This window comes from Saccharibacillus deserti, from assembly GCF_013618475.1.
In the GTDB taxonomy this organism is placed as follows: domain Bacteria; phylum Bacillota; class Bacilli; order Paenibacillales; family Paenibacillaceae; genus Saccharibacillus; species Saccharibacillus deserti.
This window is the reverse complement of sequence record NZ_JABJVN010000011.1, coordinates 1-57,671: the sequence shown is the minus strand read 5'-3', so window position 1 is coordinate 57,671 and position 57,671 is coordinate 1. Positions and strand designations below refer to the sequence as shown.

The 57,671-nt window shown below is 50.8% G+C and carries 46 protein-coding genes (1 of these 46 running past the window's edge); 37 read left to right on the top strand and 9 right to left on the bottom strand.

All coding sequences use genetic code 11. The features are described 5' to 3' along the window. A protein-coding gene (locus HOP44_RS20950) for an ABC transporter permease (RefSeq protein ID WP_172257064.1) crosses the window boundary here: on the top strand, positions 1 to 791 show its 3' portion. Its footprint begins 379 nt before the window's first position; the window shows 791 of its 1,170 coding nt (coding positions 380-1,170); its start codon lies beyond the left edge, outside the window; it ends in the stop codon at positions 789 to 791. A 93-nt stretch (positions 792 to 884) separates the two neighbouring features. Here the strand turns inward: HOP44_RS20950 and HOP44_RS20945 are convergent, their stop codons facing one another. From HOP44_RS20945 to HOP44_RS20935, 3 genes are read right to left on the bottom strand one after another with little or no spacing between them, the layout of a single operon-like run. Beyond that, positions 885 to 1,724 carry an OmpA/MotB family protein gene (locus HOP44_RS20945; RefSeq protein WP_172257063.1) on the bottom strand — a complete coding sequence of 280 codons (840 nt, stop codon included), beginning with the start codon at positions 1,722 to 1,724 and terminating at the stop codon, positions 885 to 887. Beyond that, positions 1,721 to 2,500, bottom strand: a complete 780-nt coding sequence (locus HOP44_RS20940; RefSeq protein ID WP_172257061.1) for a flagellar motor protein — start codon at positions 2,498 to 2,500, stop codon at positions 1,721 to 1,723. Before HOP44_RS20940 ends, HOP44_RS20945 begins: the two co-directional genes overlap by 4 nt. Beyond that, entirely contained in the window at positions 2,452 to 2,742 is a 291-nt protein-coding gene (locus tag HOP44_RS20935; protein ID WP_172257059.1) for a hypothetical protein, read from the bottom strand. The genes HOP44_RS20940 and HOP44_RS20935 overlap by 49 nt, the downstream gene beginning before the upstream one ends. Positions 2,743 to 2,937: 195 nt before the next feature. Here HOP44_RS20935 and uvrB point away from each other — a divergent pair, with 195 nt between their 5' ends. From uvrB to HOP44_RS20900, 7 genes are all read left to right on the top strand, one after another. After that, positions 2,938 to 4,938, top strand: coding sequence for an excinuclease ABC subunit UvrB (gene uvrB / locus HOP44_RS20930; RefSeq protein WP_172257057.1), 2,001 nt, complete (start codon positions 2,938 to 2,940; stop codon positions 4,936 to 4,938). A gap of 266 nt (positions 4,939 to 5,204) precedes the next feature. After that, positions 5,205 to 8,084: an excinuclease ABC subunit UvrA gene (gene uvrA / locus HOP44_RS20925; protein WP_172257055.1), complete on the top strand. Its 2,880-nt coding sequence runs from the start codon at positions 5,205 to 5,207 to the stop codon at positions 8,082 to 8,084. Between the two features lie 296 nt (positions 8,085 to 8,380). After that, positions 8,381 to 9,439: a S1C family serine protease gene (locus HOP44_RS20920; RefSeq protein ID WP_172257053.1), complete on the top strand. Its 1,059-nt coding sequence runs from the start codon at positions 8,381 to 8,383 to the stop codon at positions 9,437 to 9,439. 61 nt (positions 9,440 to 9,500) lie between these two features. Then, on the top strand, positions 9,501 to 11,381 hold the full coding sequence (locus tag HOP44_RS20915) for a stalk domain-containing protein (RefSeq protein WP_172257051.1): 1,881 nt from the start codon (positions 9,501 to 9,503) through the stop codon (positions 11,379 to 11,381). Positions 11,382 to 11,490: 109 nt separating this feature from the next. Further along, positions 11,491 to 11,805 carry a hypothetical protein gene (locus tag HOP44_RS20910; RefSeq protein WP_172257050.1) on the top strand — a complete coding sequence of 105 codons (315 nt, stop codon included), beginning with the start codon at positions 11,491 to 11,493 and terminating at the stop codon, positions 11,803 to 11,805. 870 nt (positions 11,806 to 12,675) lie between these two features. Next, positions 12,676 to 15,150, top strand: coding sequence for an S-layer homology domain-containing protein (locus HOP44_RS20905; RefSeq protein ID WP_172257048.1), 2,475 nt, complete (start codon positions 12,676 to 12,678; stop codon positions 15,148 to 15,150). A gap of 241 nt (positions 15,151 to 15,391) precedes the next feature. Then, entirely contained in the window at positions 15,392 to 17,905 is a 2,514-nt protein-coding gene (locus tag HOP44_RS20900) for a U32 family peptidase (protein ID WP_172257046.1), read from the top strand. Positions 17,906 to 18,005: 100 nt separating this feature from the next. Here the strand turns inward: HOP44_RS20900 and HOP44_RS20895 are convergent, their stop codons facing one another. Then, entirely contained in the window at positions 18,006 to 20,381 is a 2,376-nt protein-coding gene (locus HOP44_RS20895) for an O-antigen ligase family protein (protein ID WP_246369984.1), read from the bottom strand. A 274-nt stretch (positions 20,382 to 20,655) separates the two neighbouring features. Between HOP44_RS20895 and HOP44_RS20890 the strand changes: the two genes are divergently transcribed. The 11 genes from HOP44_RS20890 (at position 20,656) to HOP44_RS20840 (ending at position 32,751) form a co-directional block, all read left to right on the top strand. After that, positions 20,656 to 22,020 carry an ABC transporter permease gene (locus HOP44_RS20890; RefSeq protein ID WP_172257042.1) on the top strand — a complete coding sequence of 455 codons (1,365 nt, stop codon included), beginning with the start codon at positions 20,656 to 20,658 and terminating at the stop codon, positions 22,018 to 22,020. A gap of 13 nt (positions 22,021 to 22,033) precedes the next feature. Continuing rightward, positions 22,034 to 23,254, top strand: coding sequence for an ABC transporter ATP-binding protein (locus HOP44_RS20885; protein WP_172257040.1), 1,221 nt, complete (start codon positions 22,034 to 22,036; stop codon positions 23,252 to 23,254). Further along, positions 23,251 to 24,792, top strand: coding sequence for a class I SAM-dependent methyltransferase (locus tag HOP44_RS20880; protein WP_172257038.1), 1,542 nt, complete (start codon positions 23,251 to 23,253; stop codon positions 24,790 to 24,792). The genes HOP44_RS20885 and HOP44_RS20880 overlap by 4 nt, the downstream gene beginning before the upstream one ends. Positions 24,793 to 24,807: 15 nt before the next feature. Next, complete coding sequence (locus HOP44_RS20875) at positions 24,808 to 27,087, top strand: glycosyltransferase family 2 protein (protein ID WP_172257036.1); 2,280 nt, start codon at positions 24,808 to 24,810, stop codon at positions 27,085 to 27,087. Positions 27,088 to 27,168: 81 nt separating this feature from the next. After that, positions 27,169 to 27,681: a glycosyltransferase family 2 protein gene (locus tag HOP44_RS20870; RefSeq protein WP_172257034.1), complete on the top strand. Its 513-nt coding sequence runs from the start codon at positions 27,169 to 27,171 to the stop codon at positions 27,679 to 27,681. 68 nt (positions 27,682 to 27,749) lie between these two features. After that, positions 27,750 to 29,084, top strand: coding sequence for a phospholipid carrier-dependent glycosyltransferase (locus HOP44_RS20865; RefSeq protein WP_172257032.1), 1,335 nt, complete (start codon positions 27,750 to 27,752; stop codon positions 29,082 to 29,084). Between the two features lie 14 nt (positions 29,085 to 29,098). Then, on the top strand, positions 29,099 to 29,749 hold the full coding sequence (locus HOP44_RS20860) for a hypothetical protein (protein ID WP_172257022.1): 651 nt from the start codon (positions 29,099 to 29,101) through the stop codon (positions 29,747 to 29,749). A gap of 118 nt (positions 29,750 to 29,867) precedes the next feature. Further along, positions 29,868 to 30,104, top strand: coding sequence for a phosphopantetheine-binding protein (locus HOP44_RS20855; RefSeq protein WP_172257020.1), 237 nt, complete (start codon positions 29,868 to 29,870; stop codon positions 30,102 to 30,104). 45 nt (positions 30,105 to 30,149) lie between these two features. Continuing rightward, positions 30,150 to 30,893: an SDR family NAD(P)-dependent oxidoreductase gene (locus HOP44_RS20850; protein WP_172257018.1), complete on the top strand. Its 744-nt coding sequence runs from the start codon at positions 30,150 to 30,152 to the stop codon at positions 30,891 to 30,893. Positions 30,894 to 30,895: 2 nt separating this feature from the next. Further along, complete coding sequence (locus tag HOP44_RS20845) at positions 30,896 to 31,777, top strand: transketolase (RefSeq protein WP_246369983.1); 882 nt, start codon at positions 30,896 to 30,898, stop codon at positions 31,775 to 31,777. Beyond that, complete coding sequence (locus HOP44_RS20840) at positions 31,771 to 32,751, top strand: transketolase family protein (protein WP_172257016.1); 981 nt, start codon at positions 31,771 to 31,773, stop codon at positions 32,749 to 32,751. The genes HOP44_RS20845 and HOP44_RS20840 overlap by 7 nt, the downstream gene beginning before the upstream one ends. 62 nt (positions 32,752 to 32,813) lie before the next feature. Here the strand turns inward: HOP44_RS20840 and HOP44_RS20835 are convergent, their stop codons facing one another. The 4 genes from HOP44_RS20835 to HOP44_RS20820 are packed head-to-tail and all read right to left on the bottom strand — an operon-like array spanning position 32,814 to position 37,098. Continuing rightward, positions 32,814 to 33,359 (bottom strand): GNAT family N-acetyltransferase, encoded by a 546-nt coding sequence (locus tag HOP44_RS20835; protein WP_172257014.1) that lies wholly within the window; start codon positions 33,357 to 33,359, stop codon positions 32,814 to 32,816. A 31-nt stretch (positions 33,360 to 33,390) separates the two neighbouring features. Next, positions 33,391 to 34,617, bottom strand: a complete 1,227-nt coding sequence (locus tag HOP44_RS20830; RefSeq protein WP_172257012.1) for an acyl-CoA reductase — start codon at positions 34,615 to 34,617, stop codon at positions 33,391 to 33,393. Then, the gene (locus tag HOP44_RS20825) at positions 34,598 to 35,707 is read right to left on the bottom strand and encodes a LuxE/PaaK family acyltransferase (RefSeq protein ID WP_172257010.1); all 1,110 of its coding nucleotides are present in this window, start codon (positions 35,705 to 35,707) and stop codon (positions 34,598 to 34,600) included. Before HOP44_RS20825 ends, HOP44_RS20830 begins: the two co-directional genes overlap by 20 nt. After that, positions 35,704 to 37,098 carry an AMP-binding protein gene (locus HOP44_RS20820; protein ID WP_172257008.1) on the bottom strand — a complete coding sequence of 465 codons (1,395 nt, stop codon included), beginning with the start codon at positions 37,096 to 37,098 and terminating at the stop codon, positions 35,704 to 35,706. Before HOP44_RS20820 ends, HOP44_RS20825 begins: the two co-directional genes overlap by 4 nt. Before the next feature lie 317 nt (positions 37,099 to 37,415). Between HOP44_RS20820 and HOP44_RS20815 the strand changes: the two genes are divergently transcribed. The 10 genes from HOP44_RS20815 (at position 37,416) to HOP44_RS20770 (ending at position 46,628) form a co-directional block, all read left to right on the top strand. Continuing rightward, positions 37,416 to 38,390, top strand: a complete 975-nt coding sequence (locus HOP44_RS20815; RefSeq protein WP_216667680.1) for a glycosyltransferase family 2 protein — start codon at positions 37,416 to 37,418, stop codon at positions 38,388 to 38,390. Positions 38,391 to 38,422: 32 nt separating this feature from the next. Further along, on the top strand, positions 38,423 to 38,791 hold the full coding sequence (locus HOP44_RS20810; protein WP_172257006.1) for an EamA family transporter: 369 nt from the start codon (positions 38,423 to 38,425) through the stop codon (positions 38,789 to 38,791). Further along, positions 38,788 to 39,921, top strand: coding sequence for a dTDP-4-amino-4,6-dideoxygalactose transaminase (rffA, locus tag HOP44_RS20805; RefSeq protein ID WP_172257004.1), 1,134 nt, complete (start codon positions 38,788 to 38,790; stop codon positions 39,919 to 39,921). Before HOP44_RS20810 ends, rffA begins: the two co-directional genes overlap by 4 nt. Before the next feature lie 40 nt (positions 39,922 to 39,961). Then, positions 39,962 to 40,705, top strand: a complete 744-nt coding sequence (locus HOP44_RS20800; RefSeq protein ID WP_172257002.1) for a sugar phosphate nucleotidyltransferase — start codon at positions 39,962 to 39,964, stop codon at positions 40,703 to 40,705. 17 nt (positions 40,706 to 40,722) lie between these two features. Continuing rightward, on the top strand, positions 40,723 to 41,271 hold the full coding sequence (gene rfbC / locus HOP44_RS20795; protein WP_172257000.1) for a dTDP-4-dehydrorhamnose 3,5-epimerase: 549 nt from the start codon (positions 40,723 to 40,725) through the stop codon (positions 41,269 to 41,271). A gap of 57 nt (positions 41,272 to 41,328) precedes the next feature. Continuing rightward, the gene (gene rfbB, locus HOP44_RS20790) at positions 41,329 to 42,351 is read left to right on the top strand and encodes a dTDP-glucose 4,6-dehydratase (RefSeq protein ID WP_172256998.1); all 1,023 of its coding nucleotides are present in this window, start codon (positions 41,329 to 41,331) and stop codon (positions 42,349 to 42,351) included. Further along, the gene (rfbD, locus tag HOP44_RS20785; protein ID WP_172256996.1) at positions 42,348 to 43,190 is read left to right on the top strand and encodes a dTDP-4-dehydrorhamnose reductase; all 843 of its coding nucleotides are present in this window, start codon (positions 42,348 to 42,350) and stop codon (positions 43,188 to 43,190) included. The genes rfbB and rfbD overlap by 4 nt, the downstream gene beginning before the upstream one ends. Before the next feature lie 12 nt (positions 43,191 to 43,202). Beyond that, the gene (locus tag HOP44_RS20780) at positions 43,203 to 44,129 is read left to right on the top strand and encodes a glycosyltransferase family 2 protein (protein ID WP_172256994.1); all 927 of its coding nucleotides are present in this window, start codon (positions 43,203 to 43,205) and stop codon (positions 44,127 to 44,129) included. 169 nt (positions 44,130 to 44,298) lie between these two features. Then, the gene (locus HOP44_RS20775) at positions 44,299 to 45,249 is read left to right on the top strand and encodes a glycosyltransferase family 2 protein (RefSeq protein ID WP_172256992.1); all 951 of its coding nucleotides are present in this window, start codon (positions 44,299 to 44,301) and stop codon (positions 45,247 to 45,249) included. Beyond that, complete coding sequence (locus HOP44_RS20770) at positions 45,222 to 46,628, top strand: undecaprenyl-phosphate glucose phosphotransferase (RefSeq protein WP_172256990.1); 1,407 nt, start codon at positions 45,222 to 45,224, stop codon at positions 46,626 to 46,628. Before HOP44_RS20775 ends, HOP44_RS20770 begins: the two co-directional genes overlap by 28 nt. A gap of 53 nt (positions 46,629 to 46,681) precedes the next feature. Here the strand turns inward: HOP44_RS20770 and mraY are convergent, their stop codons facing one another. Next, positions 46,682 to 47,635 (bottom strand): phospho-N-acetylmuramoyl-pentapeptide-transferase, encoded by a 954-nt coding sequence (mraY, locus tag HOP44_RS20765; protein ID WP_172256988.1) that lies wholly within the window; start codon positions 47,633 to 47,635, stop codon positions 46,682 to 46,684. Positions 47,636 to 47,943: 308 nt separating this feature from the next. Between mraY and galU the strand changes: the two genes are divergently transcribed. From galU to ligA, 8 genes are all read left to right on the top strand, one after another. Beyond that, the gene (gene galU, locus HOP44_RS20760; protein ID WP_172256986.1) at positions 47,944 to 48,840 is read left to right on the top strand and encodes a UTP--glucose-1-phosphate uridylyltransferase GalU; all 897 of its coding nucleotides are present in this window, start codon (positions 47,944 to 47,946) and stop codon (positions 48,838 to 48,840) included. A 132-nt stretch (positions 48,841 to 48,972) separates the two neighbouring features. Then, positions 48,973 to 49,686, top strand: coding sequence for a glycosyltransferase (locus HOP44_RS20755; protein WP_172256984.1), 714 nt, complete (start codon positions 48,973 to 48,975; stop codon positions 49,684 to 49,686). Then, positions 49,683 to 50,078 (top strand): DUF2304 domain-containing protein, encoded by a 396-nt coding sequence (locus HOP44_RS20750; RefSeq protein ID WP_172256982.1) that lies wholly within the window; start codon positions 49,683 to 49,685, stop codon positions 50,076 to 50,078. The genes HOP44_RS20755 and HOP44_RS20750 overlap by 4 nt, the downstream gene beginning before the upstream one ends. Then, on the top strand, positions 50,062 to 50,505 hold the full coding sequence (locus HOP44_RS20745) for a GtrA family protein (protein ID WP_172256980.1): 444 nt from the start codon (positions 50,062 to 50,064) through the stop codon (positions 50,503 to 50,505). Before HOP44_RS20750 ends, HOP44_RS20745 begins: the two co-directional genes overlap by 17 nt. A gap of 2 nt (positions 50,506 to 50,507) precedes the next feature. Beyond that, positions 50,508 to 51,794: an ArnT family glycosyltransferase gene (locus HOP44_RS20740; protein WP_172256979.1), complete on the top strand. Its 1,287-nt coding sequence runs from the start codon at positions 50,508 to 50,510 to the stop codon at positions 51,792 to 51,794. Positions 51,795 to 52,009: 215 nt separating this feature from the next. Further along, positions 52,010 to 52,714 (top strand): heptaprenylglyceryl phosphate synthase, encoded by a 705-nt coding sequence (gene pcrB / locus HOP44_RS20735; protein WP_246369981.1) that lies wholly within the window; start codon positions 52,010 to 52,012, stop codon positions 52,712 to 52,714. A gap of 179 nt (positions 52,715 to 52,893) precedes the next feature. Next, on the top strand, positions 52,894 to 55,248 hold the full coding sequence (gene pcrA / locus HOP44_RS20730; protein WP_172256975.1) for a DNA helicase PcrA: 2,355 nt from the start codon (positions 52,894 to 52,896) through the stop codon (positions 55,246 to 55,248). A 17-nt stretch (positions 55,249 to 55,265) separates the two neighbouring features. After that, on the top strand, positions 55,266 to 57,278 hold the full coding sequence (ligA, locus tag HOP44_RS20725; protein ID WP_172256973.1) for an NAD-dependent DNA ligase LigA: 2,013 nt from the start codon (positions 55,266 to 55,268) through the stop codon (positions 57,276 to 57,278). The last annotated feature ends 393 nt before the right edge of the window (positions 57,279 to 57,671 follow it).

Genomic DNA, 57,671 nt, shown 5'->3' with positions numbered 1-57,671 from the left:
CGATGCTGCTGAAGCTGTCCGTGGTTTCGGAACATAAACGTCTGTCGGATACGGCGGCGGTGGTCCGGGAAGAAGCGGCGGAAAGCAGGTCGTCTTCGCCGGAAGCGGTCTCCGAACGTTTCGGCGAACTGCTGGAGGCGCAGGAAAACGAAGCCGTCCGCGCGGTGGTAACCGACCCGCAGCTCTATCCGAAAAGCGGCATCAACAATGTGATCGGGTTCACGCTGCTGTTTCTGATGGGACTGGCCGGCACCTGCGTATCGCTTATTCTCGAAGACCGCAGACAAGGCACCATGGCCCGCATTTTCACGGCACCGGCCGGATCGCTCCAGATTGCGCTGGGCAATTTTCTTGGATGTTTCATGCTGGGCTGGCTGCAGATCGGCCTGCTGCTGCTCGTCACGCGGGGAGTGCTGCGTTACGATTACGGAGTTCCGCTGTGGCTGCATGCCGCCGTGCTGACGGCTTTTATGCTGGTCACGATCGGACTTGCCAGCGCCCTGGCCGGTATCGTGCGAAATCCCGACAATGCCCCGATGCTTAACACCCTGATCATTACGCCGACCTGCATGCTGGGCGGCTGTTTCTGGCCGATCTCGATTATGCCGGATTATCTGCAGACCGCTTCGAATTTCATGCCCCAGAAATGGGCAATCGAAGCGGTGCAGCGGGTGGCGGACGGCGGGGGACTGCACGAAGCGGCCATGCCCCTGCTGATTCTGCTGCTGATGGCGTTCGTGCTGCTTGCAATCGGCTCCGTCATTTTGAAACCGGGCGAACGCGCCGCCTGAAGCGGCGGCAGACGGAAAAACCCCGGCCAAACCTCGCAGTATACGGGGTTCGGCCGGGGCTTTCTCGATTTTTGGAATACGCTTCTGCGAAGTCTATCCGGCCGGGGCGGCAGGCGCCGCGGCACCGTCGGACTGAAGCTGGCGGAGCACGGTGATCTCTACCCGCCGGTTCTGCTGCCTGCCTTCCACGGTAGCGTTGTTGCCGACCGGCCGCGTATCCGCGTAGCCGGCATATTGGAATTGGGACGGAGGCAGGCTGCGGACATCGATAAAGTAGCGAAGGACCGACAGCGCCCGATCGCCCGACAGCTCCCAGTTGTCGGCATACCGTCCGCCTTTGATCGGCTGGTTGTCGGTATGGCCTTCGATACTGATCGTCGCGCCGATCGTGCCGAACAAGCTGGACAGCCGATCCAGAATGCCGGCGGCGCCGCTTTTGAGATCGGCCCGGCCGATATCGAACAGGAACCGGTCGCTCAGCGTGATCGAGATACCCTGCGGTTTGTCGGCGACAAAAATCTGGTCCTGCAGGTTGTTTTCTTCCACATAGGACTGAATGGTCTGAAGGAAGCCGGCCAGCTGCCGTTCCTGTTCGCGGAAAGCCAGTTCGCGCGCGGTCGGTTCGTCTTCCGGCACCGGTTCGATCTGGGCTTCTTCTCCGCCTGTGCCTTCGTCGTCCCCTTCGCTGCCGGGGATCTGCTGACCCTGTTCGCCCGTGATTTTCGGTCCGCCTTCCAGAATGCTGGTGCCGGCTTGAAACGTCGTTTGCAGCGATCCCGAGACGGCTTCGTATTTCTCCGCATCGATCGTACTGACCGCATACATGATAATAAAAAAGATCAGCAGCAGCGTCAGCAGATCGGCATACGTAATCAGCCAGCGTTCCTGCTGATGCGCGGGGCCTTCCCGGCGTTTGCGGCGGCGTCTGTTCATCGCGAAACCGCTCCGGCCGGTTTGTCGCCGCGTTCATCGTCGAGGTAGGTGCCGAGTTTCTTGCGGACCAGATTCGGATTCTCCGCGTTCTGGACGGCCAGCAGGCCTTCGAGCATCATCTCCATCACTTGGACCTCCTCTTCGCCGCGCGCCCGGATCTTGGATGCGATCGGCAGGAAAATCAGGTTGGCGCTGGCGACTCCGTAAAGGGTAGCGATAAAAGCGACGGCGATCGACGAACCGAGATTCGCCGGCTCCGTCAGGCTGCCCAGCACGCGGATCAATCCCATCACCGTTCCGATAATTCCCATGGTAGGCGCATAGCCTCCGGCAGATTCGAAAATTTTGGCGTAACCGTCGAACTTGTCCTGGCGTTTGTCGATTTCGAGTTCAAGAATATGCCGGATCAGCGACTGGTCGCTTCCGTCCACGATCAGGCCGAGACCTTCCCTCATAAAAGGATGCTCGTGCGATTCCGCCGTTTGTTCAAGCGCCAGAATGCCCGAACGCCGGGCAACGGAAGACAGGCCGGCGAGATCTTCGATCAATTCCCCGGAGTCGGACGGGCGGGAACCGAAAGCCAGCCGAAACGCTTCGGGAAGCTGCCGCAGTCTTTTCCACGGAAAGCTGATGACGACCGCCGCCGCCGTTCCGCCGAATACGATCAGAGCGGCAGCCCCCTGCAGCAGGCCTCCGGCCTGTCCTCCTTCCCACAAGAATCCGCCGATCAAAGCGGCGAATCCCGCGATAATTCCGATAACAGTAGTGATGTCCATGCATTCGTTCCTCTCTGCGGCAAAAGCTTGAAATGAGCGTTTTCCGTTTTCATAAATAATTGCATCAGGGATAAAAAGAGAGTATACTTAACGGGAACAAGCATTCCTATTCCGGGATGTTCGACGAGCGGAGAATTTTGTTCTTCGCTGTCCCACTGTGCCATTTTTTGTCCGGCGCCCGGCAAGGCCGAAGCCCTTCGGCAACGAACGCCGCCTTTATTTTCAAGGCTTTTTGCAGGCATGGAAACGCGGCACCTACAGTCTTTTCCGCGTTTTCGATCGGCAGCCGCGCAGCCGGCACAAGTTTTCCATGCGGAAATGTGGTTATTTACAATATAAGCACCCGAACGGCGTGTCAAACGAAAGCGATGCGCCGGTTTTTCGTATTCTCTGCTTCAAATACTATCACTTCAAACGACGAGGGTGAAATAGGGCCAATGAGCGATATTGTAATCAGCAACAAACCGTTTGAGATCGTCTCGGAATTCACGCCGCAGGGCGACCAGCCGCGCGCGATCGACCAGCTGGTCGAAGGCATACACGCCGGGAAGAAACACCAGACGCTGCTTGGAGCGACGGGTACGGGCAAGACGTTCACGATCGCCCAGACGATTGCGAAGCTGAACCGTCCGACACTGGTCATCGCCCACAACAAGACCCTGGCCGCCCAGCTGGCCAGCGAGTTCAAGGAATTCCTGCCGAACAACTCCGTCGACTACTTCGTCAGTTATTATGATTATTTCCAGCCGGAAGCCTACGTTCCTTCTTCCGATACGTATATCGAAAAAGATTCCAGCATCAACGAGGAGATCGACCGGCTCCGCCACTCCGCGACCAGTTCGCTGTTCGAACGCCGCGACGTCGTGATCGTCGCCAGCGTATCGTGCATCTACGGTCTCGGTTCGCCGCAGGAGTACGGCAATCTGCTTCTGTCGCTGCGCGTCGGCATGGAGAAGTCCCGGCAGGAGATCTTGTCCCGCCTGGTCGATATCCAGTACCAGCGCAACGATATCAACTTTGTCCGGGGCACGTTCCGCGTCCGCGGCGACGTGGTCGAAATCTTCCCGGCTTCGCGCGAAGAGCATGCGGTGCGGATCGAACTGTTCGGCGACGAAATCGAACGGATCAGCGAGATCAACGTACTGACCGGGGAAATCACCGGCGAACGCGATCACGTCGCGATTTTCCCGGCTTCCCACTTTGTCACCCGCGAAGAAAAAATGAAGATCGCCATCACGAATATCGAGCGGGAACTCGAAGAGCGCCTTGCCGTATTCAAGGAAGAGGGCAAGCTGCTCGAAGCGCAGCGGCTGGAACAGCGTACGCGCTACGATATCGAGATGATGAAGGAAGTCGGATTCTGCTCCGGCATCGAGAACTATTCGGGTCCGCTGACTTTCCGCGAACGCGGAGCGACGCCGTACACGCTGATGGACTACTTCCCGGACGACCTGCTGATCGTGATCGACGAATCGCACGTGACGCTGCCCCAGATCCGGGCGATGTACAACGGCGACCAGGCGCGCAAGAACGTCCTGGTCGACTACGGGTTCCGTCTGCCTTCGGCGCTTGACAACCGTCCGCTGAAGTTCGAGGAATTCGAACAAAAGGCGGACCAGCTGATTTACGTTTCGGCGACGCCGGGTCCGTACGAGATCGAGCACTGCCCGACGATGGTCGAACAGATCATCCGGCCGACGGGTCTGCTGGACCCGATCATCGAAGTGCGCAAGACCGACGGACAGATCGACGATCTGATCGGCGAGATCCGCGACCGGATCGAGAAGGACGAGCGCGTGCTCGTTACGACGCTGACCAAGAAAATGTCCGAAGACCTGACCGATTACCTCAAGGAAGTCGGAATCAAAGTCCGCTATCTGCATTCGGACATCAAGACGCTGGAGCGGATTGCCATTCTGCGCGATCTGCGGCTCGGGGTCTTCCATGTGCTTGTCGGCATCAACCTGCTGCGCGAAGGTCTCGACCTTCCGGAAGTCTCGCTTGTCACGATCCTCGACGCCGACAAGGAAGGGTTCCTGCGCTCGGAACGCTCGCTGATCCAGACGATCGGCCGGGCGGCCCGAAACTCGGAAGGCCGGGTTATCCTGTATGCCGACAAGATCACCGATTCGATGGAGAAAGCGATGAACGAAACGCAGCGCCGGCGCGAGATCCAGCACGCCTACAACGAACAGCACGGCATTACGCCGCAGACGATCAAGAAGAAAGTGCGCGATGTCATCGAAGCGACCAAAGCCGCCGAGAGCGGCACCGACTTCCTGTCGGGCATCGACGGCACGACCAAGCTGACGAAGCGGGATCGCGAGAAGCTGGTCATGCGTCTGGAAAAAGAAATGAAAGAATCCGCCAAGAACCTCAACTTCGAACGCGCCGCGGAACTTCGCGACGCTCTGCTGGAACTCCGCGCGGCGGATTGAGCCGCCGCATACCCTGGTTTTTTATTCCGACATCATGCCTATTCTATCTCATATACAGCGTCCGCATCCGTGCGGACGCAATCTTTTTCCCAAGATCCAAGACTTTCCTGCAGAAAAGCTCCCAAAAAGAATGGCCGCACGGATCTACCGGACCCGCAGCGTCTCCCCGAGCGCAGACGATCGGCCAGCCGGCAAACGTTCTTTTTGAAAAAGCGCCCTGCCGAGAAAGTCGACAAACAGAATGATTCATGTGGAGGTTGAGGCCGGTGGCAAGCGAAAATATCGTAATCAAAGGTGCCAGAGCACACAACTTAAAAAACATAGACGTCACGATCCCCCGCGATCGTTTCGTCGTCCTGACGGGACTCAGCGGTTCGGGAAAGTCTTCCCTCGCGTTCGATACCATTTACGCCGAAGGGCAGCGCCGCTACGTCGAATCGCTGTCCGCTTATGCGCGGCAGTTCCTGGGCCAGATGGAAAAGCCGGACGTCGACTCGATCGACGGACTGTCGCCGGCGATCTCGATCGATCAGAAAACGACGAGCCGCAACCCGCGTTCGACCGTCGGTACCGTTACGGAAATTTATGACTATCTGCGGCTTCTTTTTGCGCGGATCGGCAAGCCCCACTGTCCGGACCACGGTGTGGAGATCACTTCCCAGACCGTCGAGCAGATGGTGGACCGGATCATGCAGTTCCCCGAGAAGACCCGGCTGCAGATTCTGGCTCCCGTTATCGCGGGCAAGAAAGGCGAGCACAAAAGCCTGTTCACCGAAATCTCCAAACAAGGTTTTGTCCGTGTCCGAGTCGACGGCGAACTGCGCGATCTGTCGGAGACTATCGAGCTGGAGAAAAACAAGAAGCATACGATCGAAATCGTCGTCGACCGGATCGTGATCAAGGAAGACGTTCAGACCCGTCTGGCCGATTCGATCGAGACGGCGCTGAAGCTGTCCGGCGGTCAGCTGCTGGTCGATATCATGGGCCAGGAAGAGCTGAGATTCAGTTCCAATTTTGCCTGCCCGATCTGCGGATTCAGCATGGACGAACTGGCGCCGCGCATGTTCTCGTTCAACAGCCCGTTCGGCGCCTGCCCGGACTGTGACGGACTTGGTGTCAAGATGGTGGTCGATCCGGAACTGCTGGTGCCGGACGAACGCAAATCGATCGAAGACGGCGCGTTTACCGCCTGGAGCGGAGGCTTGTCCAATTATTATCCGCAGTTCCTCGCCGCCATGTGCGAGCATTACAAGATTCCGACCCACGTGCCGGTATCCGAGCTGACTGCGGAACAAACGAACAAGATTCTATACGGGACCGACGGCCAGAAAGTCAAATTCCGCTACGAAGGCGACTTCGGCCGCAGCAAGGAAGTTACGGTAGCGTTCGAAGGCATCATTCCGAACCTGGAACGCCGCTACCGGGACACCTCGTCCGAGAGCATGCGCGAATACATCGAAGGCTTCATGGGCACCAAACCGTGCGGCACCTGCAAAGGCCAGCGTTTGAAGCGCGAGATTCTGGCGGTGACCGTGGGCGGAGTCAGTATCTCGCATGTGACCGATCTGTCGATCTCCAAAGCGACGGAATTCTTCGACGAACTCGAATTGAGCGAAAAAGAACGTTCGATCGCAAACCTGATTCTCAAAGAAGTCTGCAGCCGTCTCGGCTTCCTCGAGAATGTCGGCTTGACGTACCTGACGCTCAGCCGCGCGGCCGGCACACTCTCCGGCGGCGAAGCGCAGCGGATCCGTTTGGCCACGCAGATCGGTTCGAGCCTGATGGGCGTGCTCTATATTCTCGACGAGCCGAGTATCGGCCTGCATCAGCGGGATAACGACCGTCTGATCAAGACGCTGCTGCATATGCGCGATCTCGGCAATACGCTGATCGTGGTCGAACATGACGAAGACACGATGATGGCGAGCGACTATATTATCGATATCGGTCCGGGAGCCGGCGTACACGGCGGCCGGATCATCGCGGAAGGCACGCCGCAGGAAGTCATGGACAATCCGGACTCCCTGACGGGGCAGTATTTGAGCGGACGCCGCTTTATCCCGGTTCCTTTGAGCCGCCGCAAGCCGGGCGAGCGCTGGCTGGAAATTCGCGGGGCGAAAGAAAACAACCTGAACAACGTCAATGTGAAGGTGCCGATCGGCCTGTTCACGGCGGTCACCGGCGTATCGGGTTCCGGCAAGTCGTCGCTCGTCAACGGCGTGCTGCACAAAGCGCTGGCCCGCGACCTGAACCGTGCGCGCGTCAAGCCGGGCAAGCACAAGGAAATCCGCGGCATGGAGCATGTGGACAAGGTGGTCGAAGTCGACCAGTCGCCGATCGGCCGTACGCCGCGTTCCAACCCGGCGACCTACACGGGTGTGTTCGACAACATTCGGGATTTGTTTGCGACGACGAACGAAGCCAAAGTGCGCGGCTACCAGAAAGGCCGTTTCAGTTTCAATACGAAGGGCGGCCGCTGCGAAGCGTGCAAAGGCGACGGCATTATCAAGATCGAGATGCACTTCCTGCCGGATATCTACGTTCCGTGCGAAGTGTGCAAAGGCAAGCGGTACAACCGCGAGACGCTGGAAGTCAAATACAAGAGCAAGAATATCGCCGACGTCCTGGAAATGACGATCGAAGACGCGGTCGAATTTTTCCAGAACGTGCCGAAGATCAGCCGCAAGCTGCAAACCCTGCTTGATGTGGGTCTCGGCTATGTCAAAATGGGCCAGCCCGCCACCACGCTGTCCGGCGGCGAAGCGCAGCGCGTAAAGCTAGCTTCCGAACTGCACCGCCGCAGCACCGGCAAAACGATCTACATCCTCGACGAGCCGACAACGGGCCTGCATGTGGACGATATCGACCGCCTGCTGAACGTGCTGCACCGCCTGGTCGAATCGGGCGATACGGTACTCGTGATCGAGCACAATCTCGACGTCATCAAAACGGCCGACCACCTGATCGATATGGGGCCGGAAGGCGGAAGCGGCGGCGGCGATGTGGTCGCAGCCGGCACGCCGGAGCAGGTCGCCAAAGTGAAAGGTTCGTATACCGGCCATTATCTGGCGCCGGTCCTCGAACGGGATACCGAACGTACCCGCCTGGAGAACGCGCCGGACCGCGAGACGGCCGACAAATCATAAGCGGGGCACGAATACCGGCCCGAAAGCGGCCGCCTTTGGGGCGGCCGCTTTCTTTTTTTGAATTTGCCCAACTTGTATAAAAATAGCTTCATTTTTTCTAAAAGATGGAATAGAGTGAAGAAAGAGAGTAACGAAGCTCTATACGATATAAAACGATCCGGCCGGGTCCGGTCAAATCCCGCTTTTTGATACGTAAAAGGCGGGGTTTGTTCTGCGGCTGCGGTCCTGCGGATCGGTTGAATCGGGATTGATTATGCCGGAATCCGGACATGCGAAGAAAGAGGGTTGTCGACGGAATGAGAAAAACGGGAACGAAAGCGGCTTGTCTGCTGCTGTCAGGAGCAATCGGAATCGGAGGTTTCGGTCTGTTCGCCCAAACGGAAACCGCCGCGGCAGCTGCCGCAAAGCCGTCCGGCTCGGCTTACGCCAAAACGGTTCCGCAGATTATTGCGCAGGTATCGCCTTCGGTAGTGGGGATTATCGGCGAAGTGCCGGTCGATCACTCGGAAGAGTGGGGACTTGAAGAAGGAACGGAGGAAGCGGAAGGTTATGACCTGGCACACGGATCGGGCGTCATTATCCGTTCGGACGGCTGGATCGTAACCAATGCGCATGTCGTCGAAGATATGCAGAATATCCAGGTGGTCACGTCGGAAGGCAAGTCTTACAAGGTCCGCACCGTATACAGCGATCCGATCAGCGATGTGGCCCTGATCCGAATCAACGTGAAAGGCTTCAAACCTGCTAGATTCGTGTCGGCTCAAAAAACGACGCTCGTCGGCGAGCAGGTGATCGCGATCGGCACGCCGGTATCCTTGTCGCTGCGCAACTCGGCGACGGTGGGAATCGTCAGCGGTCTTAACCGCGCCGCCGGAGCGGAGTACCGGTTGATCCAGACGGACGCAACAATCAACCCGGGCAACAGCGGAGGTCCGCTGGTCAATATGCAGGGCGAGATCATCGGAATCAATTCGATGAAATTTGCGGCGGTCGATATCGATAATACCGGCTTTACGATTCCTGCGGCCACCGTTCAGTATATCGTGCACCAACTGTTCGCCAAAGGAGAAGTGGTGCGTGCCGGCTTGGGACTGCACCTCGAAGAAAGCTTCTCCGCGATGGTCGGTCTGCCTTCGGACGATCCGTTGACCGTGACGGAAGTGATCTCCAAAGAAGCGGAAGCCGCCGGCGTCCAAAAAGGCGATGTGCTGTACAGCGTTGCCGGTCACCGGATTACGGCTGTGGTTGACCTGAACGAGCTGATGAAATCCTATGTACCCGGGCAAAAGGTTAAGGTGCTGATGCAGTCCGGCGGGGATATCGTGGAACGCAGCATCAAATTGACGAACGAATGAGATACGGTCTGCGCACGGCGAATCTGCCGGCAGGACGCGAAGAAAAAGAGGGGGAGAGCGAATGAGACTGGCAAAAAAGGGCATGGCGCTTCTGTTCGTTCTGCTGCTGTCGATCGGAACATCCTTATCGGCTTTGGCGGCCGAATCGGTCATTTTGACACTGGAAGTTCAGATCGGAAGTACATCGGCGCTCGTGAACGGCGAGAAGACAAAGATAGAAAAGCCGTATACGCAAAACGGAGCGGTCATGGTACCGCTTGGCGTATTCCAGCGCGCATTTGGTACGAAAAGCCGGCTTGAAGGCGAAGATGTGGTTCGCCTATCCTACGGTTCCAAAGCGGCGACGTTTACGATCGGCAGCAAGACGGCCTGGGTAAACGGCAGCAAATCGGCTTTGGCCGCTGCGCCGGTAATGAAAAACGGTACCCTTATGGTCCCTTTGCGTCCGGTAACGGACATGTTGGGCGCCGCAGTCAAAGTGGCTTCCGGCAAAATTGTCGTTACGCTGAAATCGGATAACGGAATTCCGGGACAAAAGCCTGTCAAAGGCGACGAAGAAGGCATTTCCGGACGGGTCGGCAGCAGCTATGCGGGCTGGTCGATCGATTATCCGGAAAATGCGGTGGCCGAGCTGGGCGACAACGAATTCTCGGCCATGCTCGGTGACCCGGACGGCACTTATATGCTGCAAATTCATGTCTGGGAAGAAGACGCGTCCGTTTCGGTACCGCTGTCCGATGTTCTGGAGCAGTTGGAACAAGAAGCGCTGGAATCCGGCGAGACGGTCGTGGACCGGGAAGCGTTCCCGAATGCCGTACTGCCTTATGCCCGTTTGATTACGCGGGATTTGGACGGCCTTTATTGGGAAGCCCGGCGTTATTACGATCAAGGGCGCGTATATACGCTGTACTTCGGCGACTCGCTGGTCAAAGATTACCGGGAGCTTGAAGAACGTGCCGAGCTTCTGGACTCGTTCCGTCCTTCTTTTGCAACGAAGGGGGTCAAAACCGAAGACCTGTCGACGATCAAAGACGGACAGGTGTCGGCCGCTTCGTCGGATTACGGAGTGACGCTGAAACTGCCGGCCGAGTGGATTCCGACGGACACGGGTCGGTTCGAGTACGCTGCGGAAGACGGTTCTTCCCTGTCTCTGCAGGTTACTTCCGCTGCCGCAGGACAGACGCTGGAAGATTGGCATACACTTCTGCAGAGCCGGATGGATGAACTGTTCGTAGCCGGAAAAGCCAAGCCGATCGTCAGCGAACCGCTGAAGGCTGCCGGCGTGGACGGACGTCTGGAGAAGCTCACGTATCAGCTGGGTACCGAGGAGTATCACTGGAACTGGCTTGTGCTGCAGCAGGAAGGATACTTCTACATTTTGCGTTATTCGGCTCCTGCCGAAGCGTACAAGGAACAAACCTTCCGCCGGATCATCGGCTCGCTCGATATCGACTTCGATACGGTCGCTTCTTCTTTTGGCAAGCTCGGTCAAATCTCGTACCTCAAAGATAAATCGTTGAACGTCACCAAGAGCACGACGGATTTCCAAATCAGCGTTCCGGCTTACTGGACCAGTATTCCCGGAAGCGGCGTGCAGCCCGAGCTGCGCTACTCCCTTCCCGGCGGTTCCTTGTCTCTGACCCTGATCGGCGAAGGTGTCGAAGCGGCAGCCGCCAAAGCGGCCCGGGGTTACGCCGATTTGAAGCTGGATGATCCGACGATGTCCGTGGAACCGCCGCAGCGGACTTTGTTTGCGGGAGTTCCCGCTGTTCGCCTGGCCTATACGGGAACGGACGGCAGCCCTTATCAGGCAGAGGATATCTATTTCCGCCACGGGAACAGCACCTACTGGATGCACACTCGGCTGGATCAAGCGATGGCGACCCCGCAGCAGTTGGACGGAATCAAGCGGGCTCTTCAATCGTTCAGGTTCCTCAAGTAGAAAGATCGGGTTTGGAACACTTCAAGCGGATAAAGATAGACCGGCTCGGGATTTTCGGGGTGCGGTCTATTTTTTTGCGACAATCGACCAGCGAAAGGAGTTTTCCCGAATGGAACCTTCGCTTTTGGGGAAAATCGAGTCGGCTTTTCGTTACAACGATACGGCGTGGCATAACGTTTTTCTGACCCTTGTGTATCTGCTGGCGGGTATCGTGGTTGTTGTGGCACTTATTCCGCTGGTTCGTCCGCTGTTTGGCACTCCCGATGAAGGAAGGCCTCGCCGGCATCCGCTGCGCAGTTTCGCGCTTCGGAGTATCGGCGGCCTGATTCTGCTTGCTTTTCCGCTGGCCCCGTTTCTGGTGCTCTCGGTGATTCTCCAGGGGGCGGGGGAACGCGCGCGTCGTCTCGAATCCGCTCGGCTATGAGCAGTCCGGCAGGCCGGTCTCGGTGATGCTGGTCGACAAGTTTCTGGCCAATACGATAGAGAACGGAACAGTCAGCGGGACAAGCCAAGCTTATGCGTAGGCGATCGACACCGAATCCGGTACTCCGATCTGGAAAACGGGAATCGGGACTTTCGGCAAGAATCCTTCGTCTCCTGCAGCCGGAGCAGGCGCAGATCCGCGAAAAATGATCTATGCAGGCCGGCTGCCCCGGGCAGAGGGGGCATCGACAGCAGAATGGACACCGATAAACGGCCGGATTTTTTTGAACGGCGGCTTTTTGATCGGCAGGGAGACCGGAGGCAGCCCTTTTTCCAATCCTGATGGCCTAACGGAACTCCGGGCCTACGATACTTTGGCTCCGGCGCCGGAACAAGCGAAGCGGCAGGAAAAAACAACCGGAATAAGGAATCGTACGAGAATGCCGCGCGTGCGCTGCTTCGGTTGAACGGGACGTCCGGCCCCTGCCTTTTCGGTATTCGGATCAGCGCTTTCGACCTTAGGCATGACAGCATACGCTCGGCGGCGGATACCGGTCTGAAATCGCTGGACGGCTTCGCGCAGAACGGAACGGTGCTGACTTTTGAAGGCCGGGGAACTACAGGGAGTTCGTATCTGTGCATGCTCTCGCGAACCGACGGCCGGGTCCAAGGATATGATTTCCATTATGAACAGGTGATTGAACTTTAATCCTATTATTTTTAAAATAAAGGACCCAAGCAATTGACTTGGAATAAACGGGAAAGGTATGATTTGGTTACTAACGCCCAAGTCTAAAGTCCCTTTTGTGGAGAAACAGGGGCTTTTTAGATATGTCTATGGGCTTGGTGATCAAAGAATCAGGGGGATATTATGAGAAAAACCACAGGTGTTTTGCTTTCGTCGCTGCTCCTGGGCAGCACAATCTGGACGGGAGCCGCTTATGGAGCCGCGGCTCCGGCCGAGGGGACATCCCGCGTACATAGCGCCACTTTTGCGGACCTTGGCAATCACTGGTCGCGGCAGGCGGTAGAGAAATGGCAGCAACGGGGGATTATTCAGGGAGCGGCCGAGGGCAAATTCGCTCCGGATCGTACGCTGACGCGTGCGGAATGGGTAACGCTGCTTAATCGCACGTTCCAGATCAATCGCCAGGGGACGCAGCTGCCAACCGACGTCAAAGAAAGCAGCTGGTATGCTTCCGACGCGGGTGCGGCTTTGACTGCCGGTTATATCGGGCTTTCGCAGGACGGCAGCTTTGAAGGCAATCGTCCGCTGACCCGCGAGGAAGCGGCCGTAACCCTGTCCGCACTGCTGGAACTTCCTATGACGCAGCCGGAGCAGGATGCTTTTTCGGACTTCAAGACATCGGCCGAAACGAACGGTGCTCCGGTCTATGCGGCTGTCGAAGCGGGCCTGCTTAAGGGATATGCGGATCATACGTTCCGGCCTCATCAACCGCTGACCCGGGCCGAAGCTGCTGTATTGATCGATCGAGCTGCCGAAGTTTACGGCATGTGGATCGGCGAGCAGGGCGAATACGGCCCGGCCGCCGGCGCCGAAATCCAGCGGGAGCAGGGCAGCGTGATTGTTAACGCACCAGGTGTCACTTTGCAGAACCTTGAGATTGCAGGAGACCTTATCCTTGGCAAAGGCGTAGGCGAAGGAGACGTGACGTTGAAGAACGTTACCGTCAGCGGCAGCACCTACGTCTACGGCGGCGGGGAAAACAGTATCCATATCGAAGGTTCCCATCTGGTCAATATCATTGTCGACAAAAAAGAAGGCACCGTCCGCATCGTGGCTCAAGGCGAAACGACCGTTCAGGAAGTTGTCGTTCGAACGGGAGCGAATCTCGAAGCGGATAAAGGCGTTACCGTAAACAAAGTCGAGCTTACGAACGAACTGCCGGCCAACTCGGAAGTTCGCCTCGCGGGTTACTTCAATACCGTCAATGTTCAAGCTTACAGCCTGGCGCTCGACATTCCGAGCGGTTCGATCGGCGAACTTAACGTGTCCAAAGAAGCCGAAGGAACCGTATTGAACACGGGCGGCGAATCGCGCATCCTGACGCTGCTCCTGAACGCTGCCGCCAAAGTGGCGGGCGTGGGCCGAATCGACAGCGCGACGATCAATGCCAAAGATATCACGTTTGACAAGTCGCCTACGGCCGTCAAAGTCGGCAAGGACGTTCCGGCGGATACGAAAATGTCGGTAGGCGGACAACAGGTGACGGCGGGAGCCGCCCCGACCGCTGCAGCGGTTCCGGCTTCGCAGCCGGCCGCAGTTGCGCCTTCCGCGCCAAGCGGCGGGGAGAACACGACACCGGCACCGACACCGACACCGGCACCGACACCGACACCGACACCGGCACCGACACCGACACCGGCACCGGCACCGACACCGACACCGAGTCCTTGGCAGCCGGTGAAGGTGGAGCTTCAGGACGCAGCTGTAAGCGTCGGAGAAGCCGTTTACTTCACGAGTTCGGTAAGTGGCACCGCTTATCTGTATCCGAGAGGGGTCGCTTATTATGATCTGCCGACTCTCGCTCTTGCGGTGGATAGCGGAGAAGTCTTGACAAAGCAGGTTGTAGCAGCAGAGAAAAACTTTTTCTCGACAGCAGAATTGCGTAATATACAGTATCCTAGGAACTATGAGTTTGGTGTAGCGGTCTACGATACATCCAATAAGTATTACGGCGTAAGCGAATTTGAAATTTTGGATGGAAGTGCTCCATTGGTCAAAGAGGCGTCTCGATGGCATACGGGCGCCGATCCCGAGTACTTTACGCTGAGTTATAATCGAGTGCTGCAGCTGGCTCCGGGCAAGAAACCGAGCGATATCATACAAATCAAGTTGGACGGCGAAGAAATGTATAAGCCTTTTGGTGCAGACATGGGGACAGTCGAGATCGAAGGAGGCAAAGTGCTAATACGTCCGTTCCAATCACAGTTAGGACGTGATTTTTATATCAAGTTATTGGAAGGTTCTGTCGTAACTTCGGACGGCCAACTGAATCAAGAACTTATTTATGGGCCGCTTAAATCGTTTACTAAAATCAAACTCCTTTCTCACGGCGGACAAACAAGCGCGGTTGTGAAAAAGGGAGAAGACATTCAATTTTCGGTTCAGTACGCCGGTACGGTATATCTGCATCCGAATATGTTAAGCGGATCTAAAGATGAGTTTGACAAGAAGGTAGAGGAAGGTTGGGCTAAAAAGCTGGAAGTTTCTGAAGAGCAGGCTAACCAGCCGCTGACCATTTCGACTACAGGACTCTCTAAAGGAATTTACTCGCTTCATGTCTGGTACGGTCATAGTATTTATATTGAGATTGTAGATTAAGATTTAAAAAATAAGTGTTGTATTTGCGAGACGCGCGGATCATTCCGCCGCGTCTCTTTTTTTGTGTCGGGGTATCGCATAAAGCTGTCCATCCATTCACAACTCTGATACAATAGATAAGTTCAAAATTAAAATACAAGATCAGTCGTGACGATATAAGAGTGGACCAACATAAGCGGTTAGCTGTTATGAACGCCCTTCCTGAAAAGGGACAAAACAGCGCGCAGGAGGATAACAATATATGAGCGTAAACCAAATTACAAGACGCGACGTCGAACTGCTGGCCCCGGCCGGCGATTGGGACTGCATGCGCGCGGCCGTTGCGAACGGAGCGGACGCGGTCTTTTTCGGCGTCGAGAAATTCAATGCACGGGCGCGGGCCAACAACTTCCGGATGGACGAACTGCCGGAGATCATGGGCTTTCTGCACAGCTACGGGGTTAAAGGCTTCCTGACGTTCAATATCCTTGTCTTCGAAAACGAACTGGAAGACGCGCGCGGGCTGATCGATGCCTGCGTGGTCGCCGGAGTGGACGCGGTGATCGTCCAGGATCTGGGCCTGGTCAAAATGATTCGCGAGATTTCGCCCGACTTCCCGATTCACGGTTCGACGCAGATGACGATCACTTCGCCGGAAGCGGTCGAGTTTACGAAGCCTTTTAACATGGAACGGGTCGTATTGGGACGGGAAAATAACCTCAAGCAGATCCGCAAGATCGGCGACCAGGCCAAGCTGCCGATGGAAGTGTTCGTGCACGGCGCGCTGTGCGTCTCGTATTCGGGCCAGTGCCTGACTTCGGAAATGTGGGGCGGACGTTCCGCCAACCGCGGCGAATGCGCCCAGGCCTGCCGCCTGCCGTACGATCTGATGGTCGACGGAGAGCATAAGCCGATGGGCGACATCGCCTACCTGCTGTCGCCGAAAGACCTCGCGGCGATCGACATTATGCCGGAGCTGATCGAAGCGGGCGTGACGTCGTTCAAGATCGAAGGCCGCCTCAAAACGCCGGAGTACGTGGCGAACGTGGTCAGCAAGTACAATGCCGCCATCAACCGTTATTTTGACGGCGACGATGCCAAGCCTTCCGTAGAAGAAGTACGCGAACTGCAGCAGAGCTTCTCCCGCGGTCTGACGCACGGCTTCCTGGACGGTACGAACAACAAGCAGCTCGTGGAAGGCACATTCCCGAAGAGCCGCGGCGTGTACCTGGGACGGGTCGAGCAGATTCTGCGCGACGGCGTGGTCTGCCGGATCGAAGCTCCGCTCAAGCGCGGCGACGGTATCGTGTTCGACGCCGGAGATCCGACGAAGAAAGAAGAAGGCGGGCGCGTGTATGACGTACGCCGCAAAGGCGTCAAACTGGAAGGCGAAGCGGATCAAGGCTGGGTGATCGATATCGTCCCTGGCCGCAGCGACGTCGATCTGCGCCGTCTGCATGTGGGCGACCGCATCTGGAAAACGAACGATCCCGCGCTGGACCGTCGTCTGCGCCAGACGTATGAGACGGACAAGCCGTACCGCGTGTTCCCGCTGGCGGTGAAAGTCACGGGCAATCCGGGACAGCCGCTCGTCTCGGTCTGGACCGATCTGGACAAAGGCACGACGGTTCGCGTCGAATCCGAGATGGAGCTGGAGATCGCCAAGAAGCGTCCGCTCGGCTACGAAATTCTGGAAGAACAGTTCGGCCGCCTGGGCGGTACCGTCTACCAGCTTGAAGAGCTGGACGTGCAGCTGCACGGCGACGTCATCGTGCCGATGCGCGAACTGAACGCCATGCGCCGCCGCGCGGTCGACGAACTGGCCGGCGAGCGTCCGAAGCCACCCGTCTATGTTCATCGCGATATTGCCGTGTACGGCGATTCCAAACAGCCTGCGCAGCCGATGGAGCGCTCCGAAGCGCGCATCACGGCGCTGTGCCGGAGTCTGCCGCAGGTCGAAGCGGCACTGGAAGCCGGCGTCGGCATGATCTACGCCGACTTCGAGTTCATCAAGCAGTTCCCGGCGGCTGTCGCAGCCGTACGGGCGGCCGGCAAGCGGATCGCGCTGGCGACGCCGCGGATCCACATGCCGGGCGAAAACGGCTACCACGCGAATATTCTTCGCCTGGAGCCGGATGCCGTGCTCGTCCGCAATACCGGGGCCCTGTATTACTACCTGCGCCACCGCCAAGAGAATCCGGATAAGAACCATCCGGAACTGATCGGCGACTTCTCGCTCAACGTGGCGAACCACAAAGCCGTCGACCTGTTCCTGGAAGCCGGTCTCGACCGCGTGACGCCGTCGTACGACCTGAACATCCAGCAGATGGTCGATCTGCTCGGACGTTCGCAAACGGGCAAGATGGAGATTGTCATCCATCAGCATATGCCGATGTTCCATACCGAGCACTGCGTGTACTGCACGTTCATGAGCGAAGGCACCGACTTCACGAACTGCGGCCGCCCGTGCGAAGAACAGCGCGCGTCGCTGCGCGACCGGATCGGAATGTCCCACCCGGTCCGCGTCGACGAAGGCTGCCGCAACACCGTCTACAACGCGATCGAGCAGTCCGGCGCCGAATACCTCAACGAGTTCCTGAACGCCGGCGTGCCGAGCTACCGGATCGAGTTCCTCGAAGAAACGCCGGAGCAGGTGCATGAAGTCCTCGACCTGTACACCCGCGCCCTGAACGGCCAGATCAGCGGCTCCGAAGTCTGGCGCAAGCTGAAAGCGACGAATCAGCTGGGCGTGACGAGAGGGCAGTTGGTGAAGTAGGAAGCGGGTTTTCCCGAATGGAGAAGCCGAAGTGGCAAAGCGCAAAAAAGACGTTCCGCATCTATGATGCGGAACGTCTTTTTTTATTCGTTTATTGATACTAGAACTTCATGGCCGCAGTCATCTCAATCTGTTCCTTGGATGCCGGATCGGCTTTGATTAACGCTTCATAGACGGCCGGATCTTCCTGTCCCATTTTCTTTAGGGCAATCAAATACCAACGGGCCGCTTCGGCAGTTTCCGGGTTGGCATATTCTTCGGTAAGCAGACCTTTGAGTGTGGCTGCCGCTTCCTCCGTCTGTCCGCTCAGGTACATGGCTTTGCCGGCATTCAGTGTGATCGCAGGGGTCACGGTGAATTCGCGGCCCTGCATTTGGCCTTCCGGCAGCGTCTTGAGGTGTTCGACGTTGGCCAGCATATGCCGGTAAGCATCGATGCCGCGCTGGGCAGCCGCTTTTTGCGCCTCAAGGTCTCCCGTATTCAAGGCGAGGTAGCCGATTGTCACGGACTGACCGATCACCTGCTCATACCAGCTCATATCCCAGTTGAATTTCTCCAGGTTATCGGCAAGCAGGTCGAAGCTGCTTTGGGTATCGTTTTTGGACATATAGATCGCGGACAGCTGATTTATGATGTCTTTGCTGTACGGCTCGCGTTCAAGCGCTTTTTTCAGCAAAGTCTCCGCCTCGTTCAAGTAATTGGCGTCCTGCGTACTGTTGTATACGCTCTGGAGTACGGCAGCCAGCTGAACGACGCTTGTCGGATAGGTCGGCCGAACGTTAAGCGCATTGTCCAAAGGTTCCCTGACCTGCTCGTAGCTTTTTTGTTCGGAACCCTGAAGCAGGCGCGAAGCTTCCTGGGTGTCCGATGCGGCCGCGACATATCTTCCCGACACGACAAGGAGAACGACGGCTGCAGCCGCAGCAGCGACCGAGTACAGAACAGGAAGTCCGCTTCCGGACGATTTTTTTTCCGCAGGCTTGGTATCCGCAATCTCTTTGTGTCGAAGCAGCGGAACCGCACGGATTGCCGCAGCCATGCCGCCAAGCGAGAAGAATACCAGAATACTGACATAGACGTAGCTCATATTGAAATCGAGCAGGCTGTGCGCCAGAATCGAGAATGCGATCAGGAAGTAGAAGAAATGCCCCTGCTTCTTTTCTTCATCCTGCTCGCGGTAGTAACTTCTGAGGTATTGATAGAAGACGTAGACCAGGAACGACAGCAGAACCAGAATGCCGACGATGCCCGTCTCATCCAGATACTGCAGGAAGAAGTTGTGTGTCTGGTTGCTGACATAAGGGTTGTTCTGATATTTCTCGTACAGGACCGCCCATGCGCCGCCGCCGCCGCCCAGTACCGGGTAGTCGGCAACCATTTTCATGGAGTCTTTGTAAAAAGTAATCCGTTCAAGCACGCTGTGCTGCTGGAAGTTGATGTTTTCGACGCGGATACGCACGTTCTCCGGAAGGGCGTTGCGAAGTCCCGTTCCGATCAGCAGCAAAGCGAGCACGGCGACAACGACGATACCTCCAAGCGGCAGCCAGAGACTTGCACCGCGGCGCGACGACCATTTTCCGAATTTGCGTTCGAACAGCGGCTGCAGATAGCGTCCGACCAGCCAGACCAAAACAGCGCCAATTGCGGAAGCTCCGATCAACAGCGCCCAGCCCTTGAAGGCGTCTCCGCCGTTGTAGACTTGATTGAGGCTCAAGCCCAGATCCGTAATGGGCTGCAGCACAATCAGCGAGATCGCAGCCGAAATGACCAGATTGATAATCCAGGTCAACTGCTGTGCCGGTTTCAGGAACAGCAGCAGAACGATGAAGACGACCGGCAGCATCACGAGGCCGCCGCGCGAGAGCGTCAAGGCGATCGACAGGATGATCGGAACCAGCATAAACCCGTGTATCAGGCGGTCATGCAGCTTCAGCGAACGGCTGGCCGTAAACAGGACCGCGAACAGCATAGCCATCAGGAAAGCGGCATAGGTATTGGCATACTGGAACACCGAAGTCAGACGCAGGCCGTTGGAATCCGTCATGACCGCATCCGTATAAACGCCGTTTGCCACCACATGCGAGAACCAACCGACTAAACCGCCGGCAAATAAGCGCTGACCGAACCAGTTGATAAACCCGTAAATGACGATCAAATACGTGGTCCACAGCAGCGCCGCGCGCATAACGCGGCTGGCGGCGCGATGCTGCAGCAGGAATACCCCGATCGTGAAGAACGCGGCGTTCATGCACATGACCAAAATCATGTTCACGGCCAGGTAGTGCGAAACAGCTACGAAGGACGAGAGTATATACGTAAGAGGCAGCAGCCATACGCCCGCAGCCGTAATCTCCCGGCGGTCCGCAATGCGCATATGCTTGAAAAATGCCGCCACGCCCAGGAGCAGCAGCGCAGCCGACCAAACGACAGCCCAGTAGATCGGCTGCTCGAACTCAACTTGCTGCCCGTTAAACAATCCCTGTTGGAAAGGCGCCCAGATTAAGAATATAATGAGGGCTGATACCAGAGTCCAGGTCAAAGTGGATCCGCTATTCATTTGTTCAATGGATATTCGTTCCTTTTTGCTCGACTCGTCATACATATTACCGTATACTTGGTTAGTCAAGGTGATGGCTCCTTTGTTTGAATGTACTAGGGTATTTTAGCATGAAATCGATGAAATGAACAAAATAGAGTTTTGGTTTTCACGTAAAGCAATTCATATTTGTGCACGGTTAAGGAGAAAAGAAATGAGTCTGAAGAAACGCATTATATTGATAGCCCTTGCTTTGCTTTTTACGGCGACCGGATTCATGGTTTTGCAATCGTATGATCGAGATAATGCCGTTATCAAAGTTTCGGCGGAAATTAAGTCCGATGTCAAAGACGATTATCAGCTTTTCTACATAGCAAGTGGTTCGGATTGGACAGAAGAAAATTCTTTCCATAAGAATTATGATTCTCCGGGGGTTTGGCAGAAGCTTGAGTACGAGATTCCTGCAAATACGAAGGAATTCCGAATGGATTTGGGGCATCGCCCAGGCAAAGTAGAAATGAGAAACTTTAAAATATCTGCAATTTCCGAAAAGACCATTGCTTTGAATGAGGAATGGGCAGATAGTCATCAACTCAAAAAACAAGAATCTTCTATAGAAGAAGCAGAACTGCGTTCAGAAGGGGAAGATCCTTATTTTGTTATTGAATCTCAACCCTTGATTAAACAGGCCTTAACGGGAAACGACCCTTTCCATACAGCTAAAAACGCGGTGAGCGGTTTGCTTTTCGGAGCAACAGTCGCTTTTGTTTTTAGATATGCGAGAACGACATTGGAAGCTGCCAAAGAAATTGTTCGGCATAGACGTTTAGTCCTGAACCTCGGAAAAAATGATTTTAAAACAAAGTTTGCTTCCTCGTATTTGGGAATAGTGTGGGGATTTATTACACCCTTAATCACGATTGCCACCTACTGGTTTGTATTTCAAGTTGGACTACGAAGTGGGGATGTAGGAGAACTCCCCTTTATCCTATGGTTTTTGGCCGGGATTATTCCATGGTTCTTTTTCTCGGAAGCTTTCGGCGGAGCTACGAACGCGCTTAGTGAATACAGCTATCTGGTCAAAAAGGTTGTTTTTAAGATAGAGCTTCTTCCTACCGTGAAAATCGTATCCGCACTTTTTGTCCACGTATTTTTCCTTATTGTCATTTTTGTCGTGTACGCGGCTTACGGTTATTATCCTTCCATCTATAATCTGCAGTTGGTTTATTACTTGCTCTGCAGTATCGTTTTAGCATTGGGATTATCTTTTTTGACGTCTTCGATTGTACTTTTTTTCAAAGATCTTAATCAGATCATTACCATTATTCTTCAAATCGGATTTTGGTTTACGCCGATTGGCTGGCCCGTTACAATGCTGTCCGGATTTTGGGCGACCCTGTTCAAGATGAATCCCATGTTTTATATTGTTCAGGGGTTTAGAGATTCTTTCGTCGATCACATCCTTTTTTATGAAAGACCTTATGCGACCCTGTATTTCTGGGTACTTTGTCTGGCGATTCTTACATTGGGTATCGTTACGTTCAGAAAACTGAAACCTCATTTTTCGGATGTTCTCTAGAGAGGAATTGACCATGGAACCGATTATCGAAATTAAAAACGTCGTCAAAACCTATAAATTATATCATAAACCAACCGATCGCTTGAAAGAGGCTCTCTCCTTGAGCAAAAAGAAACATCATCAGGAGTTCAATGCGCTCAAAGGAATCTCGTTTGACGTAAACCAAGGCGATGCGCTGGGCATATTGGGGAAAAACGGTTCGGGCAAATCAACGCTGCTGAAGATGATTACCGGCGTTTTGACGCCGAGTGCCGGACAAATCGAGGTTCGAGGCAAAATTGCAGCGATTCTTGAGCTTGGAGCGGGTTTCAATCCGGAGTATACCGGCCGGGAAAACGTGTATCTCAACGGCCTGATGATGGGATACACCCGCGAAGAAATGGAACCCCGGATGGCGGCCATTATCGACTTCGCCGATATTGGAGAATTTATCGACCAGCCGGTCAAAGTCTATTCCAGCGGGATGTTTGCGCGGCTGGCTTTTGCCGTTTCCATCAATGTGGATCCGGATATCCTAATCGTTGACGAGGCGTTGGCTGTAGGAGATATCCGTTTCCAGACCAAGTGCATAGACAAGATGAAAGAGTTGAAGTCGAAAGGGACGACGATTCTGTTTGTTTCGCATGCGGTAGAGCAGGTAAAACGGTTTTGCAATAAAGCGGTCTGGATCAAAGATGGGCAGGTACAGGCGTTGGGAGAAGCCAGCGAAGTGGTAGACGAGTACGAAGACTTTATGAAAAATTATACCGAGGACCATGTGCAAAAACGGGAATCTCAAATACACGTTCAAGAGGAAGAAGCGGAAAATGATTTCGTGCTGCCGGAAAATCCGGATGTTCTGGCCCTTATTACGGATGTTCGAATCAATAAGGAGGACTTCAGGACTCACGAAAGATTGGAAGTTGAAGTCGATTATGACGTGTACGAACAAGAAATTTCCGACCTTCTGTTGGGGGTCGCCATATATACGCCAAAGCGTGAATATATTTTTGGACCCAATACCTTTTTGGAAAAGGCAGAGATTCCAATAAGAAGAGGAAGACATCGGGTGAAATATATAATCCCGCATCTGCCTTTACTGGGAGGAACTTTCTGTATCGATGTAGGTTTGTTTAATAACGAAGGCTTGGTGTGTTTGCATTACCAGGAGAATAAATTGACTTTCAAGATTACAAACAAGTACTTCTCCGAAGGCTTGGTCTATATCAATCATGAATGGGATGTGGTCAAATGATTGACCTTTTATTCGATCAATATCAGCGCTATAAAAATGTAGTGGATGCGATAAACAGCTTGCGGAAGCCTGGTGAAGTTTTTCGCATTTTGGAAGTTGGAGCGAATGAACACCGTAATTTGGAAAAATTTCTTCCCGATGATTCCATTAAATACTTGGATATTGAGCTGCCGGAAGAACTACTGAACCATCCCGATTATGTGCTGGGTGATGCTACCCAAATGGAATTTTCAGATGCCGATTTCGACGTCGTTGTCGCCCTGGACGTTTTTGAACATATCCCCCCCGGCAAGCGAGAAGACTTTATTGATGAGCTTCATCGGGTGAGCAAAGCCTTTTTCGTTATCACGGCTCCGTTTGCTTCACCCTTAGTCAGCGAAGCCGAGCGTCGCGCCAATGCCGTTTATAAGACGTTTTTCGGCGAAGATTTCAGATGGTTGGCCGAACATTTCGAGAACGGGCTTCCCGATCAATCCGAACTGGAAGAACACTTGGTCAAATTGGGCGGTCATTATCGCAAGCTTAATCACGGGAATCTGCAAACCTGGGAAAGCATGATGGAGATTCACTTTTTGGCTGCTTATTTGCCTGCCCTGTATCATTACCGGGCAGAGATCGATCGCTTTTATAACCAGCATCTTTACGAAGACGATTACGTACACGATTCTTACCGGAAGATTTATATTCACAGCAAAGAACGCGAAATGTCGGATTTGATCGAACGAAGAAGCGTACAGAACCGGATGCCCGAGCGTTTTCAAGCTTTGGAAGCTCGTAAAGGCACGTTCTTTTCATTGGCATCCGCACAAAAAGTCCAAATTCAAAAAGAATCAGGCATGATCGACAAGATTCAATTCTTCTGGGATGACGGAAATGGCTTCAACGAAACGCAAAGCGTTCAGATTGTTAAAGACACAGAGAACGCTATACATAAGTTCGTATGGGAAGAGCCTTCAGCTACGTTCATAACTTCTCTGCGAATCGACCCTTCGGACCGGAAAGGCATCTACAAGATTGAGAACCTGCTGATTACAGATACGGAAGGCCAGCGAATAAAAGAGATATCTCAGACAGGTAACTACGTTTTTTCATTTAATGAGAATTTTGTTTTTACTAACGACGACCCTTTCTTCATTTTAACCTTTGTATCGCCCCTGCAAATCGGGTCTGTAAGTTTTGACGTGGTTTCGCTTATGAACGATGAGCGAGCCCTCTTGATGCAAATCGAAAACAAGGCCTTAAAAGTAAAGGATCTTAATGGGAAAAGTGCTGGTCAGGCTGAAAATATTCAACGCCTAAACGAGGAAATCAAGCAGCTCCAAACGAATAGAGAAAAAGAAATAGCTGAAAGCCTGGAACGAATTCGTATGATCGAACAAGAAAAGCTGCATGCGGAACAGGAATTAACGGAAGCCCAACACAATCTGCAGGTGTGTGTTGAGGAAAATTTGCGAATGAAGCAAACGCTTGAGGAAATCTATAGCGCGAAATCTTGGAGGCTGGCATCTTTAATCAGAAAACTGGTCGGAAGAAGATAAATTAGGGGGATTACTTTGAGTATCAAAGATAGACTTAGGGAGCGCATTGCTCCTGCCGTAGCAGGTTTTTTAGGTATTCGAACGAAAATTGCACTTCAGCCGATCTCCCATTTGGAGGAAGCAAACGGGAAATGGAGAGCTCACGGTAACGACCCGGCCTTTTTGGTGAGCGGAAGATATTTTGCCGGTTGGAACAAAATAGAGTGGGAGTCCGAATCCGAATCGGTTATTCCTTTGAAAATGTATTGGGATCGCGGACAAGGGCTTTCAGAATCGGAGAGCACCGTATTCTCGGCAATTCCAAGAGGGGCAGCCAAGCGTTCGGTAACCGTATATATTCCTGCCGGAACTCGAAGTTTGCGAATTGATCCAGGAGAAGATGAAGCCGAGTTTGTTTTTAAAAATGTTCGCTTCAAAAAGACGACACGTTTAAAAATCGTGCTGGGATCGGTTTGGAAATTGATCGCTCAAAAAGGGTTTGCCCATGCCGAAACCCGACAAATGATTCGCAAAGGCATTAAGGTTCTCCGTACAAGCGGTGCAAAAGCGGCCTGGGTGAAGTTTAAAGAATACTCCGGGCACCAGTCGAACGGAATCGCCGGCAATTATGAAAACTGGCTGTTTAATCATCAACTGACTCATGCGGACTTTGAACGGATCAAGCAAGAAATTCAAGGATACACGTATCAGCCATTGATTTCGATTATTCTTCCTGTATACAACGTAGACGAAAAATGGCTCAGATTATGCATTGATTCTGTTCTTAACCAGCTCTATACGAATTGGGAATTGTGTATTGCGGACGATGCCTCGACCAAGCCGCATATCAAAAAAGTCCTGAATGAATATGCACAAAAAGATAGTCGGATTAAAGTAGTGTTTCGAGTGAAAAACGGACATATTTCAGAGTCTTCGAATTCGGGTCTCGAAGTTGCCGCAGGCGAATACGTCGGGCTGCTTGATCATGATGACGAGCTTTCCGTTGATGCCCTGTATGAAAATGTGAAGCTTCTTAACGAACACCCGGAAGCGGATATCGTCTACAGTGACGAGGACAAGATCAGCGAGGACGGGATGCGGCATTCGCCTTATTTTAAACCCGATTGGTCGCCTGACTTGCTGCTGTCCCAGATGTATACCTGCCACTTCAGTATCTATCGCAGAAGTCTGGTCGAACAAGTAGGCGGGTTCAGAAAGGGCTACGAAGGAAGCCAGGACTACGACCTTGTGCTCCGCGTTAGCGAATTGACGGAAGCTATTTATCATATTCCTAAAATTCTTTATCATTGGAGAACAATCGAAGGTTCCACGGCATTAATGGATTCTTCAAAAAGTTATACTCATATCTCGGGCTTGAGAGCTGTAGAAGATGCTTTGGTCAGAAGAAATATTAATGGATGGGTAGAAGGAGTGCAAGGGATGGCTAACCTCTATCATGTTCACTATCGTCTTCAAAAAGAAGCTTCGATTTCGATTGTCATCCCCAATAAGAACTTACCCGATATTTTAGACCAGTGTTTAACTTCTATTTTTGAAAAGACTAATTATCAAAATTATGAAGTGCTGGTCGTAGATAACGGAAGCGACAATCCTGCGACTTTTGATATCTACAAGAAGTGGGAGAGGGCTCAAGGGGAGCGATTTAGATACGTCGAATATGATATTCCCTTTAATTATTCTAAAATCAACAACTTTGGCGTAGAACAAACCCAAGCTGAGCTGATTCTTTTGTTGAACAATGATGTAGAAGTTATATCTCCCGATTGGCTGACGGAAATGGCTGGACAAGCTATGAGGTCTGAAGTGGGAGCGGTAGGAGCTTGCTTATACTATCCTGACGATACGATCCAGCATGCAGGCGTTGTTCTGGGTATTGGCGGAGTAGCCGGACATAGTCATAAGCATTTTAGAAGAACGGATAACGGTTATTTTAGCCGTCTCAAGATGATTAGTAATTACGCAGCGGTTACGGCAGCGTGTCTTATGATTAGAAGAGAAGTTTATTTGGAAGTCGGGGGTCTTGAAGAGAGTCTCCAAGTGGCTTTTAACGATGTGGATTTTTGTTTGAAAGTTTGGACGGCCGGATATCGAAATGTTTGGCTTCCTCATGTTCAATTGTATCATTACGAGTCTAAAAGCAGAGGGTATGAAGATACACCTGAAAAGCAGAAGAGATTTAAGCAAGAGATTGATCTGATGCAAGAAAAGTGGTCTTCCGCATTAAAAAAAGATCCTTATTACAATATTAATTTGAGTAAGATTAAGGAGGATTTTTCCATAAATATTTTTGATTGAATAAGGCGCTTAAAAGGAGAATATATTGCTCTTCTTAACAATGATATTGAAGTTATTAGTCCTAACTGGCTGGAAGAACTGTTGGGTTATGCACAGCAAGAAGAAAATGGAGCAATAGGAGCAAGACTGATTTATCCGGATCAAACTATTCAACATGCAGGAGTAATCATGGGGTTGGGAGGAATTGCAGGACATGCCTTTAGAACCTGCCATTACAATGATCCCGGCTATTTTGGTGCGTTGCTGGTCAACCGAAACTGCGCAGCAGTCACAGCGGCCTGCCTAATGGTGCAAAAGTCGAAGTATTTGGAGGTAGGAGGGTTGGAAGAGGAATTGTCGGTTGCTTTCAACGATGTTGATTTTTGTTTAAAACTGTTAAACAAAAAATACAATAACGTCTGTTTGAACAGTATTGAATTATACCATCATGAATCTAAGACCCGTGGGGCCGAGGATACGCCGGCAAAGCAGGAACGTTTTAAAAGAGAGATCTTGTATATGGAGAAAAATTGGAACGCAATCATAAAGAAAGACCCTTATTATAATGAGAATCTTTCTTTAAATAGTGATTCTTCCTATCAAATAAAAGGATAAAAAGAAAACACCGAATCTGCTGAAGAATAGATTTACAAAAAAAATTTTTGAAAGAAAGGACAACTCAATTGAATCTTTTCAAAAAAATAACTCCCAATTACTTTTTGTTTTTTTTAATGATTCTATGTTTTTTTCTCTATTCTTTATGGGCTATAACTATTCCTTTCGGTAAAGCACCTGACGAAATTCAACGCTACGATGTAGGTAACTTTATATTTCAATATCATGAGCTCCCTGTAGCAGGGGATGAACGTCTTTTCTATGGGGGCTATGGCACAACCTACGCCACTACACCTTATCTGCCTTATCTTTTAGGTGGAGTGCTTATGATCATTATGGATTTCTTTTTTGACATTGAAAATTTGTATTTGGTTCCTCGGCTCGTGTCTGTAATTTCAGGCGTATTATCGGTTATGCTTGTTTTTAAAATTTGTAAAGGTTTGAAGTTGGGCAACAATCTGACTTACTTTGTAACTTCGATATTTGCATTTGTACCTGGTTATGCATTTGTGAATTCATATGTAAATCAAGACTCTTTTGCCATACTTATTAACTTATTTGTTATATTTACATGGGTTAAAGGCGAACGAGAAGGTTGGGCTATAAAAAATTACGTATATACCGGGATTAGCTTGGCGATTTGTTTGTTAACTTATTTGAATGGCTACATTATCATCCCAGTCACTGTAATGCTTCTCTTATTTCACTATTTCCACAAAAAGCAAACTGGATTTTGGAAAAAGCTTCTTTTTTTAATTATCCCTATTGTTATGATCAGTGGATGGTTTTTTGTTAGAAATTACATGCTCTATGATGGAGATATGTTAGGAGTAAATTACAGTAAACAGTTATCCGAAAAACTGGCAACCGAAGAAATGAAGCCTTCGAATCGTCTCACAATGCAAAGACAAGGAGTTAGTATAGGAGACATGCTTATAGAACGCGGTTGGCTGGTTGGTACTTATCGTAGTTTCTGGGGAATGTTTGGCCATATGGATACGGCTTTCCCACTATCTTTCTATATAAGGATTTCAACGCTTCATTTTGTTGCAATCTTAGGTTTTATTTTATTAAGTCTGAAGCCCCTCCAGCGTATGCTCTTTTCAGTAAAAGGGAAAATGGAACAGGTTTATAAAAACTCTATTTTTTTAGCGCTGTTCATGTTGATTCCATTAGCTTTTATGCTAAGTATTTACTATTCGTACACTTCTGATTTTCAGTACCAAGGCAGGTACGTATATACAGCTTTGTTCCCGATTATTTTATTCTCTTGTTTAGGGATTTCTAAATTGATAACACCTAAATTAAGACCGTTTGTATATGTTGGTATGGTAGGGGCATTGTTTTTTCTTAATTTATACGCCGTATTTAAGCTTCTTTTGCCTAATTACTATCCCATTTGAAAAGAGAATATTCGATGAAAAAAAACATGTCAATTTTTATCGTTTTAATTATGCTTTTGTTAGGAACGGTTAGTTTTTATTTATTTAAAACAAATGTACATCCTTATATCAATCAAGGTGCTTCTGAGACTCCGATCGGAGAATTGACAAAAGCAGATCAAATTGAAGAAAGCTTTTATTTCGATAAAGATAACTTATCTTCTTTCGATCTTCTTTTATCTACGTACAAAAGAAAAAATTCTTCGCTTATTAAAGTTGAATTGTTAGATGCAAATAAAGAATCCTATTTTTCGAAAGTATTAAATACTTCAACGGTTGTAGACAACGCTTATATGAAATTTGATGTCCCAGTGATCCGGTCTTCTAAAGGCAAACAATTTTTCATCAGGATAACTTCAGTGGACGGCATTCCTGGAAATGCAATCACATTATGGAAGTCGAATGAAGAAACCTATGAGGGTGGAGAGCTATTTGTAAACAACAAAAAACAACAAGGTGATTTGGTTTTTAAAGTGAACTACGAAAGTAACCGCCTTGAGGGTGTGTTTTCGAGTTTAACAAAGCTTCCGATTTCTGCAGGGTTAGCCATTTTTGTTTTTCTTGGCATGCTGTTAAGCGGATTGTCACTCATTGCTTACTTACTTTATAAAAAGCTTATTAAATAGGATCTATTGGCTTTTTAAGCCTTCAAAAGTGTACAATAATCATTTAAAAGACATTGCGCTTACCTGTTTAATTCGCCATAATATTAAAATACAGACATTTATTGAAGGAGAGAAAAACATGAACGAACAAAAATACAAGAAGGCTTTTATCGAAAGCTTTAACCTGCCTGACACCACAGAATTTGAAAAGCTTGAATATAATACTTTTGAAGAATGGGATTCAATCGGACATATGCAGTTGGTAGCTGCATTGGAAACCGAATTTGATATCATGATGGACATGGACGATATTATCGACTTCAGTACTTATGAAAAAGGTAAAGAAATCTTGAAAAAGTATGAAGTTGCTTTTTAAACTCAAGACTTTTGCTCAATGTATGAATAAGTTTGGAGGAATCTAATGCTTCTTCAAGGGAAGACGGCTGTAATTACTGGTTGTTCAAGAGGAATCGGCAAAAGTACTCTTGAAGTTTTTGCGCGTAATGGTTGTTCCGTATGGGCATGCTGCAGAAAACCTTCAGAAGAGTTTGAAGCTTTTATTTTAAACCTTCAAAATGAATACAAAGTTTCGATTTATCCTCTTTACTTTGATCTTGCCGATTCCGAACAGGTAAAAAAGGCTGCAAAAGAGATTTTTTCTTCTAAACAAAAAATCGATATCCTGGTTAACAATGCAGGTGTTACTCCTACAAATTCTTTGTTCTTAATGACTCCTTTGGATTCCATGAAAGAGATTTTTAACATAAACTTCTTTTCTTCCATGCAGTTAATCCAATATATTGGAAGGTTAATGAGCAAAAATCGTTCAGGAAGCATAGTGAATGTAGCCTCTATTGCAGGTTTGGATGGAGGGCCTGGACAATTGGAATACACAGCAAGCAAAGCGGCTTTGATAGGCGCTACCAAAAAATTAGCAGACGAATTTGCGGATTATCAAATTCGCGTTAATGCGGTAGCTCCAGGCGTAGTCGAAACGGATATGATCGGTCGAATGAGTGAGGAATTGCTTCAAGAATCCGTTTCAAATAATCATATGAAACGTTTGGGTAAGGCAGAGGAAATCGCAAATGCGATTCTATTCTTGGCATCGGATCAGTCTTCCTTTATCACCGGCCAAATTTTGCGTGTAGATGGGGGTTGTTAATTTTGATAAATGAAATGGACGTACAAGAAAAAGACATTATTAAGAAGATCGCTTCTTTAAACCATAAGATGCGTCAACACGCATTCGATATGGCTCTGGGCGTGGGAGGAAAAGGGGCCCACCTCGGCGGAGGACTCTCAATCATGGAAATTATGGCTGCCTTATACGGAGCCGTTATGAAGCATGATCCTGCAAACCCATATTGGGCGGAAAGAGACCGATTCGTACTTAGTAAAGGCCATGGCGTACTGGCTTATTATTCCGCACTTGCCGAAACCGGGTATTTTTCTACGGATGAATTGAAAAATTTTGAAATAGACGGTGGACCATTGGGAGGCCATCCGGTTCTTGATATGTCACGAGGAATGGAATTTTCAAGCGGAAGCTTAGGGATGGGCTTATCTTTTGGTTTAGGCATTGCCCTTACTTCTCGAACGCATAACGTTCCTTTCAATGTTTATGTCCTGCTGGGAGACGGAGAATGTAACGAAGGCTCTGTTTGGGAAGCTGCCATGGCCGCCTCGCACTACAAATTAGGCAATTTGATTGCTATCGTTGATCGTAACAATTTACAGTATGACGGCACAAACGATAAAGTAATGGATTTAATGGATTTTAAAATGAAGTGGCAAAGTTTTGGATGGGAAGCAGTAGAAGCTGATGGGCACAATATACCCGAAATTTATCATGCTCTCTCCAATAAAAAGCGCAGTTCTGATAAGCCTTACGTTATTATTGCCCATACCATTAAGGGAAACGGCGTGTCCTTTATGGAGCATCAAAGAGATTGGCATCATAATCGTTTGACGCAAGCCCAATACGATCAAGCTGTTATGGAACTGAAGGAAAGGTACGCTAAAGAAGAAGGTGACTTTTCATGCTAGAGATCAATGCAGTAAATTCACGCATTTGGTCCAAATTGGGATCACGCGGTTCGTTTGGAGTAGCGATGCATGACTTGGGTAAATCTGTCGAAGAGATCATTTTGGTAACGGCAGATCTTGGCGTACTGACAGGATTAACTCGCTTTATGGATAGTTATCCAAACAAGTTTATCAATACGGGTATTGCTGAACAGAACATGATTGGCATAGCTGCCGGAATGGCTAAAGAAGGCCATAACGTATTCGCAACCACATACGCAACCTTCATTACCATGCGTAGTTATGAACAAGTGCGTCTCAATCTGGCTTATATGAATTTGAATGTAACGTTGGTCGGCTCAGGAAGCGGTCTTGTAATGGGTCTATCGGGCAATAGCCATTACGGGATTGAAGATATTGCACTTATGAGAAGCTTGCCAGGGATGGTAGTCTTGTCTCCGGCCGACGGAGCTGAAGTGATTAAATCGGTGTACGCAGCTGCCGCCCATCCCGGTCCGGTATATATTCGTTTAACCGGAGGCATGAATAATCCAATTGTGTATACGGAAGAATATGATTTCCAAATCGGCAAATCCGTAAAGCTTAAAGAAGGAGACGATGTAACCTTATTCGCTACGGGAACAATGGTTCATGAATCTCTAATGGCAGCCCAATTGCTGCAGGAACAAGGCATTGAAGCTGCAGTAGTTAATATGCATACGATTAAGCCTCTAGACCGTGCTGCAATCGAACAAGCTTGCCTATCTTCGAAGTTAATTGTCACTGTAGAAGAACATGGTGTAATTGGGGGTTTGGGAAGCGCGGTAGCTGAATACAAAAGTACTTTAGCCAGCAGTCCGCCGCAGTTACTCATTGGTCTTCCCGATTATTTTGGGAAAATGGGGGAATACGCGTACTTGCTTGAGAAGTACGGCCTAACAGGAAAGAAAATTGCCGAAACGGTTATAAACAAATTTAAGGAAATCGCAAAATAAAATTCGGTTAAATTCTAACTAAAAAACGGTTCGGCTTGGGGCTAACCAAGCCGAACCGTTTTTTAGTTGTTTTCAAATCTACTCAAATATTTTTTAAAATTCTTTTCTTTTTCGACGTAGCTGTTTTTATCGAGCTTATAAAGCGAAACCTCCGAATTTCCTTCTACCGCATCTGACACCAATTGATAACCGAAAGAGGCATTGTATCTAATGGCACGTTGATTTGAAGAGAGGACAGTGGCAAACATGACTTCCAAGTCCAAATCAAAAAATGCAAAATCAAATAATAAAATTGCTGCTGCAACAGCCAGGAATGGAGGAGCATGAGTCTCGTCATATATGAAAATGCCGGATTCACAGGTTCGATTAACGAAATCTATGTCCTTTAAATTTATCATTCCAATATTCTGTTCCAAATAAGTAATCATGAAATAAAAATCTTTATTTGGATCCAGGCTATCAAACCATTTTTTTTGCATTTCAGATGTGATATAACCTCGCCATACCATGAATTTATTGATTTTCTCGTCGTTTCTCCACTGTCTCAGCTGTTCAATATGAGAAAACCGGATTCTTTCTAAGGTTATACCGTATTTGCTTATTTCCATAGTAACCTACCTTTTTTTCATCCTATTTCATTTATTTGATTGAAATTTCCCGTGTGAAATAAACAAAGAAGTCATAGCCGTCCCAAACTTCAGAGAAATTCAATGCCTGGCCAACCGGAACAATCCGATCAATCCCCTTGTCAGTCAACTCCCAAGCCAATTGATTGATTTTTTGTTTTTCAAAGCCAAACACGGTTAGGGTTTGATCCCTTTTTTCGATAAATTCCGGGATCTTCTCTATTTTATCCAGGTGCATTTCGAAGAAAAAGCCTCCGCCGCATTCTACATTTTTAATTTGGTTAGAATAATTCGATATATTTGCACGGTAAGGATGATCCGTTAAAGCTGTCGAGAGATGATCTACCATGCCTTGGGCGGCATAAGAATAACCTTCCGTTATTCGATTTATCCCTACCGCGGCTTCCCAGCGAATCCCTTTTTTCTTGACCACTTCGCCTAAACGACTCCAGAACAAGTCTTTTAAAGTCGTAGAGGATGAACTCTCCTCCCCTACCCAGAGGACTAATCGAGGAGAAGAGCAAGCCATTTGGTTAAACCAATAAGCATCGTTATAAAAATTAGAAGCTAGTTTTTCCCATTCGTCAGCATTCAAATCAGCTAAGCCATCTATGTTAATGGCGGTAAGCGAAAACCGGTTTGCAAAAACCATTTCTGTGGCTCGCGGCGGTAGAGGAATCTTTCGAATCGAACGAATACTCTGATCTCCTCCCCATATCACGCGAACATCGCAAAAACTTGAAACTTGTTCGGTTAACAAATCTTCATGTTGATAACTGACGATCAGTGTTCGTTTTGCAATGGGGTGGAATTTTTCTTCTTTTACAACTTCCTTAAGCAGATCGATTAAAATATTCATTTGCTCGTCCCTACGCTGGGAAAGACGTATGATGTTCTTGTTTCCTACCAGTAAAGAAAGAAACCACGAATAAATGAAAATGGTATCTACATTCGAAGGTGCAAAGTGAAGGACAATGCCTCGCGGCTGCCATACTCTGTCTTTACGTTTCGTATGATATTCAAGCTCCAATTGCAATAAATTCGCTTTACGAAGCCAATGGGCCATAGCGACTATTTCGGCATGATTTCGAAACTTGCGATCCGTTAAAATACGTTTCGAAAGCGAGTGAATAAATTCGAGCGTGATTGGATCGAAAGCTTTAAGCGGACGTTCTTTTCTCATGGAGTCTGCTTGTTCTTTCCAACTGCCGGTTGGAACGTCAGGAAATAATACTTGCATGTCGATCCTCCTCATTTATGGCTTGGGTATCACTGCATCCTCTTATTTCCGCTTTGGGAAGTCTTCCATAAACCGAAAAGTACTTACCTTTCCTTCCGCAGGAACAAGTATCTTCTCCATGAATTTCTCCAAGATCCTCAGTAAGCAAACTATGTCCGGGATAGCTTTTTGGAAGAACACTCACTACTTGAATCAAGCCTTTTTGATGGAAATCCAGCACTTCTAAAGTTTCCGGGTCTCTCACCAAAATGTCGGCAAATGAAGGAGCATGAAGATGACCTTTTTCGCATTCCATGAAAATAGAACCGACCTGTTCGACCATACCATAAAAATTGTGAACATTTGGAATGCCCAAATGGGTATGGAGAACCTCTTTGAAAGTGTTATTGTCCACAGCCTCGTCCAAAAGTTTTTTCCAGCCTCCGCTATGTATCAAGATGCTGTTTTTTAAATCGACTTTCTTGTTTTGCTCGATTGCTGCCTTGCAAAAATATTTCCATACCATAAAAGTAAAACCGAACATCAATATTTTTTCATCTTTATGCTTTTCCATGAAAAGTTCCAACCCAGGCCAATCCACATTCATATCATCGTCCAAAAGATAGAAATGATTTCTCCCAAAGTTCACCATGCCCATAATGCCCGCTCCACGAGCGCTATAGGATTTTCTGTTTTTTATTACATTAGGAGTATCGATAATAATCATGGGAAGTCTTTGGTTGCCAATAAAAGATTTAACAATATGGACAAGAGCCTTGGTCTGAAGACCCGCCGTAACTTTATCCAAATAAATTTTGGAAACGATCTGAGAAGTTGTGCCGCTTGAAGTCAGGGTTTTGATTACAGAAGCCGAGTCGATGCTTTTGAGTTCCAATAATTTGAAAAGTCGTACAGGTAAGAAAGGAAGCTGTTCAATAGGAGTCGAGGCTTCAAGTTCATCCTTTTGAATAGCTTTCAAAATATTGAAATATTCTTTGCCGTTTTCTTTGTGGAAAGCAGTCAGGTTTTTCAACTCGGAAGAAAGGAATTCTCTTTTTTGAGAAGCTTCTAATCCGTAAGGATCTGCGTTGAAAAGGTCTTCGGTATTCATCTGATTCCCACCTTTACGCTTAATTTATGATAGTCCACTTTACCGGAGTCGAGAATGGGAACCTCTTCGATGTGACGCGTTTGTACGACGGAATGGTGGAGTTTGTATAGTCGAAGCACCTCTTTTTTTGCTTCATCCAAAATATCTTCTTTCTCGCTGACCACGTATAAACGTTCATCATTTCCTACACAGAAAAAACGCGTTTTAAATAGATTTTCCATCGTTTTCTCAACATCGTCCAAATTGATTCGTAAACCAAAAAGTTTTATGAATCTTTTTAAGCGTCCAGTAATAAAATAATAACCGTCGGTATCCATTGTAGCGATATCTCCCGTTCTCAAAACGCCCAAATTTTCATCGGGAAGACTTAATTCCTTCTTTGAGGTTGCGTAACCTAGCATAACGTTCTTTCCTTCATATATTAGCTCGCTGTTGGAATCTGTATAGAGCTTGCCTCCCGGAATCGGAATCCCGATGGATCCGCGTTTTGCGGAAAGCTGTACAGGAGGCAAATAGCTTATTCTTGCTGTAGCTTCGGTTTGGCCGTACATGATGAAAAAGCTTATGTTTTTAACCGAACATGCATCGGCGAAATATTCTTGCAGATTATCTGCCAATCGTCCACCGGCCTGCGTCATCTTCTTTATCGAAGGCAGCTCCATATTTTTAAAGCCAAGACGGTGAAGCATTTGATAAGTATAAGGAACTCCTGCAAGAGAAGTTACGCCATGCTCGCTGATTTTTTGCCAGAAAGATTTGGATATAACAGGATCGTCTGAAAGAACGATTGAAGAGCCTGCCAAAAGGTGACTGTTAATTACAGATAAGCCATATGAATATTGCATGGGCAAAGTAGTGATTGGACGATCCATGGGTGAAATATCGAGATACTCTTTAATGGATTCCGCGTTAGCACTCAAATTAGCATAAGATAATCTAACCATTTTAGGACTTCCTGTGGTTCCGGAAGTAGAAAGCAAGACAGCTAATTCAGCATAAAGATCCTCGCTTTGATTTCCATTCGAGCTTTTCCAAGTACAATAGTTCAGTACAGATGGTTTTTTCTCATAACCGCGGATCTCCAAAAGTTCTTCTTCGGGCGCATAGATCCAGTCAGGTTGGTAAGTGTCGATTAAATTCAGAAGAAGGTTTTTTTCCATTCCTATAGGCAATAAACAAATGGCTTGACGCGCTTTTAGTGCGGCTAAGTAAATAACAATTGAAGAATAGGTGTTTTTGCAGAATAAAAAGATCAACTTTTTTTGCTGCCCATCAAAATTTTTGGCAGCAAGGGTGACCTCTTCCTCCAATAATCCATACGTAATCTTATTATCGTTTTCAATGAAAGCTATGCTCTCGGGTGCATGATTTATATTCCAAAAATCTTTCATCACTCTAGTTCCTCCGTATTCCTGAAAAAAATAATCATCCTTTAACTAGACGATGCTCAAAATGCGATATCAATACAATATTGTATTCTTTTTAGGGGGAACTATCAACCGATCTATACCTATTTGAACGATTCAAGTTAAATGAACGTTTGGCTTAATCAGTATGTTATAATATAATCGTCTTAGCCTATAATTCTTTTAACGTGTTCAGCTTGTTTAAATAAAAATGATTGTACGCAGGAAGTATCGGAGTTTGTAAGGCCGCGCTTACGGTTGAAGGGTTCGTTATGATTTGGGTTGAAGGGATGTAGGTTTTTTTGAACATAATAGAAGGGCAGCAAAGTATAGTTTCGGTCGTGATTCCGATCTATAATAATGCGGCGTCGCTTTTTGAATTAAACGATCGCTTACATAGTACTCTGAAGAAGATTACTCCGTATTACGAAATTATTTTTATTAATGATTGCAGCAAGGATCATTCCTGGGAAACGATAGCAGACTTAGCGAACAAGCATGAGGAAGTAATCGGCGTTAATTTCTCGCGGAACTTCGGGCAACATTACGCTATTTCAGCGGGATTGGATTTGAGTCAAGGCGAATGGGTTGTTGTAATGGATGGAGATCTTCAAGATCAGCCGGAAGAAATTGAGAAATTGTACAAGAAAGCGTTGGAAGGATATGACATTGTTCAAGGTCGAAGAGCGGTTAGAAAAGATCGATTCTTGAAGAAGCTTTCTTCTAAGCTGTTCCATCATCTTTACAGTTACTTGACGGATACCGTACAAGACGAGGCTATTGCGAATTTTGGGATTTATCATAGAAAAGTGATTGATGTAATGGTTTCTATGCGTGAGAGTTTGAGGGTATTCTCTATGATGGTTCGGTGGACAGGCTTCAATGCCACTTCTATTGATATTGAACATGCCAAAAGAAAAGAAGGAGAATCCGGCTATTCCTTTAAAAAACTTATTCGGCTTTCGATCAACGCAATAATTTCTTTCTCGGATAAGCCGTTGCGGTTGACAGTGAAGGCAGGTTTTTTAATATCGATTCTGGCTTTTTTGTATGCCGTTTATATCATCATCAAAGCCCTGTTGGGTATTACAAGTATTCAAGGCTGGCCAAGTCTAATCGCCTCGATTTGGCTTACTTCGGGATTTATAATCTTTATTGTGGGAGTAACAGGCCTATACATCAGTCGCATTTTCGACGAGACCAAAAAAAGACCTATTTACGTAATTAAGGAAGTGTACAGAAAAAACATCGCTGCCGGTCAGAATGAAAGGCCTTAATAAAAACAAGAAATCGGACGAGGAATGAGAACATGGGCTATTTTTATATTCTTGGAACCATTTTGTTTACGGTTTATGGTCAACTTGCTATGAAAGCAAGAATCTCTTCTTTTGGCAGTTTGCCTGCTCCTCTTTTGGATAAATTTTTTTTCTTGTTAAAAGTTGTTTTTGATCCGATTATATTTTCTTCGTTTTTTTCGGCGTTCATAGCTTCTTTATTTTGGATGGCCGCCATGACGAAGTTTAATATCAGTTATGCGTACCCGTTTATGAGTTTGTCCTACGTTCTTGTTTTTGTTTTTTCTGCTTTTCTTTTTAAAGAACCTATTACAATGTACAAAGTAATTGGATTGTTGTTTGTTGTAGTAGGCATCCTAATATCAAGTAGGTCGATATCATGATACCATTTAATCAGCCGGCAATTACTGGGAAAGAAGAGTTTTACATCAAAGAAGCTATTCAAAAAAATCACTTGTCCGGAGACGGTTTTTTTACCAAGAAATGCAGTGCATGGCTAGAAGATCAGTTCAGCGCTTCCAAGGCGTTGCTGACTACTTCGTGTACGCATGCACTGGAAATGGCTGCTATGTTAGCGGGGATCAAAGAAGGCGATGAAGTGATCATGCCTTCATATACTTTTGTGTCCACGGCGAATGCCTTTGTTATTCGCGGGGCTAAAATCGTGTTTGTAGACGTAAGGCCCGATACGATGAACATAGATGAGAGTTTGATTGAGGCCGCAATCACGGAGAAAACAAAAGCGATTGTTCCTGTGCATTATGCCGGCGTAGCTTGTGAAATGAACGAAATCATGAATATAGCCACTCGTCATGATTTGATTGTGATCGAAGATGCTGCGCAAGGGGTCATGAGCAAATACCAGGATCGTTACTTGGGTACCATTGGACATTTCGGATGTTACAGTTTTCATGAAACCAAAAATTATAATTGTGGCGAGGGCGGGGCTTTACTGATTAATGATGAGCGGTTTATAGAACGTGCAGAAATCATTCGAGAAAAAGGCACGAATCGAACCCGGTTTTTCAGAGGTCAAGTTGATAAATACTCTTGGGTGGACATAGGTTCTTCTTATCTGCCGAGTGAATTGAATGCTGCATTCCTTTACGCGCAGCTTGAACAGGCGACTGTGATTAATGACCATCGGTTGGAATGTTGGAATGCTTATCGGCAAGAACTTGACGTTTTGCGTATTGGTGGGCAGATCGAGCTCCCGCACGTCCCTGAAGACTGTACACATAACGCCCATATGTTTTATTTGAAAGTCAAAAACCTTGAACAGAGAACAGCGTTGATTGGATACTTGAAGTCTAAAAACATCCATACTGTCTTTCATTATGTACCGCTGCACTCTTCGTCTGCCGGTTTGGAATTCGGGCAAATGATTGGAGAGGACCGCTTTACAACCAGCGAAAGCGAGAAACTGATCCGGCTGCCTTTATTCTACAAACTAACTTTGGAACAAGTAAAAGAAGTGACGAATGAAATAAAACAATTTTTTAACAAGCAGTGAAAATGAATTTTCTATAGGAATTTTATAAGGGGGACTCGCATTGAAAGGTATTATTCTGGCTGGCGGAACCGGATCGCGATTGTATCCGTTGACTAAAGTCACCAACAAGCATTTGCTTCCCGTCGGGAAGTATCCAATGATTTTCCACTCTGTTTACAAATTAAAGTCTGCCGGCATTGAAGATATTCTTATTGTAACCGGTAAAGACCATATGGGTGATGTAGTCAATCTTCTAGGCAGCGGATCGGACATGGGCGTATCTTTTACCTACAAGGTACAAGACGAAGCCGGTGGCATTGCGCAAGCCCTGCATCTCGCCGAGCACTTCGTCGGCGAAGACCAAATGGTCGTGATCCTGGGAGACAACGTCTTTGAAGACGATATTGCGCCTTTCGTGGAAAACTTCCGTACTCAAATGCTCGGAGCCAAAATTCTGATCCAAGAAGTTCATGATCCCAAACGATTCGGCGTTCCGGAACTCGATGGGGACAAGATTTTATCCATTGAGGAAAAACCGCAAAATCCTAAAAGCAGCTATGCCGTAACCGGTATTTATATGTTTGACCACAGCGTATTCGATATTGTTAAGACGCTCAAACCATCCGCTCGCGGAGAACTCGAAATCACCGACGTGAATAACGCTTATATCGCCAACGGTCAATTGACTTATGATGTCCTTACCGGCTGGTGGACAGATGCCGGAACCCATGCTTCGCTTGCGCGCGCCAATGAATTGGCTCAAAACATGATATTCGGAGAAGAATTCGGTAAACTCAAACTTTAAAAGGAGGTGTTCCGAATATGAAGGTTACTCCTTTAAAACTTGAGGGAGCCGCGCTGATCGAACCTGTAGTTCACGGCGACCACCGCGGATTTTTCATGGAAAGTTATAACGAAGCCCTAATGCATGAAGCGGGCATCAAATATAACTTCATTCAGGACAATCAGTCTTTGTCCGCCCAACCCGGCGTACTCCGGGGCCTTCACTACCAGCTGAATCCCAAAGCCCAAACGAAGCTGCTCCGCGTCGTCGCCGGGGCCATTTACGACGTCATCGTCGACATCCGCCGCGGCTCGCCGACTTTCGGTCAATGGGAAGGGTTTATCCTGAGCGAATATAACCATCGCCAACTGCTTGTTCCGAAAGGCTTCGCGCACGGCTTCTGCACGTTGGTTCCCAATACCCAGGTCATGTACAAAGTCGACGAATACTATTCGCCTGAGCACGACAGAGGCATTCTCTGGAACGATCCGGCGCTCGGCATCGACTGGCCGACGTCCAACCCGGTCCTATCCGACAAAGATCAAAAACATCCGCTTCTTCAAGACGCGGAACTGAATTTCGAATAAGAGACAGGGCTCTCCGCAAGGAGAGCTTTTTACACGAGAACAGGAGGCAATTAACCCATGAAACTACTCATCACCGGCGGAGCCGGCTTTATCGGCAGCAACTTCGTACTGTACATGCTCCGGCAGCACCCCGATTACGAAATTATCAACGTGGATGCGCTCACCTATGCGGGCAATCTGGAAAACCTCAAAGCCATCGAACAGAATCCCAAACATACTTTCGTCAAAGCCGACATCTGCGACGCGGCCAAGATGGACGAGCTGATCGGACAGGGCGTCGACATCGTTGTCAACTTTGCCGCGGAATCGCATGTGGATCGCAGCATTCTGGAGCCGGACGTTTTTGTGAAAACGAACGTGCTCGGTACTCAGGTTCTGCTGGACGCGGCCAAAAAGCATAACGTGACCAAGTTCGTCCAGGTCTCTACCGACGAAGTGTACGGAACGCTCGGCGAAACCGGCCTGTTTACGGAAGAAACGCCGCTAACGCCGAACAGCCCGTACTCCGCTTCCAAAGCGGGCGGCGATCTGCTCGTGCGCGCCTACCATGAGACATTCGGGCTGCCGGTCAACATTACGCGCTGCTCCAACAATTACGGCCCGTACCAGTTCCCCGAGAAGCTGATTCCGCTCATTATCTCCAAAGCGCTGAACGACCAGCCGCTGCCGGTATACGGCGACGGGCTCAACATCCGGGATTGGCTGTACGTGGAAGACCACTGCAGCGCGATCGACCTCGTCATTCACGAAGGGGTGAACGGCGAAGTGTACAACATCGGCGGCAACAACGAGCGGACCAACCTGCATATTATCCGCACGATTCTGGAACAGCTCGGCAAGCCGGAATCGCTGATCACCTATGTGCAGGATCGTCCGGGCCATGATCGCCGCTACGGCATCGATCCGGCGAAGATCACGAATGAACTCGGATGGAAGCCGAAGCATAATTTCGAAACCGGCATTCGCGAGACGATCTCCTGGTACCTTGCCAACAAAGAATGGTGGACCCGGATTCAATCCGGCGAATATGAACAGTATTATGCCAAACAGTACGGCGAGCGCCTCGGAGAATCGCAATGAGAGTTCTTGTGACCGGAGCAAAAGGGCAGTTGGGCAGCGATATGGTCCGGGTTCTGGAGCAGGAAGGCCACGAGGTCAAAGGCTGCGACCGGGGAGAACTGGATATCGCCGATCAGGGGCAGTGTGAAGAAGTGATCGGTGGATTTCGTCCGGAAGCGATTATCCACTGTGCGGCTTATACGGCTGTGGATGCGGCGGAAGAAGACGTGGATGGCGCCTATCGCGTTAACGCGGCCGGAACGCGCAATCTGGCCGTCGCCGCCGAACAGGCCGGCTCCAAGTTCGTGTACATCAGCACGGACTACGTGTTCGACGGACAGGCGGACCGACCGTACCGCGAATACGATAATACGGCTCCGCAGACCGTTTACGGCGCAAGCAAGCGGGCGGGCGAAGTGCTCACGCAGTCGCTCAGTTCGAAATTTTTTATCGTCAGAACTTCCTGGGTGTACGGGCAGCATGGCAGCAACTTTGTCAAAACGATGTTGAAGCTGGGAGCGGAGCGAGACACTCTAAGTGTGGTGCGTGACCAGGTGGGATCGCCGACGTACACGGTGGATCTGGCCCGCTTCCTGCTGCAGCTGATCCAAACGGAAAAATACGGCGTTTACCATGCCTCGAATGCCGGACATTGCTCCTGGCATGAGTTTGCGGAAGCGATTTTTGAGGAAGCCGGCCTTCGGGTCGACGTGCTGCCGGTCACCACGGAGCAGTTTCCCCGTCCGGCCAAACGCCCTCCCTACTCGGTGATGGATCATACGGCGATCCGCGCCAACGATCTTGAAGATCTGCCGCAGTGGCGCGATGGGTTGAAGCGTTTTATGACACAAATCAGGTAATGAGGGTGAAGGATGAACAGAGTGGAAGTGCTGCTGTCCGCCTATAACGGAGAAGCCTATATCCAGGCGCAGTTGGACAGTTTGTCCGAACAAAACCATCGGAACTGGTCGCTTCGCATTCGGGACGACGGTTCGTCCGACAGGACAACAGAGATTGTAGAAGCGTATAAGGAATCGGAATCTCGTATCGTCGTGTTGGAAAAAGGAGCAAACCGGGGGGTTATCCCGAGCTTTTTCGAACTGATTCGCCAAGCGGACGATACCGCGGACTATTTCTGCTTCTGCGATCAGGACGACGTCTGGCTGCCGGAGAAAATGGAGCGGGCGGCAGGCCGGCTGGCGAAGGTTCAGGCCGGTATGCCGGCGATGGTATTCACGTCGACCCGGCTTGCCGATGCCGGGTTGAATCCGTTGGGACAATGGCCCGAACGGCCGCGGCGGGAACCTTCTTTCTACAATGCGCTTGTGCAAAACATTGCCGTCGGCGCAACCGTCACATTCAACCGTGCCGCCCTGCACCTGATCCGTGAACGCATGCCCGATCCGGACAAAGTGCTGATGCACGACTGGTGGCTGTATCTCTGCATTTCCGCTTTCGGCGAAGTAATCTACGATCCCGAGCCTTCCATCCTGTACAGGCAGCACGGCGGCAATGCGGTAGGCGGCGAAGTATCGCTGCTTGGCAAGCTGAAAAAGAAGTGGGCCAGTTTCCGCAAGCATCGGGGCTCGCACAAGTTGGTCTCCCAGGCAAAAGAATTTCATCGTTCGTATGGAGAGCGGCTCGAGGATTTGGACAAGCGGCGGCAGCTGGAAGCCTTCATTGCGCCGCGTGCACAGTTCGGACAGCGCGTCGGCTACTTGAAGAACTCCAAACTCTATCGACAGTCTGCACCGGAAAATGCTTTGTTCCGCCTGCTGATTCTAAGCGGATATATCTGACTTCGCCTTTCCGCGAGGCAGCAAGCCGCTTATCCCAACCCTTTCCTAAACCGAATCCAAAGTTCCATTCTTGCGATCTCTGTGTTACTCTGTATAGAGGAATTCAGAGGTCTTTTTTTGTTTGTTTTTACCTTATTATCATTACATTTGTCAGGAGCGTAATCAGATCATGGACGTAAGTATACTGATTCTCAACTATAATACGTGCCAGCTGACGACAGACTGCATCCGTTCGGTATTCGCTTCGCAAACCCGATATGAATACGAAATCATTCTGATCGACAACAACTCGTCCGATAATTCGGTCGAAGTCCTGTCGCGCACGTTTCCGTCCATCCCGCTTATTGCCAACCGGGAGAATGTCGGGTTCGCCAAAGCCAACAATCAGGGCATGAAGATTGCGCAGGGACGCTACGTGCTGCTGCTTAACTCGGATACGGTCATTCAGCCGGACACGCTGCAGACGATGGTCGCTTACATGGATCAAAATCCGCACGTCGGAGCGTCGGGCTGCAAAGTCCTGCTGGCCGACGGTTCGCTGGATAAGACGTGCAAGCGCGGACTGCCTACGCCTTCCGCGTCGTTCTATTATATGTTCGGCATTTCGAAGCTGTTCCCGGACAAGCCGAAATACAATCAGTATCAGCTCAGCTACCTCGATCCCGATCAGGAGCATCCGGTCGACTGCCTGGTGGGCGCTTTTATGCTGGTCCGGTCGGAAGCGATCCGGGAAGTCGGGATGCTGGACGAAGCTTTCTTTATGTACGGGGAAGATTTGGACTGGTGCTACCGGATCAAACAAGCCGGATGGGCGATCCGTTATTATCCGCGGACGTTTATTCTGCACTACAAAGGGGCGAGCAGCAAACGTCGGCCGGTGAAGCTGCTGTACGAGTTCCACCGCGCTATGGTTCTGTTCTACCGCAAACACTACCGAGAGAAGTATGCCTGGCCGGTCAACGGCTTTATTTATACGGGGATCGGAGTCAAGTTTACCATGACCTTGATTCGCAACAAATTCCGCCCTGTCAAAGACAACACGCCTCCGCCGGGCGGAGGAGAAAGTTCGGCAGTGCCGGTTCGAGGTGAAGCATGCTCCGCAAAAATCAGCAATTTCTAACCCAGGTTTATATGACCGCCGATTTGGCGGTTATTCAGCTTTCTTTTTTGTTGGCCTGGTGGCTTCGGTTCGAGAGCGGCTTGTTCGGATTCGTCTATCCGATTCCCATCAAGTATTATTTGGTCTGGAGCCTGGTGTACGGCGCGATTGCGCTGCTGACCGGACTGATCAGCGGATTATATTCGCCCAAGCGGCGCAAACGCTTCGCGGACGATTTTATCCGGATCGTGCAGACGCATGCGATCGGATTTTTCCTGCTGCTCGGTACGATGTATTTTGCCAAAGAAATCAATATTTCGCGATCGTATCTATTCTTGTATATGGCGCTGAGCATGCTGCTTATTGTCTTGTATCGCTATCTGGTCAAACAGATGCTGCGGGCGATGCGGCGCAAAGGCTACAACAAACAGTACATGCTGATCATAGGCGCGGGAGCGCTCGGTCGGCGTTTTTATCTGAATCTTCAGCATCATCCCGAATTGGGGTATGACGTGGTCGGTTTTCTCGATGACGAATTGAAGTGGGAGAAGGGCGAGACCGAATATCCCGAAGTATTGGGAAAACTGGACGGTCTGCAGGCGATGCTCGATCGCTTCCGCATTATTGACGAAGTTATCCTGGCGATGCCGTACGGACATTCGGACCGGTATCCGGAATTGATGGGTATCTGCGAGCGGGCCGGCGTACATACGATGATTGTTCCGGACTATTACGACTTTCTGCCGACCCGTCCCGTATTCGATAACTTTGCGGGGATGCCGCTGATCAATGTGCGCGAAGTGCCGCTCGATCTGGCCGCCAACCGTTTTTTCAAACGGCTGTTCGATATTTTCTTTGCCGGCTTTGCCGTGATTCTGACGTCTCCGATTATGCTGGCGGTGGCGATCGGGGTGAAGCTGACTTCGCCGGGCCCGGTCATCTTCAAGCAAGAGCGGGTCGGATTCAATCGGCGGACGTTTCAGATGTACAAGTTCCGCTCCATGCGCGCGCAGGTCGCGGAAGACGAAGACACGGGCTGGACGACGGAAAACGATCCGCGCCGGACCAAGTTCGGTACGTTTATCCGCCGAACGAGCCTGGACGAACTGCCGCAGTTTTTCAATGTGCTGCTGGGTCAGATGAGCGTGGTCGGACCGCGTCCGGAACGTCCGCATTATGTGGAGCTGTTCCGCGAACAGATCCCAAACTATATGCTGAAGCACCACGTGCCGCCCGGCATTACCGGTTACGCCCAATGCGCGGGACTGCGGGGCGACACGTCGATCGAGAAACGGATCGAATACGATTTGTTTTATATCGAAAATTGGACGTTCCTGTTTGATATCCGCCTGGTGTTTATTACGATGTACAAGATGCTGACCGATAAAAACGCGTATTAAAAAAACTGCCGCTCTCCCGGATTCAGGAGAGGCGGCAGCTTTTATGTTTGAGGCTACATCCACAAATACCAGATCAGCCAGCTCAGGAAAGCGCCAAGCCAGGATACGTTTCCGAATACCGCTACGATCTTGCGTTCATTCCATCCGTATTTCAGGCTGTAATGGTAATGGATCGGGGTCATGCGGAAGATTCTTTTCTTGGTGCGTTTGTAGTAGGCGACCTGGATGATGACCGAGAACTGTTCCGCGAAGTAGATCACAAACAGCAGCGGGACCAGGATTTCGACCTTTTCGATCACGGCCATCAGCGAGAGCGACCCGCCGATGGCAAGCGATCCGGTATCGCCCATGAAGGCTTTGGCGGGGTACTTGTTGTAGATCAGCAGTCCGAACAAAGCGCCGACCATGACCAGGGAGAACAGCTTAATCGCCGGTTCATCCGAAATGACGAAGAAGAACAGGTAGGTCGGAATGGCCACGATGATCAGCAGGCCGTCCAGTCCGTCGGTGAAGTTGATCGCATTGGCCGAGCCGACGATAAACAGCAGCATGATGACAAAATAAACGGCGGCCGGCAGCGTCCAGACGAATCCGCCGGGGAAAGCGATAGTCGGCTCGACGCCGAAGCTGTTCATCGCGATCAGCAGCAGCGCAATGGTGAACGCGAACTGCATGATCAGTTTGGCTTTGCCGGAGATGCCCTGCGGATCCTGGAACGCGGCTTTTTTGAAATCGTCGCTGAAACCGACGATGCCGAGCAGAATGAACGAAGCGGCCAGCAGCCACATCATCGGAGTCGGCTGGGCGATCAGCGCGACGAGCACGCCGACCATAAAGACCATGCCCGCCATAAGCGGCGTGCCTTTTTTGGCCTGGTGATCGGGCGGCAGTTCTTTGCGGATCGGCTGCAGCCATCCGATGCGGCGAAGGGTACGAATCCACACCGGCGACAGCAGAGCGACAAGAACAAAAGAAAGAATGGCGGCAATCAATGTGTAAAAGTTCATGGTTTTCGGTAATCTCCAATCGGCGTTTCGGATTTTGAAGCGGCTCTATCGGTTAATAATAGACATCAAGGTTATGTAGGACGTTGACGCAAACGCTGCAACTCCCTTATTTTAAGCAATTTGCCCGTCCGCCACAAGAGAAGCCGAAGAGAATTTGGCTTTTTCCGGTTTCGCGCGCTAAAATGAAAACAACCGAGCAGGCATAAGATGCGGCTTCATTTGGGCGAACGGAACCCGGGCGGCGGACGATAAGGTGGCTTAAGATCGACCTACATATAGAAGTTTAATTCGCTTAGGAGGAAATCAAAATGAGTACACAGAAAATCCGCAAGGCTATTATTCCCGCTGCCGGTCTCGGCACGCGCTTCCTGCCCGCCACCAAAGCGATGCCCAAAGAGATGCTGCCGATCGTCGACAAACCGACGATTCAGTATATTGTCGAAGAAGCCGTGAAATCGGGTATCGAAGACATTATCATCGTCACCGGCAAAGAAAAACGCGCGATCGAAGATCATTTCGATACGTCGTTTGAACTGGAGCACAATCTCGAAGAAAACGAGAAATGGGCGATGCTCGAAGAAGTGCGAAATGCTTCCAATATGGCCGACATCCATTATATCCGCCAGAAAGAACCGAAAGGTCTAGGCCATGCGATCTGGTGCGCGCGAAAGTTTATCGGCAATGAACCGTTTGCGGTTCTGCTCGGCGATGATATCGTCGAATCCGATACGCCGTGTCTCAAACAGATGCTTGACGTGTTCGACAAACACCAGGCTTCGGTCGTCGGCGTGCAGGAAGTGCCGTGGGAAGATGTATTCCGCTACGGGATCGTGGATAGCGAAGCGATGGAAGGCGAAGACCGCACATTCCGCGCCAAAGGCCTGGTCGAGAAGCCGGACCGTGAAGATGCGCCGTCGAATCTGGCCATTATGGGCCGTTACATCCTGACTCCGGAAATCTTCGATATTTTGGAAAATCAGACGGTCGGAGCTGGCGGCGAGATCCAATTGACGGACGCAATCGCCACACTCGGAGACACGCAGGAAGTACTGGCCTACAACTTCGAAGGACAGCGTCACGACGTGGGCGTCAAGCTCGGCTTTATCGAAACGACGATCCATTACGCGCTGCAAAAAGAAGAAATGCGCGAGCCTCTGGCCGCTTATATGAAGAAGGCGCTGGCCGAACTCGAAGAAAAGCGTTAAAATAGCACAAACGAGAAGCCCGGCCGTGAGGCCGGGCTTCCTTGTGGCGTTCTAATAGAAGGACGTCCGGTTATCGGGATGTCGATCTACTGACCGTATACCTGATATACGGGAACAAAGGGGAATTGTGCAGTGCTACCGAATCCAAAAGTCTTGTTAATCATTCCCGCGTTCAACGAAGGGGAAAGTATCGGCCCGCTTCTGATTGCCCTGCGGGAGCAGGGGCTGTCGGCGCTGGTCGTGAACGACGGTTCGACCGATGATACGGCCGAGGTGTGCGCAGCGGCCGGTGCGGATATCGTCAGCCTGCCCTGCAATCTGGGCATCGGCGGAGCCGTGCAGACCGGCTACAAGTACGCTTGTACGCACGGCTACGATATTGCGATTCAGTTCGACGGCGACGGCCAGCACCGGGCGGAATTTATTCCGGCGCTGATCGCGCCTCTGCTGAGCGGGGAAGCGGACGTGGCGATCGGATCGCGTTATATCGAAAAGGAAGGATTTCAATCGACCTTTTTGCGCCGCGCCGGTATTCGCTATTTTAGCCGCCTGATCCATATGATCAGCGGACAGACGGTGACGGACCCCACTTCCGGCTTCAGGGCCGTCAATCGGAAGATCATGGCCATGTTCGCCGCCCAGTATCCGACCGATTACCCGGAACCCGAATCGATCGTGCATGTCCTGCGTCTGGGCGGCCGGATCGTCGAAGTGCCGGTGCTGATGTCGGAACGGGCCGGGGGGCGTTCTTCCATCCGCAGTCTCCGTTCGGTGTACTATATGATCAAAGTCTCGATGGCCATTCTGATTGATGCCTTGAGAAGAAGCGGGGCGAAGCACCTATGATTACACTGAAACTGCAGCTTCTGCTGGTCGCATTCAGCTTTGCCGTGTTCTTCATCTTCGTCAACCGGACACGGCGGTACAAGCTGGAACTGAAATACGCGCTGGTCTGGATTTTTCTGAGCACGGCAGGCGTGATCGTGTCCATTTTCCCGCAGGTTTTCTTTTTTATCGCGGATATCATGGGCATCGAAGTTCCGGTCAATGCCGTCTTTCTGCTGGCCGTCTCGTCCATTTTCCTGATTTTGTACAGCATGACCGTGTCGCTCTCCAACCATTCCCGCAAACTGCGCACGTTGACCCAGGAGCTGGGATTGATGCACCACCGGATGGAGCAGTTGGAACGCCGACTCGAACGCACGGAAGGAGGGGCGGCGGATGCGGACGAACGATAAGAGTCTGCTGCACCTGCTCCCGCCGTTTTTGCGTGACCATCTGCTCGATTTTATCAAGTACGGCGTCATCGGTGTATTCGGTACGCTTCTCCAAACCGGAACTTTGCTGCTCTATGTCGAAAAAGGACACGGAGATCCGCTGATCGGCTCGACGCTCGGCTTTATTTTGTCGCTGCTGTTTTCGTATGCCGCCAACTCCAAATGGACGTTCAAGGAAAGTTCGAGGTCGGCGTCTGTCCTGATCAAGTATACGGTTGTGTCCCTGGCGGGCCTGCTGCTCAATCTGCTGATTCTGTATCTGTTCGACCGGGTGCTGGGCTGGTGGTACGGCTACGGGCAGCTCACTGCGATTGTCCTTGTTCCGATTCACAACTTTATTCTGAATAAAGCGTGGGCGTTCCGGACGCCGAAACGGGAAAGAAGGTAACCTTGTTCTCTTTACAAAAAGAAACCCGGCAAACGCGTATCCGTCTCCTGGCGCTTTGTCTGTTCGTATTTGCGGTGAGCTGCACCGTGTCGCTGGTTTACGGGGATCGGCTGCTGCTCGGCTCTTATGCCAAAATGAACGACGACGATGTCAAGTACGTGCAGACCGCCAGGCATCTCCTCGAAACAGGCGTACTGACCTACAATACCGGCAGCGAACCGTCGACTTTCATTATGCCCCTGTTTCCGCTGATGCTGGCAGGTGTCCAATGGATAGCGGGCGATGCCGGGGGTGTGGCGCTGCTTCGGATCGTTCAGGCCGCTTTTCAGGGAGTCGGCGTGTATCTGACGTTTGTACTGGCTCGCCGGACTTTCGGCAGCAGCCGGATCGCCATGACAGCCGCGGTACTGCTGGCTGCCTATCTGCCCGATTATTTCATTTCCGGTTCAGTGCTGACGGAATCGACTTTTCGGCTGTTTCTGATGCTGACCGTCTGCTTCCTGATCCAAGGCCTGGATAAACCGGGGGCAGGGAATTGGGGGATGTTCGCCCTCTGCTGGACCGCGCTCTGCTATTTCAAGCCTCATGCCGCGCTGCTTCCTCTTATTCCGGGAATCTTTTGGCTGATCCGCCGGTATTCGTTTCGCCGCATGCTCGCCTATACCGCGATTATTCTGGGTGTATTCGCCGTACTGATGTCTCCGTGGTGGATTCGCAATGACGAAGTGTTCGGACGTTTTATCCCGTTTACGGAGGCGGCCGGCAGTCCGTTAATTCTCGGTTCGACCGCGTTCGGACAGGTGCCGGAAGGCTTCTACGATAAATACCCCGAATACGGCGGCGATGTCATGAGCGGTTCCGACGACTCGATGGCTCGGGCAGCCGGGCGCATGGTCGCCTACGGGTTCACGCACGAGCCGTTCAAATACCTGGCTTTTTACACGGCGGGGAAGTTTGGCGGATTATACGGTATCGCGTATTGGGAGCGGCCGATTCTTGGGATCACCTGGATCCATTATTTCCCGATCCATGCCGCTTATGTGCTGTTCGGTCTTTACGGCATGTGGCTGGCTTGGAAAAACAAATGGAGCGCCGCTTCCATCCCTTTCGCGGTGCTGGCTTATTTTACGCTGATTTATGTGCCTTTTATCGCGATTCCGCGTTACGGCTATCCCAACCTGTTTTTGTTTGCGCTGTTCGCGGCGCCGGCGCTGCTTGCCATTTACGACCGCCGCAGAGCCAAACGGTCGATTTCTCCAAAGAAACCGACCGTGCGCGCAGACGTTTAAATGGAGAATCCGGCGGCTCCGCCTGCGATGAGCCGATACCCTTTGCCGCCCGCCTTCGGGGCGGTTTTTGGTATGGAAAAGGCTTCCGCACGGCTGTTCGCATCCTATGCGAACAAAGAATTGACACGTCCTTGCACGTAGCATAGACTTATGTTGGAACAGCCTGCCTTCGCCGCTTGAAGAGGCAGGTCGACAAGGCGGATGGAGGAATGGCATTGAGTCAGATATTCGAGACATGGAGACATGTTTTCAAGCTGGACCCGGACCGTGAAGTGTCCGATCAAGATCTGGAGGCAATCTGCCTGTCGGGCAGCGACGCGATTCTGGTCGGCGGCTCGAGCGGCGTGACCTATGAGAATACGGTCGATCTGATGTCGCGTATTCGGCGCTACGAGCTGCCCTGCGCACAGGAGGTTTCGACGCTGGATTCCGTCGTGCCGGGATTCGATCTGTATCTGATCCCGATGATCCTGAATACGGATCGGGCGGAATGGATTACCGGGCATCACCGTGCCGGCCTGGAAAGCTTCGGGGAAGTTATCCCGTGGGATATGCTGGCCGCCGAAGGCTATATTGTGCTGAACCCCGATTCCACCGTTGCGCGCCTGACCGGAGCGCAGGCGGATCTCGACGGAGCGGCCGCCGCAGCCTGCGCCCGCATGGCTGACAAGCTGATGCGGCTGCCGATCGTATATATCGAATACAGCGGGATGTACGGGGATCTTGATCTCGTCCGCGAAGTGCGCCGGGTGACGAGCGAAGCGTCCGTCTTCTACGGCGGCGGCGTTCGCGATTACGCATCCGCCTTTGCCGCAGCCGAAGCCGCCGATACGGTCGTCGTCGGCAATATCGTTTACGACGACCTGAATGCCGCTCTCGATACCGTTCGCGGCGTCCGGAGCGCGAAATCGCCGACTTAAGTTTTACTTTAACCCGCAGGCTTCAACCTTCGTGCGTATATCCAAGCGGTATGCGGGGTTCCTGCGCCAAACTATCCCGGAATGCATAACTTTGTGCATTCCTTGTACGCTTTTGTCTCTGGACTTTTAATCTTTTATCCCTAACTCCACCCCGAGCGCAATGAAAGGAGCACCACATCATGTTTAACCTCGACGAATCGATTGCCCGCCTGAATCCGCAGCAGCGCAAAGCCGCCCTCAAGACCGAGGGCCCGCTGCTGATTATGGCCGGCGCGGGCAGCGGCAAGACCCGGGTGCTGACCCACCGTATCGCCCACCTCATCCGCGCCAAGAAAAGCGCGCCGTGGGGCATTTTGGCGATTACGTTTACGAACAAAGCCGCCCGCGAGATGCAGGAACGCGTCTCAGCCCTCGTCGGACCCGAAGGCAAGGAGATCTGGGTTTCGACGTTCCACTCGATGTGCGTACGCATCCTGCGCCGCGATATCGACCGGATCGGATTCTCGTCCAGCTTCTCGATTCTTGACTCCGGCGATCAGCTGTCCGTCATCCGCAACTGTATGAAGGACCTGAATCTCGACACGAAGAAATTCGAACCCAAAGCCGTTCAGGCTCTCGTCAGCGCGGCGAAGAACGAACTGATCACGCCGAAGATGTACGAGCAGAAGGCCGGCGGCGACTTTATGGAATCCATCGCGGCCAAAGTGTACGGCATGTACCAGAAGCGCCTGCGCAGCAACAACTCGCTCGACTTCGACGATCTGATCATGAAGACGATCGAGCTGTTCAACGAAGTGCCCGAAGTGCTGGATTCCTATCAGAAAAAGTTCCGCTACATCCATGTCGACGAATACCAGGATACCAACCGAGCGCAGTACATGCTGTGCCGCATGCTGGCCGACAAGCATCACCAGATCTGCGTCGTGGGCGACAGCGACCAATCCATCTACCGGTGGCGCGGCGCCGATATCACGAACATCCTGAATTTCGAGCAGGATTATCCGGAAGCCGAAACGATCCTTCTGGAGCAGAACTACCGCTCTACGGCGAATATCCTGAATGCCGCCAACAGCGTCATCGGGCGCAACACCGGACGCAAGCCGAAGAACCTGTGGACCGACCAGGAAGGCGGCGCCAAGATCCGCGTCTTCCGCGGCAGTACCGAGCATGACGAAGGATACTTCGTGACGGGCGAGATCCACAAAAATATCAAAAAAGGCATGGTCTACAAAGACCACGCCGTCCTGTACCGCACGAACGCCCAGTCCCGGGTGATCGAGGAAATTCTGATCAAGTCGGATATTCCGTACCAGATCGTCGGCGGCATCAAGTTCTACGATCGCAAAGAAATCAAGGATCTGCTCGCCTATCTGCGTTTGCTGTCCAACCCGGACGACGATCTCAGCCTGGTGCGCGTCATCAACGTGCCCAAGCGCGGGATCGGCGATACGAGCGTGGCCAAGCTGGCCGCGGCGGCGACCGAACGGGGCATTTCCATGTTCAAGGTACTCGAAGTGGTGGACGATCTCGGTTTTGCCGGACGTACCCGCAACGCGCTGGTCGAGTTCTACGACATGATCGTCGCCCTGCACCGGATGGTCGATTATTTGTCCGTGACCGAATTGACCGAGAAGATTTTGGAGATGAGCCAATACCGCGTCGAGATGCAAAAAGAAAACACGCTGGAGTCCAAAGCCCGCATCGAGAACATCGACGAGTTCCTGTCCGTTACGCTGGAATTCGAGGCGCGAACGGAAGAGAAGACGCTGGTCGCGTTCCTGACCGACCTTGCGCTGATTGCCGACATCGACACGGTCAACGACGACGAGAAAGACAAAATTTCCGACGATGCCGTCGTTCTGATGACGATGCACAGCGCCAAAGGCCTGGAGTTCCCGGTCGTGTTCGTCATCGGCATGGAGGAAGGCGTCTTCCCGCACAGCCGGGCTTTCCTCGATAACGACGAATTGGAAGAAGAACGCCGACTGGCCTATGTGGGCATCACCCGGGCGGAAAAGCAGCTGTACCTTTCCTGCGCGCAGATGCGCACGCTGTTCGGCCGTACGACGGCCAATCCGCCTTCCCGTTTCCTGCAGGAGATTCCGGAAGAATTGAAGGAAGACACCGGAGTCAATCCCGACCGGTACCGCCGCGGCGGCGATCCCGACAAGGGCTACGGCAATTCGCGCGGAGGCGGCCGGGGATTCGGCGGCGGCTCGTCGACCGGCGGCTTCGGCCGCGGCGATCGTCCGGCTTCAAGCACCGCGCCTACGGGCATGGGCCGTCCGGCCGTCGCTCCCCGCGGTTCCGGCGTGACCGTCACTCCGGCGGGAGGCAAGCCCGCCGCGCGCAGCACGAACAACACCGGCGCTTTCCAGGTCGGCGACAAAGTCGCGCACGGCAAATGGGGCGAAGGCACCATCGTAGCCATCAAAGGCAGCGGCAATGATACGGAATTGAACATCGCTTTTAAAGCGCCGACCGGTATCAAGCGTCTGTTGGCCGGATTTGCACCGATTACCAAAGTCGAATAAAAAAGGACGGGAAGACTATGGATGCGATGCACGAGATGGAAGGGTTGGTCGAGCAGCTCAACCGCTACAGCTATGAATACTATACGCTGGACCGCCCGACGGTCAGCGACAAGGAATACGATGTGCTCTACGACCGGTTGATCAAGCTGGAACAGGAGAGCGGCTTCGTTCTTCCGGATTCTCCGACGCTGCGGGTAGGCGGGGAACTGCTCAAGGGTTTTGCGCCCCATCGGCATCTGGCTCCGCTCTGGAGTCTCGACAAAGCGCAGAATGAAGAAGAGCTGGGTACCTGGAATACGCGGACATTGAAGCTGTGGAACGACTACAATACCAAAAATCCCGAAGATCCGCTGCCGGAGCTGGAATACGCGCTGGAGCTGAAGTTTGACGGTCTGACGCTGAACCTGACCTATACGGACGGCAAACTGGTGCAGGCGGCGACGCGCGGCAACGGTACGGTGGGCGAAGGCATTTTGGAACAGGTCAAAACGATCCGTGCCGTGCCGCTGTCCATTCCTTTCAAGGAGGGTACGATCGAAGTGCAGGGCGAAGGAATCATGAATCTGTCCGCACTGGAGTCGTATAACAAGACAGCGGCAGAACCGCTCAAAAACGCCCGGAATGCCGCGGCCGGCGCACTGCGCAATCTGAATCCAAAAGTGACGGCAAGCCGCAAACTGAGCGCTTTCTTCTATAATATCGGGTACAGCGAGGCCAAGACGTTTGCAAGCCACCTGGAGATGATGGACTTTTTGCGGGACAACCATTTCAAAGTGAATCCGTATATTTTCTACTTCAACAAGTTCGAGGACGTGATGGAGCAGCTGCACGATATCGTAAAAAGGCGCGGCGAGCTCGATTACCTCATCGACGGGGCGGTCATCAAGATCGTCGATGTGCGTACGCGTTCCATTCTCGGTTATACGGGCAAGTTTCCGCGTTGGGCGGTCGCCTACAAGTTCGAAGCGGAGGAGACGACCACCGTTCTGGAGTCCGTATCGTGGGAAGTGGGCCGCACGGGCAAAATCACGCCGATCGCAAGACTCGAAGCGGTGGAACTTGCCGGCGTAACCGTCAAGAATTGTACGCTTAACAACGTCGGCGATATCGAACGCAAAAATCTCAAGTATGCACTGGGTACCCGGGTCTTTATCCGCCGCTCGAACGACGTGATCCCCGAAATCCTCGGTAAAGTAACGGAAGAAAGCGACGGGGAAGAGATCGTCTATCCGGAAAATTGTCCATCCTGCGGGTTCCCGCTTGTTCAGCGCGGCGCGCATCTGTTCTGCGATAACCGCTTGTCGTGCAAACCTCAGGCAATCGGACGGATTACCCACTTCGCTTCACGCGATGCGATGGATATCGAGACGTTCAGTATCAAGACGGCGACGCAGCTCTACGACGAACTGAACGTGCGCGAGCCTGCCGAACTGTATGAACTGGAGCAGGAGTCGCTGGTCAAACTGGAGCGGTTTGGGGAACGCAAAGCCGCCAACCTGATCGAAGCGCTGGAGCAGAGCAAAACACGCGATCTGGCTTCTTTCCTGTTTGGCCTGGGCATTCCGAATACCGGCAAGTCGACGACCAAGATGCTGGCGGAACATTATCGGGATCTCGATAAAGTGATGAACGCCACGGCGGAAGAGCTGATCGAGCTGCCGGACGTAGGCGGAATCGTGGCGGAAAGCATCGTGAGTTTCTTCAACGATCCGTTTATGCGTGCCGGCGTGGAAAAGATGCGTCGTCTAGGAGTGGAACCGACCGTTCCTGCCGCACCTGCAGAAGTGAAAAAGGATTCGTACTTCAGCGGGAAAACGGTTGTCCTGACCGGTACGCTGCATCAACTTACGCGCGATGAGGCCGCCGAACAGTTGGAAGCTTTGGGTGCCAAAGTGACGGGGAGCGTATCCAAAAAAACGGATCTCGTGATCGCCGGAGAAAAGGCGGGCAGCAAACTGACCAAGGCACGCGAACTGGGTATCGAAGTTATCGAAGACGAAGACGAGCTGGTCCGGCTGCTGAACGAATAACGTTTAGCCTGCCGCAGTAGAAAGGGGCCGGGAAACCGGTCTTTTTCTTTTCCGTTTAAAGAATTGTGAAAAAGCCTTGCTTTATTGTTAGGCAGGTGTTAAGATATTTCTTGTCGCTTCTGACAGCTGCTCAACACCATAATCAATCAGGTTGTGAAACTTGGAAACAAGGTGTTGACAACGAGAGCGGCAAATGATATGATATAAAACGTTCGGCAAACAAGTTGCCGACCGCAAGTTCTTTGAAAACTGAACAGTGAGTGAGTCGCGACGATGAAGATCGTCGTGAGAATAAAGGTTCTTGAGCAATCGAGAATCGCCACGTTTTAACGAGCACATGGTGCTTTCTTTTAAACGGCGACTTCGGTCGCCACCTTAATGGAGAGTTTGATC

Coding starts and splice junctions, on each gene's coding strand:
- HOP44_RS20945 (WP_172257063.1), bottom strand. CDS start 1,724: ATGAACAGACGCCGCCGCAAACGCCGGGAAGGCCCCGCGCATCAGCAG.
- HOP44_RS20940 (WP_172257061.1), bottom strand. CDS start 2,500: ATGGACATCACTACTGTTATCGGAATTATCGCGGGATTCGCCGCTTTG.
- HOP44_RS20935 (WP_172257059.1), bottom strand. CDS start 2,742: ATGCCTGCAAAAAGCCTTGAAAATAAAGGCGGCGTTCGTTGCCGAAGG.
- uvrB (WP_172257057.1), top strand. CDS start 2,938: ATGAGCGATATTGTAATCAGCAACAAACCGTTTGAGATCGTCTCGGAA.
- HOP44_RS20920 (WP_172257053.1), top strand. CDS start 8,381: ATGAGAAAAACGGGAACGAAAGCGGCTTGTCTGCTGCTGTCAGGAGCA.
- HOP44_RS20915 (WP_172257051.1), top strand. CDS start 9,501: ATGAGACTGGCAAAAAAGGGCATGGCGCTTCTGTTCGTTCTGCTGCTG.
- HOP44_RS20910 (WP_172257050.1), top strand. CDS start 11,491: ATGGAACCTTCGCTTTTGGGGAAAATCGAGTCGGCTTTTCGTTACAAC.
- HOP44_RS20905 (WP_172257048.1), top strand. CDS start 12,676: ATGAGAAAAACCACAGGTGTTTTGCTTTCGTCGCTGCTCCTGGGCAGC.
- HOP44_RS20900 (WP_172257046.1), top strand. CDS start 15,392: ATGAGCGTAAACCAAATTACAAGACGCGACGTCGAACTGCTGGCCCCG.
- HOP44_RS20890 (WP_172257042.1), top strand. CDS start 20,656: ATGAGTCTGAAGAAACGCATTATATTGATAGCCCTTGCTTTGCTTTTT.
- HOP44_RS20885 (WP_172257040.1), top strand. CDS start 22,034: ATGGAACCGATTATCGAAATTAAAAACGTCGTCAAAACCTATAAATTA.
- HOP44_RS20880 (WP_172257038.1), top strand. CDS start 23,251: ATGATTGACCTTTTATTCGATCAATATCAGCGCTATAAAAATGTAGTG.
- HOP44_RS20860 (WP_172257022.1), top strand. CDS start 29,099: ATGAAAAAAAACATGTCAATTTTTATCGTTTTAATTATGCTTTTGTTA.
- HOP44_RS20855 (WP_172257020.1), top strand. CDS start 29,868: ATGAACGAACAAAAATACAAGAAGGCTTTTATCGAAAGCTTTAACCTG.
- HOP44_RS20850 (WP_172257018.1), top strand. CDS start 30,150: ATGCTTCTTCAAGGGAAGACGGCTGTAATTACTGGTTGTTCAAGAGGA.
- HOP44_RS20840 (WP_172257016.1), top strand. CDS start 31,771: ATGCTAGAGATCAATGCAGTAAATTCACGCATTTGGTCCAAATTGGGA.
- HOP44_RS20835 (WP_172257014.1), bottom strand. CDS start 33,359: ATGGAAATAAGCAAATACGGTATAACCTTAGAAAGAATCCGGTTTTCT.
- HOP44_RS20830 (WP_172257012.1), bottom strand. CDS start 34,617: ATGCAAGTATTATTTCCTGACGTTCCAACCGGCAGTTGGAAAGAACAA.
- HOP44_RS20825 (WP_172257010.1), bottom strand. CDS start 35,707: ATGAATACCGAAGACCTTTTCAACGCAGATCCTTACGGATTAGAAGCT.
- HOP44_RS20820 (WP_172257008.1), bottom strand. CDS start 37,098: ATGAAAGATTTTTGGAATATAAATCATGCACCCGAGAGCATAGCTTTC.
- HOP44_RS20810 (WP_172257006.1), top strand. CDS start 38,423: ATGGGCTATTTTTATATTCTTGGAACCATTTTGTTTACGGTTTATGGT.
- rffA (WP_172257004.1), top strand. CDS start 38,788: ATGATACCATTTAATCAGCCGGCAATTACTGGGAAAGAAGAGTTTTAC.
- rfbC (WP_172257000.1), top strand. CDS start 40,723: ATGAAGGTTACTCCTTTAAAACTTGAGGGAGCCGCGCTGATCGAACCT.
- rfbB (WP_172256998.1), top strand. CDS start 41,329: ATGAAACTACTCATCACCGGCGGAGCCGGCTTTATCGGCAGCAACTTC.
- rfbD (WP_172256996.1), top strand. CDS start 42,348: ATGAGAGTTCTTGTGACCGGAGCAAAAGGGCAGTTGGGCAGCGATATG.
- HOP44_RS20780 (WP_172256994.1), top strand. CDS start 43,203: ATGAACAGAGTGGAAGTGCTGCTGTCCGCCTATAACGGAGAAGCCTAT.
- HOP44_RS20775 (WP_172256992.1), top strand. CDS start 44,299: ATGGACGTAAGTATACTGATTCTCAACTATAATACGTGCCAGCTGACG.
- HOP44_RS20770 (WP_172256990.1), top strand. CDS start 45,222: ATGCTCCGCAAAAATCAGCAATTTCTAACCCAGGTTTATATGACCGCC.
- mraY (WP_172256988.1), bottom strand. CDS start 47,635: ATGAACTTTTACACATTGATTGCCGCCATTCTTTCTTTTGTTCTTGTC.
- galU (WP_172256986.1), top strand. CDS start 47,944: ATGAGTACACAGAAAATCCGCAAGGCTATTATTCCCGCTGCCGGTCTC.
- HOP44_RS20750 (WP_172256982.1), top strand. CDS start 49,683: ATGATTACACTGAAACTGCAGCTTCTGCTGGTCGCATTCAGCTTTGCC.
- HOP44_RS20745 (WP_172256980.1), top strand. CDS start 50,062: ATGCGGACGAACGATAAGAGTCTGCTGCACCTGCTCCCGCCGTTTTTG.
- pcrA (WP_172256975.1), top strand. CDS start 52,894: ATGTTTAACCTCGACGAATCGATTGCCCGCCTGAATCCGCAGCAGCGC.
- ligA (WP_172256973.1), top strand. CDS start 55,266: ATGGATGCGATGCACGAGATGGAAGGGTTGGTCGAGCAGCTCAACCGC.